Origin of the sequence: Neorhizobium sp. T6_25 (assembly GCF_002968555.1) — a bacterium.
Classification (GTDB): domain Bacteria; phylum Pseudomonadota; class Alphaproteobacteria; order Rhizobiales; family Rhizobiaceae; genus Neorhizobium.
Genome location: NZ_PVBL01000015.1, coordinates 56623 through 112183, shown reverse-complemented (window position 1 = coordinate 112183; position 55561 = coordinate 56623). Strand labels below are relative to the sequence as shown.

Here is a 55561-nt window from a genome sequence, read left to right as displayed (position 1 = left end):
AGCGGCGGCAGCCGCAACGTCAGCGCCGGTCTTCAGCGATGCGCGCAGACCAGCGTCGAGCGTGGAGGCGGCAGCAAGCGTGCGGCCGGCCACGTCGTCGATGACCTGGACATAGATGTTCTTGGACGAGCGATGAACCGACAGACGCGGACGGCCGTTTGCGACCTTCTTGATCTGGCGGCGAACACGGCTCGCACGCTTGGTGAGTGCTTCTTTTCTGGTTGCCATGATCCGTCGTCCTTACTTCTTCTTGCCTTCCTTGCGGACGATCCGTTCCTCAGCGTACTTGACGCCTTTGCCCTTGTAAGGCTCTGGACCGCGGTATTCACGGATCTCCGCGGCAACCTGACCGACCTGCTGCTTATTAATGCCGGTGACGATGATTTCCGTCGGCTTCGGCACGGCAATGGTGATGCCTTCCGGGGTCTGATAGACCACGTCGTGGGAAAAACCGAGAGCCAGCTGCAGGTTCTTGCCCTGCAGAGATGCGCGGTAACCAACGCCGTTGATTTCAAGCTTGCGCTCAAAACCGTCCTTCACACCCTTGAAGATGTTTTCGATCATCGTGCGGGACATGCCCCACTTCGAACGAGCATCCTTGCTGTCGTTGACCGGGGTCACCGAGACAGCGTTGTTTTCGAGTTCCAGCTTGATCTCGTCGTTTGCGACGAAGAAAAGCTCACCCTTCGGGCCCTTGGCAGTCACTTTCTGGCCATCAACAGTGGCCGTGATCCCTGCAGGAACCTGAACGGGCTTTTTACCGATACGAGACATGTTTCAATCCTGTCTGTTCGCTATGGAGTTCCCCTACCCTGTCTTAGAAGACAGAGCAGAGAACCTCACCACCAACGTTCTGTTCGCGAGCCTGGTGATCGGCCATCACGCCCTTCGGAGTCGAAAGGATGGTGATGCCGAGGCCGTTCGCGACCTGCGGAATGGACTTTACCGAGACATAGACCCGGCGGCCCGGCTTGGACACGCGGCCGATCTCACGGATCACCGACGCGCCTTCGTAGTACTTGAGTTCGATTTCGATCTCGGCCTTGCCGTTACCGAAGTCGATTTCCGAATAACCGCGGATATAGCCTTCAGCCTGCAGAACGTCGAGGACGCGGGCACGCAGCTTGGAAGCAGGCGTGGAAACGGTCGACTTGCGGCGGGCTGCGCCGTTGCGGATGCGGGTGAGCATATCGCCCAAGGGATCAGTCATGGTCATCTAACGATCTCCTTACCAGCTCGACTTGACGATGCCCGGCACCTTGCCGAGATTGCCGAGCTCACGAAGCGCAATACGCGACATCCTGAGCTTACGATAGAAAGCGCGTGGGCGACCGGTGACTTCGCAACGGTTGCGGATACGCGTCTTCGAGCCATCGCGCGGCAGAGAAGCGAGCTTCAGGGTTGCCTTGAACCGTTCTTCGATCGAAAGTTCCTGGTTCATGATGGTTGCCTTCAGGGTCGCACGCTTGGCGGCTTGGTTGGCAACTGTCTTGCGGCGGCGCTTGTTCTTTTCAACTGCGCTGGTTTTCGCCATATGGGAGTTCCTTCTAAACGCTCGTCGTTACGGTTACTGGCGGAACGGGAAGTTGAACTCTTTCAAGAGAGCCCGTGCTTCGTCGTCCTTGGTAGCCGTCGTGCAAACGATGATGTCCATGCCCCACATCTGATCAACCTTGTCGTAGTTGATCTCAGGGAACACAATGTGTTCCTTGATGCCCATGGCGAAGTTGCCACGGCCGTCAAAGCTTTTCGGGTTCAGGCCACGAAAGTCGCGAACGCGCGGGAGCGCGATGTTGATCAGACGGTCCAGGAATTCGTACATGCGGGCGCCGCGAAGCGTGACCTTGGCACCGATCGGCATGAATTCGCGAACCTTGAAGCCCGCGATGGAATTCCGTGCCTTGGTGATGATCGGCTTCTGGCCTGCGATGGCGGCCAGGTCGGCAGCAGCCACGGAAGGCTTCTTCGAGTCAGCCGTCGCTTCGCCAACACCCATGTTGATGACGATCTTGTCCAGCTTGGGGATCATCATGTCGTTTGCGAAGGAGAACTGCTCCTTCAGCGCGGCGCGGATACGGGAATTGTATTCCACCTTGAGCCGCGGCTCATATTTTGCCTCAGCCATCGATCACATCTCCCGTACGCTTGGCTACACGCACCTTCTTGCCGTCGATGACGGAGAAGCCAACGCGGGTCGGCTTGCCGTCTTTCGCGACGATCGCGATGTTCGACAGGTGAATGGACGCTTCCTTGTTGATGATGCCGGCTTCCTGCGTCTGAGACTGACGCTGGTGGCGCTTCACCATGTTGATGCCACGCACGACGGCGCGGTCTTCCTTCGGCATAACCTGGAGGACTTCGCCGGAGCGGCCCTTGTCCTTGCCGGCGAGTACGACGACGCTGTCGCCCTTCTTGATCTTGTTCATCGCATGAGCTCCTTACAGTACTTCCGGAGCCAGCGAGATGATCTTCATATGGTTCTTGGCGCGAAGTTCGCGCGGAACCGGTCCGAAGATACGGGTGCCGATCGGCTCTTTCTTGTTGTCGATGAGGACCGCTGCGTTGTTGTCGAAGCGGATGACGCTGCCGTCCGGACGACGGATGTCCTTGGCGGTACGCACAACAACCGCCTTCATCACGTCACCCTTCTTGACGCGGCCGCGCGGGATGGCTTCCTTGATCGAAACGACAATGATGTCGCCGATGGAAGCGTACTTGCGCTTGGAGCCGCCCAGCACCTTGATGCACATGACACGACGTGCGCCGGAATTATCCGCCACGTCGAGGTTTGTTTGCATCTGAATCATGTCAGGTCGCCTTTTTCTAATGACCGAAACGACCGGGCGTTAAAAACGCCCCGTTTCGGCTTATGGACAGAATCTCGTTGTGCGCGGGTGGGGTCTTGCCAAGGTGGTTTCCTTAAAAGGACCTTCCCTGCGCTCAAAGCAAAAGAACGCTCGTTTCCGAGCGTCCTGCGCCAGTGGGGTGCTTCTTACAGGATTCTGCGCCGGGCGCAAGGCCCAGACGCGGATCCGAAGCAAATTAAGCCTGGGCGGAAACAACCGTCCAGGTCTTGTCCTTGGAGATCGGCGCGCATTCCTCGATGGAAACGACGTCACCTACCTTGTACTGGTTATTCTCGTCATGCGCCTTGTACTTCTTGGAACGGCGGACCGTCTTCTGAAGCAGCGGATGCGCGAAGCGGCGCTCGACCCGGACAACAACGGTCTTCTCGTTCTTGTCGGAAACTACGACGCCCTGCAGAATGCGTTTCGGCATATTATTTTTCCTTAGGCCTTGGCTTCTGCCGCCTTCTGGCGGGCAATGGTTTTCACGCGGGCGATGTCCTTGCGAACTTCGGTGATGCGCGAGGACTTCTCGAGCTGGCCGGTTGCCTTCTGGAAGCGCAGGTTGAACTGCTCTTTCTTCAGGTCGGCGAGCTTGTCCTTGAGCTGATCGGCCGTGAGGCCGCGAACGTTTTCGGCTTTCATGTGCCTTGCTCCTTACTCTGCGATGCGCTGTACGAAGCGCGTCTTGACCGAGAGCTTGGCAGCACCGAGACGAAGCGCCTCGCGGGCGAGCTCCTCGGAAACACCGTCGATCTCGAACATCATGCGACCGGGCTTGACCTTGCAGGCCCAGTATTCGACGCCGCCCTTACCCTTACCCATGCGGACTTCGGTCGGCTTTGCGGTGACCGGAACGTCCGGGAACACGCGGATCCAGACACGGCCGGCGCGCTTCATCGCGCGGGTGATCGCGCGGCGGGCCGCTTCGATCTCGCGGGCGTTGACGCGGTTGGGTTCCTGGGACTTCAGACCAAATTCACCGAAGGCCAGGTCGAAGCCGCCCTTGGCCACACCCTTGATGCGACCCTTGAACTGCTTGCGATACTTGGTACGCTTTGGCTGCAACATTTTCTTACTTCTCCGAGCTTATCTTTCGCCAGCGTTGATCAAGCGTTTTCGCGGCGGCGATCGCCACGGTCACCACGATCGCCGCGTTCGCGGCTTGCGGGACCCTGGGCATCGCCTTCCATGGCGCGACGTTCAGAAGCCATCGGATCGTGCTCAAGGATTTCGCCCTTGAAGATCCAGACCTTGATACCGCAGATGCCGAACGCGGTTTCGGCTTCCGCCGTACCGTAGTCGATGTCTGCACGCAGCGTATGAAGCGGAACGCGACCTTCGCGGTACCATTCGGTACGGGCGATTTCAGCACCGCCGAGACGGCCGGCGCAGGTGATCTTGATGCCTTCGGCGCCGAGACGCATGGCCGACTGAACGGCACGCTTCATCGCACGGCGGAAGGCCACGCGACGCTCGAGCTGCTGGGCGATCGACTGGGCGACGAGCGTCGAGTCGATTTCCGGCTTGCGCACTTCAACGATGTTGAGATGCGTTTCCGAATTGGTCATCGTCGCGATCTTCTTGCGAAGCTTCTCGATGTCAGCGCCCTTCTTGCCGATGATCAGGCCCGGGCGAGCCGAGTGGATCGTGACGCGGCACTTCTTGTGCGGGCGCTCGATGACCACCTTGGCGATACCGGCCTGCTTCAGCTCCGACATCAGGTAGGCGCGGATCTTCAGGTCCTCATGGAGGAGCTGACCGTATTCCGCGTTGTCGGCGAACCAACGGCTGTCCCAGGTGCGGTTAATGCCGAGGCGGAAACCGATCGGATTAATTTTCTGGCCCATTATGCAGCCTCCCCTTTTTCCTCGACTTCGCGGACGACGATCGTCAGATGCGAGAAAGGCTTCTCGATCCGCGATGCACGGCCGCGGCCGCGAGCGTGGAAGCGCTTCATCACGATCGACTTGCCTACATAGGCTTCCGAAACGATCAACGCGTCGACGTCGAGGTCATGGTTGTTTTCGGCATTGGCGATTGCAGACTCGAGGGTCTTCTTCACGGTGCCGGCGATGCGCTTGCGCGAGAATTCGAGTTCCGCAAGCGCGCGTTCGACCTTCTTGCCGCGGATCATGGCGGCAACGAGGTTCAGCTTCTGGGGGCTGACGCGGAGCGTACGCGCAACTGCCTGCGCCTCGTTATCCTTCAGCCGGCGTTCGGTCTTAGCCTTCGCCATGATTACTTCCTCTTCGCCTTCTTGTCCGCGCCGTGACCGTAATAGGTACGGGTGGGAGCGAATTCACCGAACTTGTGTCCGACCATGTCTTCGTTGACGCTGACCGGAATGTGCTTGCTGCCGTTGTAGACGCCAAACGTCAAACCAACGAACTGCGGCAGGATGGTGGACCGACGGGTCCACATCTTGATTACTTCACTCCGTCCGCCTTCGCGCACCTTCTCAGCCTTCTTGAGAAGATAGCCGTCAACAAACGGACCTTTCCATACTGAACGAGCCATTAGTGACTTCCTCTCTTACTTCTTGCGCTGGTGGCGCGAACGCATGATGAACTTGTCCGTGGACTTGTTCGAACGTGTGCGCTTGCCCTTGGTCGGCTTGCCCCAGGGGCTGACCGGATGACGGCCACCCGAGGTGCGGCCTTCACCACCGCCGTGCGGATGGTCGACCGGGTTCATGACGACGCCGCGGTTATGCGGACGCTTGCCGCGCCAGACGGTACGACCGGCCTTGCCGTCGTTGATGTTGCCGTGATCCGGGTTGGATACAGCACCGATCGAAGCCAGGCAGGAGCCCGGTACGAGGCGCTGTTCGCCGGAGTTCAGGCGCAGGATCGCCATGCCGGCATCGCGGCCGACGAGCTGAACGTAGGTGCCTGCGGAGCGAGCCATCTGGCCACCCTTGCCCGGCTTCATTTCGACGTTGTGAACGATCGAGCCGACCGGGATGTACTGCAGCGGCATCGTGTTGCCGGGCTTTACGTCGACGGCCTTTTCGGACGCGATCACCTTGTCGCCGGCAGCAAGACGCTGCGGAGCCAGGATGTAGGCCTGCTCACCGTCGGTATAGGTGACGAGAGCGATAAAGGCCGTGCGGTTCGGGTCGTATTCCAGACGCTCGACCGTGCCTTCGACGTCGAACTTGCGACGCTTGAAGTCGATCAGGCGATAGGTACGCTTGTGACCGCCGCCGATAAAGCGAGCGGTGATGCGGCCGTAGTTGTTGCGACCGCCGCTCTTGGAGAGACCCTCGGTGAGCTTCTTGACGGGCTTACCCTTCCAGAGGCCGGACCGGTCGACGATGACCAGCTGACGCTGGCTCGGGGTCGTCGGGTTGTAGCTTTTCAATGCCATTATCTTATACCTCAGAGACCGGTGGAGACGTCGATCGTCTGACCTTCGGCCAGGGTAACGACAGCCTTCTTGACGTCCTTCTGCTTGCCGATGAAGCCGCGGAACCGCTTCACCTTGCCCTTACGGACAAGCGTGTTGACGGCCGTGACCTTCACACCGAAAAGCGCCTCTACGGCAGCCTTGATTTCCGGCTTGGAAGCAGTCTTGGCAACGTTGAAGACGACCTGGTTCTGTTCAGATGCCATGGTCGACTTTTCGGTGATCGAGGGAGATACGATCACATCATAGTGGCGGATGTCGGTCACTTGAAACGCTCCTCTAGAGCTTCCACCGCGGCCTTGGAAAGCACCAGCTTGCCGCGACGCAGGATGTCGTAAACATTGATGCCCTGAACCGGCAAAACATCGACGTTCGGGATGTTCTGGGCTGCGAGCTTGAAGTTGCTGTCGAGCTCAACGCCGCCGATGAACAACACGTTGGTGAGGCCGAGCGAAGCAAACGAACCGGCAAGTGCCTTGGTCTTTGCTTCGGCGGCAACCAGGTTGTCGACGATGATGATGTCTTCAGCCTTCATCTTTGCAGAGAGGGCGTGACGGAGAGCCAGCGCGCGAACCTTCTTCGGAAGGTCATGCTCGTGGCTGCGAACGACCGGGCCGTGGGCCTTGCCGCCGCCGCGGAACTGCGGAGCGCGAGCCGAATGGTGACGAGCGCGGCCCGTACCCTTCTGCTTGTACATCTTGGCGCCGGTGCGGGAGACTTCAGCACGACCCTTGGTCTTGTGCGTGCCCTGCTGCTTCTTGGCGAGCTGCCAACGAACCATACGGGCCAGAATGTCTTCGCGGGGATCGAGGCCGAAAATCTCGTCCGACAGGGCTACCTTGCCGGCGTCTTTTCCCTCGAGGGTCTTGACGTTAAATTCCATGTGCTTGGCTCCCTTACTTCGCGGCCGACTTGACGGCATCGCGAACGACGATCCAAGCGCCCTTGGAGCCGGGAACGGCACCCTTGACGAGGATCAGGCCACGGTTCTCGTCGGTGGAAACGACTTCGAGGTTCTGGGTGGTGATACGCGTCTGGCCCATGTGACCAGCCATGCGCTTGCCCTTCCAGACCTTGCCCGGATCCTGGTTGTTACCAGTCGAACCATGCGAGCGGTGCGAAACGGACACACCGTGCGTGGCGCGGAGACCACCGAAGTTATGGCGCTTCATGGCGCCGGCGAAACCCTTACCGATCGAGGTACCGGTGACGTCCACCAGCTGACCCGCCGTGAAGTGACCCGCCGTCAGCTCGGTGCCGACGTCGATCAGATTGTCTTCGGAAACGCGAAACTCGACGAGCTTCGCCTTCGGCTCGACTTCGGCAACGGCGAAATGGCCGCGCAGCGCCTTGGTCGTGTTCTTTACCTTGGCAGTGCCGGCACCCAGCTGAACGGCAGTGTAGCCGTTCTTGTCTACGGTGCGCTGAGCCACGACCTGGCAGTTTTCCAACCGCAATACGGTTACAGGGACATGCTCGCCTGCGTCGTTGTAGACGCGCGTCATTCCCACCTTCTGTGCAATTACACCTGAACGCATCGGTTCAATCCTTCTCACTCAGCCCGAGACAGAAGTCTCAGAGCTTGATCTCAACATCGACACCAGCGGCGAGGTCGAGCTTCATCAGCGCGTCCACCGTCTGCGGTGTCGGGTCAACGATATCGAGAAGGCGCTTATGCGTGCGCATCTCGAACTGCTCGCGGCTCTTCTTGTCGATGTGGGGGGACCTGTTAACCGTAAACTTCTCGATGCGGGTCGGAAGCGGAACGGGGCCCCGGACGCTTGCGCCGGTGCGCTTCGCCGTCGACACGATCTCGCGCGTCGACGCGTCGAGAATGCGGTGATCGAACGCCTTCAGGCGAATGCGGATATTTTGGCCGTTCATTCGACGTTATCCTTGTTGTCTGTTTATCCACGTGCCAACCCAATAGGGCACGGGTTGTTCTCTTACCTTAAGGCGGACCACCGGTTTCAAAGATCGAAGGGGACACCGAAATACGGCGTCCCTTTCCAGTCTTCGGGCCTTTGGCCCACCTTGTCTGTTCATTGCCCGCCTCGAACCCGAAGCAGACGGCAAATCACGCTCGCGCGCCATTTGCTACATTTTTGTGTCATACGCAAGCGGCCAGGGCCGCTTGCGTTAAAACTTACTCGACGATCGAAGCGACGATGCCGGCGCCGACGGTGCGGCCGCCTTCGCGGATTGCGAAGCGCAGCTTTTCTTCCATCGCGATCGGGTTGATCAGCGTCACCTTAACGGTCACGTTGTCGCCCGGCATGACCATTTCCGTGCCTTCCGGAAGCTCGACGATGCCGGTCACGTCCGTCGTGCGGAAGTAGAACTGCGGACGGTAGTTGGTGAAGAACGGCGTATGACGGCCGCCTTCTTCCTTCGTCAGGATGTAGGCTTCTGCCATGAAGACAGTATGCGGCTTGACCGAACCCGGCTTGCAGAGAATCTGGCCACGCTCGACGCCGTCACGCTGGACGCCACGGATCAGCGCGCCGATGTTGTCGCCGGCCTGACCCTGGTCGAGCAGCTTGCGGAACATTTCAACGCCGGTCACCGTCGTCTTGGTGGTGGCGCGGATGCCGACGATCTCGACTTCTTCGCCGACCTTGACGATGCCACGCTCGACGCGGCCGGTCACGACCGTGCCACGGCCCGAGATCGAGAACACGTCTTCGATCGGCAGCAGGAACGGCAGGTTGATCGGACGCTCAGGCGTCGGGATGTAGGCGTCGACAGCGGCCATCAGCTCGCGGATCGAATCTTCGCCGATCTTCTTGTCCGAATCTTCGAGAGCGGCCAGCGCCGAACCCTTGATGATCGGGATGTCGTCGCCCGGGAAATCGTAAGAGGTCAGAAGTTCGCGCACTTCCAGCTCGACGAGCTCGAGAAGCTCGGCGTCGTCGACCTGGTCGACCTTGTTGAGGAACACCACGATCGCCGGAACGCCGACCTGACGGGCGAGCAGGATGTGCTCGCGGGTCTGCGGCATCGGGCCGTCGGCTGCCGAGCAAACCAGGATCGCGCCGTCCATCTGCGCCGCACCGGTGATCATGTTCTTGACGTAGTCGGCGTGGCCGGGGCAGTCGACGTGGGCATAATGGCGGGCCGGCGTCTCATATTCGACGTGCGCCGTCGAAATGGTGATGCCGCGAGCCTTTTCTTCAGGAGCCGCGTCGATCTGGTCATAGGCCTTGTACTCGCCGAAGTACTTCGTGATCGCGGCCGTCAGCGACGTCTTGCCATGGTCAACGTGACCGATCGTGCCAATGTTGACGTGCGGCTTGTTGCGCTCAAACTTGCTCTTTGCCATTTCCGGCTTCTCCGTTCTTATCCCCGTCAGGGGTTATTCTCTAATTGATTGGGCGGGGTTACCCCGGTCACTTCTGACCGGAGTACTTAGCCTGGATTTCGTTTGCGACGTTGGTCGGAACCGGTGCGTAGTGATCGAAGGTCATCGAGTACTGCGCGCGGCCCTGGGACATGGAGCGCAGGTTGTCGACGTACTTGAACATGTTCGCCAGCGGCACGTGGGCATTGATCACGACGGCGATGCCGCGCGATTCCTGGCCCTGGATCTGGCCGCGACGGGAGTTCAGGTCGCCGATCACGTCACCGACGTAATCTTCCGGAGTGACGACTTCGACCTTCATCATCGGCTCGAGGAGCTGGGCACCGGCCTTCTTGGCTGCTTCACGGAAGCAGGCGCGGGAGGCGATTTCGAATGCCAGAACCGACGAGTCGACGTCGTGGAAGGCGCCGTCGATGAGGGTCGCCTTGACGCCCAGCATCGGGAAGCCAGCCAGCGGGCCGGAAGACAGAACACTTTCAATGCCCTTCTGGACACCCGGGATGTATTCCTTCGGAACAGAACCACCGACGATCTTGGACTCGAACTTGAAGTCGTCGCCGTCCGGGTTCGGTTCGAAGACGATCTTGACGCGCGCGAACTGACCGGTACCACCGGACTGCTTCTTGTGCGTGTAGTCTTCTTCGTGCTTGCGCGTGATGGTTTCGCGGTAAGCAACCTGCGGAGCACCAACGGTAGCTTCGACCTTGAACTCGCGACGCATGCGGTCGACGAGAATGTCGAGGTGAAGTTCACCCATGCCGGCGATGATCGTCTGGCCGGATTCCTCGTCGGTCTTGACGCGGAAGGACGGGTCTTCAGCAGCCAGGCGGTTGAGCGCGAGGCCCATCTTTTCCTGGTCGCCCTTGGACTTCGGCTCGATGGCGATCTGGATGACCGGCTCGGGGAATTCCATACGCTCGAGGATGACCGGCTTCAGCGGATCGCAGAGCGTGTCGCCCGTGGTGGTTTCCTTGAGGCCTGCGAGAGCGACGATGTCGCCAGCGAAGGCTTCTTCGATGTCTTCACGGGAGTTCGAGTGCATCTGCAGCATACGGCCGACGCGCTCGCGCTTTTCCTTGACCGTGTTCAGCAGCGCAGAACCCTTTTCGAGCTTGCCCGAATAGATACGGCAGAAGGTCAGCGAACCGACGAAGGGGTCGTTCATGATCTTGAACGCCAGCATGGAAAGCGGCTCGGTGTCATCGGGATGACGGTCGATTTCGGCTTCGGTCTTGACGTCGATGCCCTTGATCGCCGGAATGTCTGCCGGGGACGGCAGGAATTCGACAACCGCGTCGAGGAGCGGCTGAACGCCCTTGTTCTTGAAGGCAGAGCCGCAAAACATCGGGAAGAACTTGACGTCGATGGTGCCGCGACGGATGAGCGCACGGATCTTATCGTTGTCCGGCATGATGCCGTTCAGATAGTTTTCCATGGCTTCTTCGTCGATGTCGACAACCGTTTCGATCATCTTTTCGCGGAATTCTTCGGCACGAGCCTTCAGGTCTTCCGGGATTTCGACGACGTCCCACATAGCGCCGAGCGATTCGTCGCGCCAGACGAGAGCGTTCATCTCGATCAGGTCGACGATGCCCTTGAACTCGGTCTCAGCGCCGATCGGCAACTGGCAGACAACCGCAATCGCGCCGAGACGCGTCTTGATCATCTCGACCGAGCGATAGAAATCGGCGCCGGTCTTGTCCATCTTGTTGCAGAAGATCAGGCGCGGAACGTTGTACTTGTCGGCCTGGCGCCAGACGGTTTCCGTCTGCGGCTCAACGCCGGCATTGGCGTCGAGAAGAGCGACCGCACCGTCGAGCACGCGCAGCGAACGTTCGACTTCGATGGTGAAGTCGACGTGGCCGGGGGTGTCGATGATGTTGAAGCGGCGCATCTTGCCGTCGCGGCCCTTCCAGAAGGTCGTGGTCGCAGCGGAAGTGATCGTGATGCCACGCTCCTGCTCCTGCTCCATCCAGTCCATCGTGGCTGCGCCGTCGTGAACTTCGCCGATCTTATGCGACTTGCCGGTGTAATAAAGAATACGCTCGGTGGTCGTGGTCTTGCCGGCGTCGATATGCGCCATGATACCGAAATTGCGGTAGTCTTCGATTTTATATTCGCGAGCCATAGGACTGCCTTTCGAAATTCGATCGAGTGAAGATTACCAACGGTAATGCGAGAATGCGCGGTTGGCGTCGGCCATCTTGTGCGTGTCTTCACGCTTCTTGACGGCGCTGCCACGGTTGTTTGCAGCATCCATAAGTTCACCGGAAAGGCGATCGACCATCGTCGTTTCGTTGCGCTTGCGGGCAGCAGCGATCACCCAACGGATCGCGAGAGCCTGACGGCGCTCGGGACGAACGTCGACCGGAACCTGGTAGGTCGCACCACCGACGCGGCGCGAACGAACCTCGACATGCGGCGCGACATTGTCGAGCGCCGAATGGAAGATACCCAGCGGGTCGGCCTTGGCCTTGCCCTGCACGACGTCGAACGCGCCGTAAACGATGTTTTCAGCCACGGACTTCTTGCCGTGGAGCATGATCGCATTCATGAACTTCGTGACGACCAGATCGCCGAACTTCGGGTCCGGGTTGATCTCACGCTTCTCTGCACTATGGCGTCGGGACATACTTCTCGTCTCTCAATTGTTGCGGGCGCTTTACCACGCGGAGAACCTCGCGCAGCGCCGGATAATCAGAATGCCGAATTACTTCGGACGCTTCGCACCGTACTTGGAACGGCGCTGCTTGCGGTTCTTGACGCCCTGGGTGTCGAGAACGCCGCGGATGATGTGGTAGCGAACGCCCGGCAAGTCCTTGACGCGGCCGCCGCGGATCATCACGACGGAGTGTTCCTGCAGGTTGTGGCCTTCACCCGGGATATAGCCGATGACTTCAAAGCCGTTGGTCAGGCGGATCTTGGCAACCTTACGCAGAGCCGAGTTCGGCTTCTTCGGGGTCGTCGTGTAAACGCGGGTGCAAACGCCGCGCTTCTGGGGGTTTTCCTGCAGAGCAGGAACCTTGTTACGCTTTACGTTCGCCTGGCGAGGCTTACGGATCAGCTGGTTTACGGTAGGCATTCAACCATCCCTTACGTTTTTCTCAGTACCCTTTCGGGCCGATCTGATGCCGTTTCCGGCGGCGGCACACACATTTCCTCATGCGCAAAACGTGGCCCGATCCGCTTTTCGGATGGACCACAAAAAGCAGAGGACGCATTCCTCATGCGTCGTGCGTGCAGCATTCGTGTCTTCAACGTGCGTATGGAACCGTGTCTGAGGCGTACTCCGGAACGAGTCGTTCCGAACGGGCAAGCCTCACATCGCTTCCGATGCGGGGCGTGTACTGTTTTCCCCCCTGCCCGTCAAGACCAAATCCTAAATTATTGCCCCAAACCCTTGGTTTCGGGGCCAAACGGAGGGTTTCGAGACAGGGTTTCGAGAAATATGAGATGCCCTCGCGGATAATGTTTGGGAATCACCGCTGATCGCACTAAAGAGTGCGGGAACCTTCCGTTCCGCCTCGTCTTCGGACGATACTAGGGATTCGCTCGCGGAGATGACCATGATCGCCACACCCGACAATGACAACAACCTCGACGGGCCGATGGTCTTCATCATCATCGGCAAGGGCTACGAGACGAAGGGCACCGAAGGCATCGAGCTGCATATCATGCTGCGCGCTCCGGACGACGATTCCGCCGTGCGCGAGGCGCTCAACGCCCTCTCGGAAGAAGGCTTCATCGAGGCCGACCTCGACCAGATCGGCGTCCTGACCGACGAACCCACCGAGGAGCCGCACGCCTCGGCCTACCAGGGCGCGCTCGAAGGCGAAGTCGCGATCATCCGGTTCGAGTAGTCTCGATCTTCGAAGAGGCCTGACCGCCCTCGCCTCCTCCCGCTGAGGCTGCAGGAATGCCCCCTTCCGCTTACCGGTTTGTCCCTTCCCACCTCACCAGTAGAGCTGCGCGCCCTATCCAAGCCCGCCGTATTCGCGGCGCCCCCGGTCTCAGAGCACTTTACCAAATCATGCACGAGCCGCCGAACACTTTCGGCGGCTTTTTTTTAATGTTCGGTCCCCTCGCCGCCTGAAACGAGAAAACCGCCCGGATCGCTCCGGGCGGTTTTTTTTCGTTCTGACCGACGTGCCGGCGGATCACTCCGCAGGCGTGTTTTCGGTGTTCAGGTTCTGAAGCATCGGGGTGGCGGACGAGGCGCCCGAACCCTTCTTGCGTTCTTCGAGGATCAGCTCGTCGCGCGAGGTGGCGATGCGGCGGATCTGGGTCATGGTGCCGCCCGTACCGGCCGGGATGAGACGACCGACGATGACGTTTTCCTTGAGGCCCTGCAGCGTATCCGTCTTGCCGGCGATCGCGGCTTCCGTCAGCACCTTGGTCGTTTCCTGGAAGGAAGCGGCCGAGATGAAGGACGGGGTCTGCAGCGACGCCTTGGTGATGCCGAGCAGAACCGGTTCGCCGTAAGCGGGCTTCTTGCCTTCCTCGGCAAGACGCTCGTTGGCTTCGTCCAGTTCGATCCGGTCGACATTGTCACCGACGATATACTGGCTGTCGCCGGCATCGGTGATCTCGACCTTCTGCAGCATCTGACGGACAATCACCTCAATGTGCTTGTCGTTGATGACAACGCCCTGCAGGCGGTAGACTTCCTGGATTTCGTTGACGAGGTAGGAAGCGAGTGCTTCCACGCCCTTGATCGCCAGGATGTCATGCGGCGCAGGGTTGCCGTCGAGGATGTAGTCGCCCTTTTCGATGTAGTCGCCTTCCTGAAGATGGAAGGGCTTGCCCTTCGGGATCAGGTATTCGACCGGTTCGACACCGTCTTCCGCCGGCTCGATCATGACGCGACGCTTGTTCTTGTAGTCGCGGCCGAGGCGGATCGTACCATCGATCTCAGCGATGATGGCGTGATCCTTCGGACGACGGGCTTCAAAGAGCTCGGCGACGCGCGGCAGACCACCGGTGATGTCCTTGGTCTTGGCGCTTTCCAGCGGCACGCGGGCGAGAACGTCGCCCTGCGATACCTTGCTGCCCGGCTCGACCGACAGGATGGCGTCGACCGACAGGTTGAAGCGGGCTTCGCCACCGCGGGCAAGCTTCAGGATGGTGCCCGAAGCGTCCTTGATGACGATCGCCGGCTTGAGGTCGATGCCACGCGGCGTCGAACGCCAGTCGATAACCTGACGCTTGGTGATGCCGGTGGATTCGTCGGTGGATTCCGAAACCGAGATCGAGTCGACCACGTCTTCGAAGTAAACCGTACCTTCCACTTCCGTCATCATCGGGCGTGTGTAGGGGTCCCACTCTGCCAGACGCTGACCGCGACGAACCTTGTCGCCATCATCCACGAACAGCTTCGAACCGTAGGCGACGCGTTGCGAGGAACGCTCGACGCCGCGCTCGTCAAGGATGGTGACCGCCATGTTGCGGCCCATCGCGACGAGAACGCCTTCGGAGTTCCGCAGCATGTTGCGGTTCTTGATCTGGATCGTGCCTTCGTACGATGCTTCCAGGAACGACTGGTCGACCACGTTTGCCGTACCGCCCAAATGGAAGGTACGCATGGTGAGCTGGGTTCCCGGCTCGCCGATCGACTGAGCCGCGATGACGCCGACGGCTTCGCCCATGTTGACCGGAGTACCACGGGCCAGATCTCGGCCGTAGCAGACCGAGCAGACGCCCGTCTGAACTTCGCAGGTCAGTGCCGAACGGATGCGGATCGACTGGATACCAGCCTTTTCGATCTCGATGACATCCGGCTCGAGGATCATCTTGCCGGCATCGACGATGCGGGCACCCGTGACCGGGTGATCGATATCGTCGAGTGCGGTACGGCCAAGGACACGAGCGCCGATGGAAGCCACGACCTGGCCGGCGTCAACGATCGCCGTCATGGTGAGGCCGCTTTCGGTGCCGCAATCGACCAGGTTGACGATGCAATCCTGCGCCACGTCGACGAGACGACGGGTCAGGTAACCGGAGTTCGCGGTCTTCAAGGCGGTGTCTGCGAGACCCTTACGGGCACCGTGGGTCGAGTTGAAGTACTCGTTAACGGTCAGGCCTTCCTTGAAGTTCGAGATGATCGGCGTTTCGATGATCTCACCCGACGGCTTGGCCATCAGGCCACGCATGCCGCCCAGCTGGCGCATCTGGTTCGGAGAACCGCGGGCACCCGAGTGGGACATCATGTAGATGGCGTTCATCTGCTTCTGGCGGCCGGTTTCAGGATCGAACTCGACGGCCTTAATGCGGGCCATCATGTCTTCTGCAACCTTTTCGGTGGCCTTGCCCCAGGCGTCGACGACCTTGTTGTACTTCTCGCCCTGAGTGATCAGGCCGTCGTTGTACTGCTGCTCGTATTCCTTCACCAGGGTTTCGGTGTCGCCAACGATCTTGGCCTTGGTTTCAGGAATGATCATGTCGTCCTTGCCGAACGAAATGCCGGCCTTGCACGCGTGCGTGAAGCCGAGCTGCATGATGCGGTCGCAGAAAATGACCGTGTCCTTCTGACCGCAGTGACGGTAGACCGTGTCGATCATCTTGGAGATGTTCTTCTTGGTCATTTCCTGGTTGCAGGTCTCGAACGGCACGTTGACGTTCTTCGGCAGAAGTTCGCCGATGATCATGCGGCCGGGAGTCGTCTCATAAATCTTGGAAACCGGCTTGCCTTCGGCGTCCACGGTCTTGAAGCGGCCGCGGATCTTGGCATGCAGGGTGACGATCTTGTTTTCCAGAGCGTGGTGCAGTTCGCCCATGTCGGAGAAGGCCATACCTTCGCCCGGCTCGTTCTGGTTCATGATCGCCAGATAGTAGAGACCGAGAACCATGTCCTGCGACGGGACGATGATCGGTGCGCCGTTTGCCGGATGCAGGATGTTGTTCGTCGACATCATCAGCACGCGGGCTTCGAGCTGGGCTTCGAGCGACAGCGGCACGTGAACGGCCATCTGGTCGCCGTCGAAGTCGGCGTTGAAGGCCGTGCAGACGAGCGGATGCAGCTGGATAGCCTTGCCTTCGACCAGGATCGGTTCGAAGGCCTGGATGCCCAGGCGGTGCAGCGTCGGCGCACGGTTCAGGAGAACCGGATGCTCGCGGATAACCTCGTCGAGGATATCCCAGACTTCCGGCTTTTCCTTTTCAACCAGCTTCTTGGCCTGCTTGACGGTCGAGGAGTAACCCTTGGCGTCGAGGCGGGCGTAGATGAACGGCTTGAACAGTTCGAGCGCCATCTTCTTCGGCAGGCCGCACTGGTGCAGCTTCAGTTCCGGACCCGTCACGATGACCGAACGGCCGGAATAGTCGACGCGCTTGCCGAGAAGGTTCTGGCGGAAGCGGCCCTGCTTGCCCTTCAGCATGTCGGACAGCGATTTCAGCGGACGCTTGTTGGCGCCGGTGATGACGCGGCCACGACGGCCGTTGTCGAACAGCGCGTCCACAGATTCCTGCAGCATGCGCTTTTCGTTGCGGATGATGATGCCCGGAGCGCGCAGTTCGATCAGGCGCTTCAGACGGTTGTTACGGTTGATGACGCGACGATAGAGATCGTTCAGGTCGGAGGTCGCAAAGCGGCCGCCATCGAGCGGAACCAGCGGGCGCAGGTCCGGCGGGATGACCGGGACGACCTTCATGATCATCCATTCCGGACGGTTGCCCGATTCCATGAAGTTCTCGACGATCTTCAGGCGCTTCATCAGCTTCTTCTGCTTCAGATCCGACGTGGTGTCGGCAAGTTCCGAACGCAGGTCGCCGGCGATCTTCTCGAGATTCATCGAAGCCAGCATCTCGTAGATGGCCTCGGCGCCGATCATCGCCGTGAACTGATCTTCGCCGAACTCGTCGACGGCGATCATGTATTCTTCTTCGGAAAGAAGCTGGTTTTCCTTGAGCGAGGTGAGACCCGGCTCAGTGACGATGTAGTTCTCGAAATAGAGAACGCGCTCGACATCCTTCAGCGTCATGTCGAGAAGGGTCGAGATGCGCGACGGAAGCGACTTCAGGAACCAGATATGGGCGACGGGAGCAGCGAGCTCGATATGGCCCATGCGCTCACGGCGAACGCGCGACAGCGTGACTTCGACGCCGCACTTTTCGCAGATGATGCCCTTGTACTTCATGCGCTTGTACTTGCCGCACAGGCACTCATAGTCCTTGATCGGCCCGAAGATGCGGGCGCAGAAAAGGCCGTCGCGTTCAGGCTTGAAGGTACGGTAGTTGATGGTCTCCGGCTTTTTGATCTCGCCGTAGGACCAGGAGAGAATCTTCTCCGGAGACGCGATCGAGATACGGATCGAGTCGAAGTGCTGTGCAGGCACCTGCGGATTGAAAAGATTCATGACCTCTTGGTTCATGCCTATCTCCTTTAGGGGCGGAAGCCCTCGGCTTGCGATCGGAACAGTCCAAATTCCCGGGACGGACCGTCCGATGCTTTAAAACGGTATTAGCCGCGAAATGCGGCGAAAGTTTCCCTATCCTGCCGGCGGATACCGGCGGAGGGAGCGGCGCGCGCCTTCAAACGGCGCGCGCCTTGTTATGATCATTCGGCTGCGTCGGGCAGCTGGCCGGCGTTCGCGTCCTCGATCTTCGAGTTCTCGAGCTCGACGGACAGGCCGAGAGAGCGCATTTCCTTGACGAGAACGTTGAAGCTCTCCGGAATGCCCGCCTCGAACGTGTCGTCGCCGCGCACGATCGCTTCGTAGACCTTGGTACGGCCGGCCACGTCGTCCGACTTCACGGTCAGCATTTCCTGCAGCGTGTAGGCGGCGCCGTAGGCTTCGAGCGCCCAGACTTCCATTTCGCCGAAGCGCTGGCCGCCGAACTGCGCCTTGCCACCGAGCGGCTGCTGGGTAACCAGCGAGTACGGACCAATCGAACGCGCGTGGATCTTGTCGTCCACGAGGTGGTTCAGCTTGATCATGTACATGTAGCCGACAGTCACCTTGCGGTCGAACTGTTCGCCGGTACGGCCGTCATAGAGGACCGACTGACCGGACGGATCGAGGCCTGCCCTGGTCAGCATCGCTGCGACGTCCGGCTCATGCGCACCGTCGAAGACCGGCGTTGCGATCGAGAGGCCACGCTTGGACTGCTCGGCCAGACGAACGAGAGAGTCGTCGTCGAAGCTTGCAACTTCGGCGTTTGCCTCACTCTGATAGGCTTCCGTCAGCTCTTTCTTCAAGTCGGTGATATCGTTCGACTTGCGGTACTCTTCGAGCAGCGCACCGATACGCTTGCCCATGCCTGCGCAAGCCCAGGCCAGGTGCGTCTCGAGGATCTGGCCGACGTTCATGCGCGAAGGCACGCCGAGCGGGTTCAGAACGATATCGACATGCGTGCCGTCTTCGAGGAACGGCATGTCCTCGACCGGAACGATGCGCGACACGACGCCCTTGTTGCCGTGACGGCCGGCCATCTTGTCGCCCGGCTGGATCTTGCGCTTCACAGCGACGAAGACCTTGACCATCTTCATGACGCCCGGAGGCATTTCGTCGCCGCGCTGGACCTTTTCGACCTTGTCCATGAAGCGCTGTTCAAGGCGCGACTTGGATTCGTCGTACTGACCGCGGAGCGCTTCGATTTCGCCCTGCACCTTTTCGTCCTCGACTGCGAACATCCACCACTGCGAGCGGGGATATTCGGAGATGACGGCATTGGTGAGCTCGATGCCCTTCTTGAAGCCCTTCGGACCGGCAACCGACATCTGGCCGCGCAGCATGTCCGTCAGACGGCCATAGACGTTGCGGTCAAGAATTGCCTGTTCGTCGTCGCGGTCCTTGGCGAGGCGTTCGATTTCCTCACGCTCGATCGCCATGGCGCGTTCGTCCTTCTCCACACCGTGACGGTTGAAGACGCGGACTTCGACGACCGTGCCGAACGTGCCCGGAGGCATGCGCATGGAGGTGTCGCGAACGTCGGAGGCCTTTTCACCGAAGATGGCGCGCAGAAGCTTTTCTTCCGGCGTCATCGGGCTTTCGCCCTTCGGGGTGATCTTGCCGACGAGGATATCTCCCGGCTGGACTTCGGCGCCGATGTAGACGATGCCGGCTTCGTCGAGGTTCTTCAGCGCTTCTTCCGAAACGTTCGGAATGTCGCGCGTGATTTCTTCCGGACCAAGCTTGGTGTCGCGCGCCATCACTTCGAATTCCTCGATGTGGATGGAGGTGAACACGTCGTCCGACACGATGCGCTCGGAGAGCAGGATCGAGTCTTCGTAGTTGTAGCCGTTCCAGGGCATGAACGCGACGAGCGCGTTGCGGCCGAGCGCCAAGTCACCGAGGTCCGTCGACGGACCGTCGGCAATGATGTCGCCCTTGTTCAGGATGTCACCGACGGCGACCAGCGGGCGCTGGTTTACGCAGGTGTTCTGGTTCGAACGCTGGAACTTCTGCAGACGATAGATATCGACGCCAGACTTCGACGGATCGAGGTCTTCGGTGGCGCGGATAACGATACGGGTCGCATCGACCTGGTCGACCACACCGCCACGGCGGGCAGCAATCGCTGCACCGGAGTCGCGGGCGACGACCGGTTCCATGCCGGTGCCGACGAACGGAGCTTCAGCACGTACCAGCGGCACGGCCTGACGCTGCATGTTCGAGCCCATGAGAGCGCGGTTGGCGTCGTCGTTTTCCAGGAACGGGATGAGAGCGGCCGCGACCGAGACAAGCTGCTTCGGCGAGACGTCCATCAGGTTGATGGTGTCGCGCGGAGACAGCATGACTTCGCCGGCATGACGGCAGACAACGAACTCTTCCACGAAAGAGCCGTTCTTATCCAGTTCGGCGTTCGCCTGTGCCACGTAATACTTCGCCTCTTCCATAGCGGAAAGGTAAAGCACTTCCTTCGTCACGACGCCGTCGATGATCTTGCGGTACGGGCTTTCGATGAAGCCGTACTTGTTGACGCGGGCGAAGGTGGCAAGCGAGTTGATCAGACCGATGTTCGGGCCTTCCGGCGTCTCGATCGGGCAAATACGGCCGTAATGGGTCGGGTGAACGTCGCGGACTTCGAAGCCTGCGCGCTCGCGGGTCAGACCACCCGGGCCAAGTGCCGAAAGACGGCGCTTGTGGGTGATTTCCGAAAGCGGGTTCACCTGGTCCATGAACTGCGACAGCTGCGAGGAGCCGAAGAATTCGCGAACCGCGGCAGCTGCCGGCTTCGCGTTGATCAGGTCCTGCGGCATGACGGTGTCGATTTCGATCGACGACATGCGTTCCTTGATGGCGCGCTCCATGCGGAGCAGGCCGAGGCGATACTGATTTTCCATCAGTTCGCCGACGGAACGGACGCGGCGGTTGCCGAGGTTGTCGATATCGTCGATCTCGCCCTTGCCGTCGCGCAGTTCGACCAGCATCCGGACCACGGCCAGGATGTCGTCCTTGCGGAGCGTGCGGACGGTATCGGCGACTTCGAGGTCGAGACGCATGTTCATCTTGACGCGGCCGACGGCGGAGAGGTCGTAACGCTCCGAATCGAAGAACAGCGAGTTGAACATGGCTTCGGCCGATTCCATCGTCGGCGGTTCACCCGGGCGCATGACGCGGTAGATGTCGAACAGAGCGTCCTGGCGGTTCTCATTCTTGTCGGCCGACAGCGTGTTGCGGATATAGGCGCCGACATTGATATGGTCGATGCCGAGAACCGGGATCTCGTCGAAACCGGCGCTCAGGATGATCGGCAGGGTCTTTTCGTCGATTTCGTCGCCGGCTTCGAGGTAGATCTCGCCGGTTGCCGCGTTGACGATGTCTTCGGCAAGATAGTTGCCGTAGATGTCGTCATTGGTCGCCTTCAGGGCCTTCAAGCCCTTCTCCGTCAGCTGACGGAGAAGACGCGGGTTGAGCTTCTTGCCGGATTCGACAACCACTTCGCCGGTATCGGCGTCGATCATGTCGGAAAGGGTCTTCGCACCCTTCAGGGTTTCCGGCTGGAACGGAATCCGCCAGCCTTCGCCGTCGCGCTGGTAGGACGACTTCGTATAGAAGGTCGACAGGATTTCTTCGCCGTCCATGCCGAGCGCCATCAGCAGCGAGGTCACGGGGATCTTACGGCGGCGGTCGATACGGGCGTAAACGATGTCCTTGGCGTCGAATTCGATGTCGAGCCAGGAACCGCGATACGGAATGACGCGGGCTGCGAAGAGCAGCTTGCCGGAAGAGTGGCTCTTGCCCTTGTCGTGGTCGAAGAAGACGCCCGGCGAACGGTGCATCTGGGACACGATCACGCGTTCGGTGCCGTTCACGATGAACGTACCGTTGTCGGTCATGAGCGGCATGTCGCCCATGTAGACGGACTGTTCCTTGATGTCCTTGATGGACTTGGCGCCCGTATCCTCGTCGATATCGAACACGATGAGACGCAGCGTCACCTTCAGCGGCGCTGCATAGGTCAGATCGCGCTGACGGCATTCTTCCACGTCAAACTTCGGCAGTTCGAATTCGTAGGACACGAATTCGAGCATGGAGGCGCCGGAAAAATCGGTGATCGGGAAGACCGACCGGAAGACAGCGTTCAGACCTTCGTCCGGACGACCGCCCTTCGGTTCATCAACCATCAGGAACTGGTCATAGGATGCCTTCTGAACCTCGATGAGGTTCGGCATCTCTGTGACTTCGGGGATTTTTCCAAAAAACTTGCGTACGCGCCTGCGACCATTAAAGGAAAGGGTCTGAGCCATCGTCGCTCCTTCAAAATTGCATCCGGGCCTGCAACGGACGGGGTTCGCTGGCCAGTCGATCCCGTCGATCAATGGGTATTCTCAATCTCGTCCCACCTCTCGAACACGCCAGGCCGGATTGCCTTTTCTGTTCGATTCGGGACCATCCTCTTGAGAACCCATTACCCAGGAACCGTTTTGACGGTTCCTGGGTAATACGTTCGGAGGAAATGGGCGGGAGAGGAAACCCCTCCCGCCGCATTCCGATATTACTTAACGTCGACCTTGGCGCCGGCGTCCTCAAGCTTCTTCTTGAGGTCAGCGGCTTCAGCCTTGTTGACGCCTTCCTTGACAGCCTTCGGAGCGCCTTCGACGAGGTCCTTGGCTTCCTTGAGGCCCAGGCCGGTGATGGCGCGGACTTCCTTGATGACGTTGATCTTGTTGGCGCCGGCTTCGACGAGGATGACGTCGAACTCGGTCTTTTCTTCTTCAACGACAGCAGCAGCAGCGCCACCGCCAGCAGCAGCAACGGCTACGGGAGCAGCTGCAGATACGCCCCACTTCTCTTCGAGCAGCTTGGAAAGCTCAGCAGCTTCCAGAACGGTCAGAGCAGAGAGGTCTTCAACGATCTTTGCGAGATCAGCCATTTTGATAGTTCCTTATATTCGGTTCGAACTTGATTTGGGTATGAACAGCGAAAAACCGCCTTAAGCGGCTTCCTCGTCCTTCTTGGCGTAGGCCGCGAACACGCGGGCAAGCTGGCTTGCCGGTGCTGCAACAACCGTAGCGACGCGGGTAGCCGGGGCATTCAAGAGGCCCAGCAGCTTGGCGCGAAGCTCGTCCAGCGAAGGCAGGGTCGCAAGCGACTTGACCGCATCCGCAGTGAGCGTGGTTGCACCCATGGAACCGCCCAGAACAATGATCTTGTCATTGGTCTTGGCAAAATCCATGACGACCTTCGGAGCCGTTACCGGGTCTTCGCTGAATGCGATCAGCGTCTGACCCTTGAAGAGATTCGACATCCCTTCCGACTCCGTACCCTGAAGAGCGATCTTGGCCAGACGGTTCTTCGCGACTTTGACGGTGCCGCCAGCAGCGCGCATCTTCGAACGAAAATCGTTCATCTGCGCAACTGTGACACCAGCATAGTGGGCCACGACAACCGAACCAGAAGCCTTGAAGACTTCGTTCAGCTCCGTGACAAATTCGCGCTTTTCCGCTCTTTCCACTGTCTGTCTCCAGTTGACGGGACCGCAATCCTGCAGGCCCCATCGGGTTGCCTTTGCCTCAAGGGATCCCTTGATTAGGACCCCAAGCGACGCTTGAGGATCCTGTCCCCTCGCACTGTCGCCACAGGGGCTCCAGGCACAAGGCACACTAGGCTCGAACCGAATTTACGAGGCGCATGGCACCTCAAAAATCTCGGGTCTTACCCGTCTCATGCAGGCATCAAGTGATTAAGGTCGAAACCACCCGCAATCTCGGACAGGAATTCCCAGGTTTCCCTGGGAAATTCCCGGCCCCGAAGGACCGGGAATTCATGCAGTCCGGAACCCGAAGGCTCCGGACGAAACTTTTAGATCGTCACCGTCGACGGATCGATCTTGACGCCCGGACCCATGGTCGAGGAGATCGCTACCCGCTTGAGGTAGTTACCCTTGGCGCCGGCCGGCTTGGCCTTGATGACTGCGTCAGCGAAGGCCTTGATGTTCTCTTCGAGAGCCTTGGCTTCGAAGGAGGCCTTGCCGATACCGGCGTGGATGATGCCGGCCTTTTCGACGCGGAACTCGACAGCGCCGCCCTTGGAAGCCTTGACGGCACCCGCGACGTCCATGGTGACGGTTCCGACCTTCGGGTTCGGCATCATGCCACGCGGGCCGAGAACCTTACCGAGACGACCGACGAGCGGCATCATGTCCGGAGTGGCGATGCAGCGATCGAAATCGATCTTGCCGCCCTGGACGATTTCGACGAGTTCTTCAGCGCCGACGATATCCGCACCGGCTGCCTTGGCTTCGTCAGCCTTGACGCCACGTGCGAAAACAGCAACGCGAACGTCACGGCCGGTGCCGTTCGGCAGGTTGACCACGCCGCGGACCATCTGGTCCGCATGACGCGGATCGACGCCGAGGTTCATCGCGATTTCAACGGTTTCGTCGAACTTGGCGATCGCACGTTCCTTGACCATCGAGATGGCGTCCGTGAGCGCTACGAGCTTGGTCGGATCCACGCCTTCGCGGATCTTCTGAATACGCTTTGCAAGCTTTGCCATGTTAAGCCACCACTTCCAGGCCCATGGCGCGGGCAGAGCCCTCGATCATGGCCATTGCGCCTTCGAGATCAGCCGCGTTCAGATCCTTCATCTTCGCCTGGGCGATGGTCTGGATCTGAGCCTTGGTCAGGGTGCCAGCCTTGGCGCCCTTGCCCGGGGTCTTGGAACCCGAGGTGATCTTCGCTTCCTTCTTCAGCCAGTAGCTGACCGGAGGCTGCTTCATCGCGAAGGTGAAGGACTTGTCCTGGAAATAGGTGATGACGACCGGGATCGGCATGCCCTTTTCCATTTCCTGCGTGGCGGCGTTGAATGCCTTGCAGAATTCCATGATGTTGATGCCGCGCTGACCAAGTGCAGGACCGATCGGCGGGGACGGATTGGCCGACCCTGCCTTTACCTGCAGCTTGAGGTGGCCCATAACTTTCTTAGCCATAACTCTCTGCCTTTCGAGAGACCGGTTACCCGGCTCATTAGAGACCGGTTTCCCGGTCCGACATGCCGGCTTTCGCCGGCGGCTGCGGTTGCGTGGTTCGGTCAGAATGCCCGGCTAAGGCACCATTCCTCCCACGCGCTTGCGGCAAACGCCGCGCGAGACCCACCGAATAAACGGCAGGCCTCAATTCGAAACTGATCAGACCTTTTCGACCTGAGCGTATTCCAGCTCGACCGGGGTCGCACGGCCGAAGATCGAAACCTCGACCTTGAGGCGCGAACGCTCCTCGTCGACATCCTGAACAGTGCCGTTGAAGGACGCGAACGGACCGTCCGATACGCGAACCTGCTCGCCGATCTCGAAAGTGATCGACGACTTCGGCCGCTCGACACCTTCCTGGACCTGGCCAAGGATGCGCTCGGCCTCGAAGTCCGGAATCGGAACCGGCTTGTTGTCGGAACCGAGAAAGCCGGTAACCTTCGGCGTGTTCTTGATCAGGTGGTAGGCTTCGTCGGTCAGGTTGGCCCGGACCATGACGTAACCCGGAAAGAACTTGCGCTCGGAATCGACCTTGCGGCCGCGACGCACTTCGACCACCTTCTCGGTCGGCACGAGGATCTTCTCGAACAGATGCTCAAGCCCCTTCTGGCGAGCCTTGTTCTCGATGTCCTCAGCCACCTTCTTCTCAAAATTAGAATATGCGTGGACGATGTACCAACGCGCCGCCATCTTTATTCTCCAGAAATCAAACGCTGACGTTCAGTACGAGACGGAGTAACCATCCCATGAGCTGGTCTGCAGCGAAGAAAAACAGCGCAGCGAACACAACCATAACCAGAACCATGGCCGTGGAGATCATGGTCTCGCGACGCGACGGCCAATGGATTTTCAGCGCTTCGGATCGAACCTGGCGCAGAAACGTAACTGGATTGGTCTTGGATGCCATTGATTGCCCACGCAATTACGGCGCGTAAAGCTGAACTTGCTCAGCCCCACGCACCGCGTGTCTGTTTTGACCTACATAAACACCCCTTCCCCTTTACACAAGAGGGAAAACAGTGTTCGATGAAATTTCGCCGTTTTGCACGGCGGCCATTTCCCGACAATTCCGCTGCGGATAATCTCGCGCCAATCATCTGAAAGTGGCAGGGGCGGCCGGGCTTGAACCGACGACCTGCGGTTTTGGAGACCGCCGCTCTACCAACTGAGCTACACCCCTTCAACCTTGACGGAACATAAAACCGGAAACTCGGCCTCGCCGCCAACTGGCTAGGCGCTCCCTTTAAGGGGATGCGCTGCGCTTTGCAAGAGCATTTTTGATATCCGGACCGTTCTACCCGAGCTTTCCGCCGGACCGGTCAGGCGCCTCGACAAAGCGAACCCCCGAAAGCGCCGTCCCGGCACCACCTGCGCTGATTTCCTTGCCCGGCAGCCCGATCCGCAATGGCTTCCGATTGATCGACACAGGCTCCCCCAGGAGGTCTGGTCGGGAGGCGACTCGCAACGGGAAGCAACCCGGTGGCCCCGCGCTTACACCAGTAGAATCAATCGCGGACGCGCATTTACGCTTCTTCCGCAATGAGTCACCGCGCGGAGACTTTTAGGCTGAGGTGGATATTTGCCCGCCTCCCCTGCCGGCATCCGCCAATGCCACAGTCGGCCCTGACAAGCGTCTGGCTGCAGCGCACCTGGCATCGCGTGAGGCTCGGCGATCTGCGATGTGCATGCCCCGCGGCAAAAGTCGTTTTCGTTACGAGAGCGAGCTTTTTCAAAAACTGACTTAGGGTGAGCCACCAGATTGACTCAAGGTCAGGGCTTGAAAGCAAAAGGCCCCGCCGTTGCCGGCAGGGCCTTATCTATTCCAATGTCGCTATCGATTACTCGACGATGGAGGCGACGATACCGGCGCCGACGGTGCGGCCGCCTTCGCGGATCGCGAAGCGCAGCTTTTCTTCCATCGCGATCGGGTTGATCAGCGTCACCTTAACAGTCACGTTGTCGCCCGGCATGACCATTTCCGTGCCTTCCGGAAGCTCGACGATGCCGGTCACGTCCGTCGTGCGGAAGTAGAACTGCGGACGGTAGTTGGTGAAGAACGGCGTATGACGACCGCCTTCTTCCTTCGTCAGGATGTAGGCTTCTGCCATGAACACCGTGTGCGGCTTGACCGAACCCGGCTTGCACAGGATCTGGCCACGCTCGACGCCGTCACGCTGGACGCCACGGATCAGCGCGCCGATGTTGTCGCCGGCCTGACCCTGGTCGAGCAGCTTGCGGAACATTTCAACGCCGGTCACCGTCGTCTTGGTGGTGGCGCGGATGCCGACGATCTCGACTTCTTCGCCGACCTTGACGATGCCACGCTCGACGCGGCCGGTCACGACCGTACCACGACCCGAGATCGAGAACACGTCTTCGATCGGCAGCAGGAACGGCAGGTTGATCGGGCGCTCAGGCGTCGGGATGTAGGCGTCGACAGCGGCCATCAGCTCGCGGATCGAATCTTCGCCGATCTTCTTGTCGCTATCTTCGAGAGCAGCAAGCGCCGAACCCTTGATGATCGGGATGTCGTCGCCCGGGAAATCGTAAGAGGTCAGAAGTTCGCGCACTTCCAGCTCGACGAGCTCGAGAAGTTCGGCGTCGTCAACCTGGTCGACCTTGTTCAGGAACACGACGATCGCCGGAACGCCGACCTGACGGGCGAGCAGGATGTGCTCGCGGGTCTGCGGCATCGGGCCGTCGGCTGCCGAGCAAACCAGGATCGCGCCGTCCATCTGCGCCGCACCGGTGATCATGTTCTTGACGTAGTCGGCGTGGCCGGGGCAGTCGACGTGGGCATAATGGCGGGCCGGCGTCTCATATTCGACGTGTGCCGTCGAAATGGTGATGCCGCGAGCCTTTTCTTCAGGAGCCGCGTCGATCTGGTCATAGGCCTTGTACTCGCCGAAGTACTTCGTGATCGCGGCCGTCAGCGACGTCTTGCCGTGGTCAACGTGACCGATCGTGCCAATGTTGACGTGCGGCTTGTTGCGCTCAAACTTGCTCTTTGCCATTGAATGCTTCCTGTGAACATAAGGGTGGACCCGGCGACCGGGTTTGGTGTCGCCGTTTAAGGCTTTCCACTAGAATGCGCAAGACATAATTACGACGCGCGCCCGGACAAGGGGAGCAGGCGAAATCGGCTTGAAAATGCCCGGGGACGGCCGGGTTCAGCACGCGCTCAGTTCAAGATCCGGACCGGCTCCGACTGCGGGCTTCAGCGAATTGACGAGCGCCGTAAGCGCAAAAAGCCCCGCGGCCGGGGTAAGGCCGCGGGGCTCCAGGTCCGCCTTGATGACGCCAGTATAACACAGAAGTTTGTTCCGGGATCGTTTGTCAGCTGCCGTACCTACCGGCGGGGACGTCGCACTGGATGCGCGGCCCAAATCAATGCGAGACCCGCACCTCATTCCCGTGGATGGAAGCTTCTGGATCCCACAGCATTGCGCAAGCCGCGCGATCGCCGGGCCCGCTTCGACAGGGACACAGGAAAGCGTTGCACCAACTGGCACACCGTTATTGTAAATCGTTGAGATTATGGAGCGGGTAGCGGGAATCGAACCCGCGTATTCAGCTTGGAAGGCTGCTGCTCTACCATTGAGCTATACCCGCGGTGTGGTGTCCGATCAGAGACGAATGGTGGAGAGAGTTGGATTTGAACCAACGTAGGCTGAGCCAACGGATTTACAGTCCGTCCCCTTTAACCACTCGGGCATCTCTCCAGTTTTTCGTCCGGATCGTGAGACCAAGTTCGTCAGACCTTGAAGCTTGCCGCCCCTTGATCTGCGCCGCGTATATGACCGCCTCGTTCTCGTCTGTCAACACGAGGAAGAAGCAAAAATGACGAAAATAAATCAGTCGCTCTTTCGATCCGCCTCCCCGTCGAGGGCTTTGCCCGGAGAGCGAGGATGGCTATAAGGCCTGATGAGCAAGGACGACAAACAAGACAAATCCACCCGCGACACCCATTATGCGACGCTTCGGCGCGCGGTGCGCGACTCCAAGCGCGAGCGCGGAGAAATTCCGACGCCGCCCTTGAAGCGGCCGAAGTCCAACAAGGACTGGAAGCCGCCGCAGCTTCAGGCGGAACAGGTCTTCCTTTATGGCCTGCACACGGTGCGGGCCGCTCTCGACAACCCCGAGCGCAAGCTTATCAAGCTGTCGGTGACCCAGAACGCCTTCGCGCGGCTCGAGATCGGTGAACCGGAGCCCTTGTCCTTTCCGGTCGAATTCGTCTCGCCCCAGGATATTGACAAGGTGCTCGGCCCCGAGGCCATCCACCAGGGCGTGATGCTGGAAACTCGGCCCCTCCCCATGCGCCGGCTGGAAGCGCTGAAGGCAAGTCCGCTTCTGCTGGTTCTCGACCAGGTGACCGACCCGCACAATGTCGGCGCGATCATGCGCTCGGCCGTTGCGTTCGGTGCCGGCGCGGTGATCACCACCCAGAGACATAGCCCGACCGAATCCGGCGTGCTGGCCAAATCCGCCTCCGGCGCGCTTGAACTCATACCTTATATACAGATCACCAATCTCGCCGATGCGATCGAGGAACTGCACCGGCTCGGCTTCCAGACGATCGGGCTCGATTCGGAAGGCCCCGCCCCGCTCGAAGGCACGTTTGCCGGCGGTCGGATCGCTCTGGTGCTCGGTTCGGAAGGCAAGGGCCTGCGGCAGAAGACCCGCGAGACGGTCAACGCCCTTGCCCGCCTCGACATGCCGGGCGCCATCAAGTCGCTCAACGTCTCGAACGCCGCCGCGATCGCGCTCTACGCGACACAGCAGCATCTCGCCAAGGTGGGTTGACCTGCGCCGTTTAAGACTCCCAAGCGCGGGGCAAACGTGTCATGGGAAGTCTTACGCAACCGACGTGACCAGCCTCCATGGAATTCATGCTCGCCACATTCGAAAAAGCCGCGCTGGTCGCGGGCAAGGCCATCCTGGACATCTACAGGGCTGGGCCGAGCACCAGCTACAAGGCCGATCGGTCCCCGGTCACGGAGGCGGACGAGCGGGCTGAAGAGATCATCCTCGCCGAACTCGCCCAGGCCTTTCCGGAGATTCCGGTCATCGCGGAAGAATCGGTGGCGATGGGACGCATCCCGTCGATCGAAGGGGGCTCCTTCATCCTTGTCGATCCCCTGGACGGCACCAAGGAATTCATAAACAACCGCGAGGATTTCACGGTCAACATCGCGCTGATCGAGGGTGGCGTGCCGATCCTCGGGGCCGTGTATGCCCCCGCCCTCAAGGTCGCCTATCTTGGCGGCGGCGGACGAGCGGAAAAACTCGTCGTCGATGACGATTTCGCGGTGACGAGCCGGGAGCCGATCGTCTCAAGGCCGGTTGGGAGCCGGCCGATCTGCGTCGCGAGCCGCTCTCACAATTCCGCCGAGACCGAGGCCTTCCTCGAAAAATCAGGCGCCGCCGATATCCGCAGCATTGGTTCCTCGTTGAAATTCTGCCTGCTGGCGGAGGGTGCCGCCGACCTCTATCCCCGCTTTGGCCGGACCATGGAATGGGACACGGCCGCTGGTGACGCCGTGCTCCGTGCCGCCGGCGGCAGCACGGTCACGCTCGACGGGGCGCGGCTTACTTATGGCAAGACCGGCCGCACGGACATGCTGGATTTCGCCAATCCCGATTTCATCGCCTGGGGGTCGCGGCCTGGAAACTCCTAGCCGTCGTCCTATTGTCATCACCCGGTAACATTGGCCAGTCAGGGCGGCCTGCCGGGGTAACGCCCGACCCAGGCCCGTGACAGGCAGCCAAGCCGACGCGTTGCATTCCCTTTCGGATGCGCTTAGGAAACCGCTGCGCGTGAGATTGCCGGATAAGGATGAGGATTATTGATGCGTATTGTGATGGTTGGATCGGGTTATGTCGGCCTCGTGTCGGGAGCCTGCTTTGCGGATTTCGGACATGACGTGATCTGCGTCGACAAGGCCGCCGAAAAGATCGAGGCGCTGAAGCAAGGCGTCATCCCGATCTTCGAGCCGGGCCTCGAGGCGCTGGTCGAATCCAATGTTAAGTCCCGTCGCCTTTCCTTCACCACCGAGCTTGGCCCCGCAGTGGCCGATGCCGATGTCGTCTTCATCGCGGTCGGCACGCCGTCGCGCCGCGGCGACGGCCATGCCGATCTCGGTTATGTCCATGCTGCAGCACGCGAAATCGCCGAAGCGCTGACCGGCTTCACCGTCATCGTCACCAAGTCGACCGTTCCGGTCGGCACCGGCGACGAGGTGGAGCGGATCATCCGCGAAACCAACCCGGATGCGGATTTCGCCGTCGTCTCCAACCCGGAATTTTTGCGCGAAGGTGCTGCGATCGAGGACTTCAAGCGTCCGGACCGGATCGTCGTCGGCCTTTCCGACGAGCGCGCCCGCGGCGTGATGACGGAAGTCTACCGTCCGCTCTATCTCAACCAGTCGCCGCTCCTCTTCACCAGCCGCCGCACCTCCGAACTGATCAAATACGCCGCGAACGCCTTCCTGGCGATGAAGATCACCTTCATCAACGAGATGGCCGACCTCTGCGAGCGCGTCGGCGCCGACGTTCAGGACGTTTCGCGCGGCATCGGCCTCGACGGGCGCATCGGCTCGAAATTCCTGCATGCCGGCCCCGGCTATGGCGGCTCCTGCTTCCCGAAGGACACGCTGGCGCTCGCAAAGACCGCCCAGGACTATGAGAGCCCTGTCCGCCTCATCGAGACCACCATCGCCGTCAACGATACCCGCAAGCGCGCCATGGGCCGCAAGGTGATCGCGGCTGCCGGCGGCGACGTGCGCGGCAAGAAGGTCGCCGTCTTCGGGTTGACCTTCAAGCCGAACACCGACGACATGCGCGACAGCCCCGCGATCGCCGTCGTCCAGACGCTGCAGGATGCGGGCGCGATCGTGTCCGGCTACGATCCGGAAGGCATGGCAAACGCCAGGCAGATGATGGATATCGAATTCGCCAGTGGCCCCTACCAGGCAGCGGAGGGTGCGGATGTGGCGGTTCTGGTGACCGAGTGGAACGAATTTCGCGCACTCGATCTCGAGCGCCTGAAGTCCGTCATGAAGAGCCCCATCCTCGTCGACCTGCGCAATGTCTATCGAGCGCGGGAAGTCGAAGCGCACGGCTTTGCCTATTCCGGTGTCGGAAAACTGCGCTAGAATAGCCGCCAAGACGGCGGGCCTGGAGTTTTGGGCTCCTCGTCGAGGGGCCGCCAGCAGATGAGGCAAGCGCAGATTTCCCGGCCTTGTGACCGTTGCCGGACCCGTCGTGCCAAGGCACTCGGCCGCCTGTTCCGACCGCCGAGGGCTTTCAAGCCGGGACCTGATTGGGCATATTGCATGTCGATGATGTTTCGCCGTCTCATGCAAACAGGTTTGGGCTTATGTTTGGCCGTCGCTCCCTTTGGCGGGAGCATCCGTGCTGCGGAAGAGACGGCCGCCCCCGAATGCCGCTACGAGCGTGCGGCATCGGGTGAGATCGGCCGATTGTGCATCCGTCCCGACGCCTACAACGAGGATCTCTGCCATGTCATGGAGCAGCTGGCGGTAACGAACGGGCTGCCGCCGGAATTCTTCGCGCGCCTGATCTGGCGGGAAAGTCTGTTTCGGCCGAACGCGGTGAGCCCGAAAGGAGCGGAAGGTATCGCCCAGTTCATGCCGGGGACCGCGAAGATCCGCGGCCTGCAAAACAGCTTCGATGTCATAGAAGCCCTTGCCGCCTCCTCGCTCTATCTGAGGGACCTGAGCAACCGTTTCGGAAATCTCGGCCTTGCCGCCGCGGCCTATAATGCCGGCGAAGCAGGGCTCGAAACATTCCTGAAGATCGGCCGACTGCCGATCGAGACGCGCGACTACGTGTTTGCGATAACCGGTCACTCGGCGGAGACATGGAGGGACAATCCGCCAAAGACGGCGGCTCAGGCCCTCGCTCCGCAAAAAAACTTCATCGACGGATGCATACAGCTCGCCAATACGAGGCGGCTCAACGAGACCGTCCTGATCGCCTCGGCGGATTGGGCGCCATGGGGCGTGCAGCTTTCCGCACATTACAATCCGAATATCGCCAGCCAGCTGTTTGCCAACACGATTGGCCGGCTGCCGGCGCCGCTCAACGCGGAACGGGCGCTCGTCGTGCGGCAGAAACGGGGCAATTTCGGCTATCGCCCGCGCTATGCGGCACGGATCGGCCGCGCCACCAGAGCCGAGGCGACCGACTTGTGCACGAAGATCAGGGCACACGCGGTGCCCTGCACGGTTTTCAGAAACTGAAGCGGCATGCGGCAAGCGAAGGCAGGCCTTCCGCTCGCCGCACATGATTCCCGATCAGCAGTTTTGTGCCTGCCCTGGCGCCAGAGTTCCGTCCGCATTGGGCGTTGCGGAGCCGGAACCCTGCGGCAGATTGTTGGTCGTGGCGGAGCCGGTACCCTGCGACAGATTGCCGGTCGGGCATTTGGAACCGCCGGAATCGGTGCTGCCGGTCGTATTGGAATCCAGCGCGCCTGACCCGGCGCCATTCAGCGGAGCGGTGGTATTGCCGTTAAGGGCGCCGGAGCCGGAGCCGCTTGCACCCGAACCCGTCACGGATCCGCCGGTTCCAGCGGAACCTGAGCCAGAAGCGCCGCCGGATCCTGATCCGGTTCCCGAGCCCGACTGGGCGACCGCGGCAGTGGCGAGGCCTAGCGACAGTGCGCCAACGGTGAGTATCTTTACAAACATTGGGTTTCCTCTCGTGGGACGTTCCAAATATGCCCTACGGCCGTCTAACCCCGCCGACCGCATAAGGTTTCGAAGGTTCTGCGCAGACATCTCAGGCTTGCGGACGATGGCGGGGCAAAAGCCGGCGCTGCCGCAGGCATCGGCCAGGTCCGCCGCAGACGCTACGGAGACCTCGATGAGGAGAAATTGATGCCAAATGCCAGGAAAAAAGTGGTGCCCCCGCCAGGGTTCGAACCCGGGACCCCCTGATTACAAATCAGGTGCTCTACCAACTGAGCTACAAGGGCACTTTCGAGTGGGGAGTTACCAGATTTTCCTCTCCTGTAAAGAGAAAATCGCCGCAACATGAGATAGCGTGCATTCGAGCTGCGTTGTTTCGCTTACCGGCAATGGCGCAAGGCGCTTGTCCAAAAGCCTGTTTTTCCTGTACTTAATGCCGTCCGGCCGGCATGGTCCTGTCACAGGCTCGTGTTAGCTCAAATGGTTTCAGCGTCCCTTGCGCGGCCCCTCGGGCGGCGGCACCCTTAAAGGCCCGTTCATGTCGTCCCAGACGAACAAGCTCTCCATCATCGCCTCGACGGCCCCGGAAGCACAATCCGCGCTGGAGGAACTCGTGAGGCTCTACGGCAACGTGCCCACCGCGGAAGCCGACGTTATCGTCGCGCTTGGCGGCGACGGCTTCATGCTGCAGACGCTGCACGACACGATCAATACGGGCAAAAGCGTTTATGGCATGAACTGCGGTTCGGTCGGCTTCCTGATGAACGATTATCGCGCCCAGAAACTCCATGAGCGGGTGGCCGAATCAATCGAGAACGAATTTCATCCGCTCAAGATGACGACGGTGAACGAGGATGGCTCGACGTCGGTGGCCCTTGCCATCAACGAGGTCTATCTTTTCCGCCAATCCTATCAGGCGGCCAAGCTCAGGGTGGAGATCGACGGCCATGTGCGGCTGGAGGAATTGATCTGCGACGGACTGATGATCGCCACGCCCGCCGGTTCGACCGCCTACAATCTCTCGGCGCATGGGCCGATCCTGCCGCTGGAGGCGCCGTTGCTTGCCATGACACCGGTCTCGGCATTTCGCCCGCGGCGCTGGCGCGGCGCGCTGCTGCCGAACCACGTCTGCGTCGATATCCACATCCTCGAACCGGAGAAGCGGCCGGTCAACGCGGTTGCCGACAATACCGAGGTGAAGTCGGTGCTGAAGGTGCGGGTGGCGCAATCGACCGAGATCACTGCCCGCATCCTCTCCGATCCCAACCATTCCTGGTCCGACCGGATTCTCGCCGAGCAGTTCAACAACTGACTCAGCGTCAACTCACGCAGATGAAACCTGTTGTCCTCGCGTGAGGCTCAGCGCTTCGGGCTAAAGGCGCGCAGAAAAGTGCGGGTGGCGTTCGCCGCCATCTGGTCGATCTCCGATTCGGGCGTCTGGCGGCCCATCTGCTGGTCGTAGCGAAGGTCGGCCGCCAGAAGCGCCATATACTGGCGGGCGGCAAGCGCCGGATCGTCGATCTCGAGATGACCGCCATGGGCGAGTTGCGCCAGGCGGGCCGCAATCGCCGGATATTTCTTGCCGGGCCCGTATTCCTTCCAGGTTTCGAAAAGCTCGGGGAAGCGGGCGCCTTCGGTTTCGACCACCTTGCGCAGCCAGCGGCCGTTCGGGTCGCAGATCGCCTTGCGCAGGAGCTGGGCCGAAAACTGCGTCAGTTCCGACTCGATATCCTGCGGCGCCACGGGGAACGTATCGAGCACGCGAAAGAAACCGGCGCTGGAGCGGTCGGTGATTTCGGCGACCACGACCTTGAAAAGATTATCCTTGTCGCCCAGCTGATTGTAGATCGTCTGGCGCGACACCCCTGCCCTTGCCGCGATCGCATCGATGCTGGCTCCGCCAAAGCCTTCCTGGGCAAAAACATCGGCTGCAGCGTTGAGGATCGCCTGGCGCTTGTTCTGCGCCGGCGGCCAGGTGTCGTAATCGCGCGGAAGTTCGGCAGACGAATTTTTCATGACATCACTATAGCGGGGCTTGACGAATTGGACAATTGTGTCCAGAATATTTTACATGACTGCTTAGGTCCATCCTCCCAAACGCGGCCGGCTCTCATATTCATCTCCCATAATCGTCTTCGCCCTGCCGTTACCACGGCAGATGTGGTGACGGGAAAGGTTTTTTCCAAATGCAAAGCAGAGCTCCTTCGCATGCCCTTTCGCTCGGGCTGCTCTCCGCTATCGGGCTTTTCGCCCTCGACATGTATCTCCCGGCATTGCCGACCATCAGCGTAAACCTCAATGCCGACAGCCATGAGGTGCAGGCGAGCCTGATCTCCTTCTTCGTCGCCATGGCAGTTTCGCAGATCGTCTACGGCCCGGTCTCCGACATGTTCGGCCGCAAGAAGCCGCTCTATGTCGGTCTCGCACTTTATGCCATCGGGGCGGTTGGCTGCGCCCTGTCGCCGTCGATAGAGTGGCTGATCGCCTTCCGGTTCCTGCAGGGCATGGGCGCCTGCGCCGGCGTCGTCATCTCCCGCGCCATCGTCCGCGACCTGCATACCGGTCCCGCCGCCGCCCAGCTGATGTCGCGGTTGATGCTGGTGTTCAGCGTCTCGCCTATCCTCGCTCCGCTTGCCGGCAGCATCGTCACCGTGTTCGGCGACTGGCGGCTGATCTTCTGGGTCATGGTCGGCGCGGGCGCCGTCGGGGCCGTCGTTGCGGTGTTCTTCCTCGAGGAAACCCGCCTGCCGGCTGCACGCAGCGAAAGCAGTCTCGCCGGCGCGCTCAGGTCCTACGGCACGCTGCTCCGGGATCCCTATTATCTCGGGCTGGTGCTGATCGCCTCCTTCGGCATGTCGAGCTACATGATCTACGTGGCGAATTCGTCCTTCGTGCTGATCGAGCATTACGGTCTGTCGCCGACCTTCTACAGCATCGTCTTCTCGTGTAATGCGGTTGCCTTTATCGGCATGTCGCAGCTGAACGGCTGGCTCTCCCGCAAGATCGGGCTGCGGAAAGTGATCCGCGGCGCGGTGTTCGGGTATTCCACGATGATGGTCCTTCTGGCGCTCGTCACCTCGCTCGGCATCGACCGTCTCGACGTCATGGCCGCCTTCCTGTTCGGCGGCTACGGCTTCCTCGGCATGATCATTCCGACGGCGGCGGTGCTGGCGCTCGAACATCACGGCCGGATCGCCGGCACGGCGTCGGCGATGATGGGCACGTTCCAGTTCGTGACCTCGGCGGTCGTGATCGGCCTCGGCGGCATGTTCGTCGATGGAACTTCGCTGCCGATGGTTACGGTCATCGCGCTGTGCTCGGTGGTCGTCTTCCTGCTGTCGCTTGTCGTGCTGCGCAGCCGCCAAGGCGCCATGGCGGCCGCCGCGGAATAACCAGCCCATCCACACAACAGAAAAAGCGGCCGGACTTTGCCAAGTCCGGCCGCTTTCGTTTGTGATTCTTCCACGGATCGTCAATCGACGTCAGCGACATCCACATCCGGCTTGCCGCTGATGCGATGCGCCAGGGCAGCTTCCATGAATGGATTGATATCTCCGTCCAGCACGTCGTCCGGCGCCGTGCTGGTCACGCCTGTGCGCAGGTCCTTGACCATCTGGTAGGGCTGCAGAACGTAGGAGCGGATCTGATGACCCCAGCCGATATCGGACTTCGAAGCCGCCTCGGCGTTCGCCGCGTCCTCGCGCTTCTTCAACTCCGCTTCGTAAAGCCGCGCACGCAGCATGTCCCAGGCCTTGGCCTTGTTCTTGTGCTGCGAGCGTTCCTGCTGGCACTGCACCACGATGCCCGACGGCATGTGCGTGATGCGCACCGCCGAGTCGGTCGTGTTGACGTGCTGGCCGCCGGCGCCCGACGAACGGTAGGTGTCGATGCGGCAGTCGCTTTCGTTGATCTCGATGTTGATCGAGTCGTCGATGACCGGATAGACCCAGATGGAGGAGAACGACGTGTGGCGGCGGGCGTTGCTGTCATAGGGCGAAATGCGGACCAGGCGGTGGACGCCCGATTCGGTCTTCAGCCAGCCATAGGCATTGTGGCCCTTGACGAGGATGGTCGCCGACTTGATACCGGCTTCTTCGCCGTCATGCACTTCCAGAAGCTCGACCTTGAAACGCTGACGCTCGGCCCAGCGGGTGTACATGCGCAGAAGCATGTTCGCCCAGTCCTGGCTTTCCGTGCCGCCGGCGCCGGAATGGACTTCGACATAGGTGTCGTTGCCATCCGCTTCGCCCGACAGCATGGCCTCGACCTGGCGCCGGCCGGATTCCGCCATCAGCGCCTTCAGCGCCTCTTCGGCTTCCTTGACGATCGCTTCGTCGCCCTCTTCCTCACCGAGTTCGATGAGTTCGATATTGTCGTTGAGCTGTTGCTCCATGGCCTTGACGCCATTGATGCCGTCGTCGAGCTGCTGGCGCTCGCGCATCAGCTTCTGCGCTTCCGCAGCATCGTTCCAGAGGTTCGGATCCTCTGACTTGTTGTTCAACCAGTCCAGTCGTCTTACCGCCTGATCCCAGTCAAAGATGCCTCCTCAGCAGGCTTATGGCCTGCTTGATTTCGTCGACTACATTGATGATTTCCGCACGCATGGCGCTTGTTCTTCGCTCTTTGTGTTGGGGTTTTAGGTGCCGTGGACATAGTTGCAGCGAGCCCGGATGTAAAGCCCGGGCCTGCCGACGAGGCTGCCGCTTCGGATAGCGATCAGAACAGACCCGGCATGCCGGAGGTGACAGCCTGCTGCGCCTGGGGCGAGTTGGTGAAGATCTGGTCCTGGGTCATGTATTCGCCATCGCCGATGACCTGGAAGACGTCGGCCGGGCCGGTGCCGGGCTTGAAGGCCTCGACGATCGTGTCGGGCTGGCCTTCCATGGCCGCCATGCCGGTCTTGCGGTTGACGGCGACGAGCTGCATGCCGTCCGGCACGTGGAACTTTTCGGCAGGCGTCAGCTTGGCGGCCTGGGCCAGGAACTCGCCGAAAATAGGTGCGGCAAGGCCGCTGCCGGTGCCGGCACGGCCGAGCGGTGCCGGCGTGTCGAAGCCGACATACAGACCGGCGACAAGGTTCGGGGTGAAGCCGACGAACCAGGCGTCCTTTTCGTCATTGGTGGTGCCGGTCTTGCCGGCGACGTCACGATCCTTGACCGGGATCTTGCCGGCTGCCGTACCGCGCTGGACCACGCCCTGCATCATCGAGGTGATCTGGTAGGCGGTCATCGGGTCGAGAACCTGCTCGCGGTTGTCGACGATGCTCGGTTCTTCCTGGTTGGCCCAGTCATTGAAGTTGCAGCCGTCGCAGGCACGCTCCTCGTGACGGAAGATGGTCTTGCCGTAACGGTCCTGGATGCGGTCGATGACGGTCGGCTTGATCTGCTTGCCGCCGTTGGCGATGACCGCATAGGCCGAAACCATGCGCATAACCGTCGTTTCGCCAGAGCCGAGCGACATGGCCAGCACCGGCAGCATCTTGTCGTAGATGCCGAAACGTTCGGCATATTCGGCAACCAGTTCCATGCCCATGTCCTGCGCCAGGCGCACGGTCATCTGGTTGCGGGACTTTTCGATGCCGATGCGCAGCGTCGATGGGCCGCCTGAATCGCCGCCGTAGTTTTCAGGCCGCCAGACCTGACCACCGGAGACGATCTCGATCGGCGCGTCCAGGATGACCGAGGCCGGCGTATAGCCGTTGTCGAGCGCTGCCGAATAGACGAAGGGCTTGAACGACGAACCCGGCTGGCGCATTGCCTGGGTGGCGCGGTTGAATTCCGATTGCGAATAGGAGAAGCCGCCGGCCATCGCGAGAACGCGGCCCGTGTTCGGGTCCATGGCGACCAAACCGCCCTGGACCTTCGGCGGCTGGCGCAGCCTGTAGGTCTTGGCCTGCGGATTGATCGGCTCGACGTAAACGACGTCGCCCGGCTTCAGCACGCCGTCCGGAGATTTTGCCGGCTTGCGGGTATTGGTCGAGTCCCGATAGGCCCATTTCATGTCGTCGCCGTTGATCGTGCCCATCTCGCGAGCCGCGTCGACCTTGCCGGCCGCATCCGCCGAGGGTTGCAGGCCGATCGTGGCGGACTTTGCCGAGACCTCGGTGACGACGGCGAGCTTCCATTCCGGCACGTCCGAAAGCGACTTCTGCTTGGCAAGTTCCGGCCCCCAGTCACCGCTCGTGGCGATTTGAGCGACCGGCCCGTGGAAACCGCGGCGCTCGTCGTATTCCACCAGACCGTTCTGCAGGGCGGCGCGGGCGATGACCTGAAGGTCGGGATCGAGCGAGGTGCGGACCGAAAGCCCCCCTTCATAGAGCGACTTGTCGCCGTAACGCTCGATGATCTGGCGTCGCACTTCTTCCGAGAAATAATCCGATGCGAAAACATGGGCGCCGGTCCGGCGCTGCTTGACGCCGAGTGGCTGCTTTTTGGCCTCCTCGGCATCGGCCTGGGTAATGTAGCCGTTCTCGGCCATGCGGTCGACGACCCAGTTGCGGCGCTCGAGCGCTGCCTTTTCGCGGCGGAAGGGATGGTAGTTGGCCGGACCTTTCGGAAGGGCAGCGAGATAGGCTGCCTCGGCCGTCGTCAGCTCGGTCACCGACTTGTCGAAATAGGTGAGTGCCGCGCCGGCGATGCCGTAGGAGTTCTGGCCGAAGAAAATCTCGTTCAGATAAAGTTCGAGGATCTTGTCCTTCGAATAGGTCTGCTCGATGCGGAAGGAGAGGATCGCTTCCTTGACCTTGCGATCGATCGTCTGGTCGGCAGAGAGGAGGAAGTTCTTCGCCACCTGCTGGGTGATCGTCGAGGCACCTTCGGGGCGACGGCCGGAACCCAGGTTCTGGAGGTTCGAGAGGACGGCGCGCCCAAGACCCGTGATGTCGATGCCGGGATGGCTGTAGAAATTCTTGTCTTCAGCGGACAGGAAGGCCGCCTTGACCCGGTCCGGCACCGCCTGAATGGGCAGGAAGAGGCGCCGCTCGCGGGCATATTCCGCCATCAGAGCACCGTTGCCTGCATGCACGCGGGTAGCGACCGGCGGCTCGTAGGAGGCAAGCACCTCGTAGTTCGGCAGGTCCTTGGTCATCCCGGTGAGGTAGATACCCACGCCGGCAGCCACGACCAGAAACAGGACGCAGGCCAAACCAAAGAGATAACCAATCAATCTTACCATATCGGAGCTACCGTTCAGCTTTCATTCGGCGCGTGAAACACACCATCGCATGGTTAGAGGCGTTTTGCACGGTGATTGCACCAGCGCAAGGTGAAAGCGGATCGATCGTCCGCCATCCGTTGCATCTGAGAGATTATCGAATAACCGCCTGAATGTGAGTAAAATAGGGCTCTTAGATGCGATTTCCGGCGTCCGCCCTCCCCCGCGCGATATTGCCCGATGCCTGTGGCACCGGCGCCACGCAGAGTGCGGGAAATCAGCCGCCGTTCGCCATCGCACGGGCACGATAGCGCTTGATGGCGTCAACCATGCGATCGATCACCTTCGACCGCCACGACTCATCCAGCAGCAGCTTTTCATCTTCGACATTGGACAGGAAGCCGAGTTCGAGGAGCACGGATGGAATGTCCGGCGCGCGCAGAACCTGAAAGCCCGCATAACGGTGGGGATTGTTGATGAGCCCGATCTGCCCTTCGAAGGACTGGACGACATTGGTGGCGAGCGCGATCGAAAACGCCTGGGTCTCGCGCCGGGTCAGGTCGAGCAGGATATCGGCGACCTCCGGCGGGCCGCTCTGGAGCGTATAGCCCGCAAGCTCGTCGGACAGGTTTTCGCGGGCGGCAAGGTTTTCGGCCATGCGGTCGGAGGCCTTGTCAGACAGGGTATAGACGGTCGCGCCGCGAATGTCCTTCTGGCCGAGTGTATCGGCATGCAGGGATACGAAGAGATCGGCGTGGCCCTGGCGGGCGAGCGTCACGCGCTCGGAGAGCGAAAGAAACGTGTCGTCGTCGCGGGTCAGGACGGCCTTGATACCCTCGACCTTGTTCAATCGTTCGGCAAGCGTCTTGGCGAAAGCAAGCGTGATGGTCTTTTCGGGCGTCTTGGTGCCCGCTCCCGTCGCGCCGGCATCGATCCCGCCGTGCCCGGCATCGACCGCAACCGTAAAGACATTGTCCTTCTCGGCCATCGCCAGCGCGTCCGGAGCTGCCGCCGTCGGGGTCGCCCAGTTCTGGGTCTTCACCAGATCGGCAAAAACCTCCTTGGAGGCCATTTCCGCATCCAGAACCAGCCTGTAGCTGCCGTTGTCGTTCGACTGAACCTCGGCGATCGACAGTTTCACCGGCCTCTTGGCGGTCAGCACGATGCGGGCGCTCGACTCACCCATCGCGCCGTAGCGGATGTCCTTGAAGAGACCACGCGCGGCCAGATCCTCGGCGGGGAACCCGAAGGCGGTCGCCGGCAGGTCGACGATCACCCGTTCTGGCGCGGCGACGTAATGGACGGAGAATTCCGGCTTTTTCTCGAATTCGATGACGATCCGGGTGCGCGCCTCGTCGCCGGCGACCCGCGCGCTGAAGGCGAGAAGCGGCGGCTGCGGCGTAGCGCGGGCGGAACTCAGGGGAAGGGTCGCGGCGAAGGTTGCCAAAAGAAGAACCGCGCAAGCGATTCGCGCAAAAAAACGCTGCAGGCTTCCGCCGCAGGCCGTCGCTGCGCTTGCCTTTAGATCCGCCCTCAAAACGCCACTCGCATTCAAAGCCCCGCCGCCTGTCGGGCAACCCGCATCAAAGTGCCCGTTCTAGAAGGCATTTGCATGTCAAAAGATGCGAATCAACCGCCCGTTCCCTGCCATCCATAAGGGGTCTAATTCCATCGAGAATATGGCAAACTTGGCTTTTCCCTTGCTATTGTGACAGATAAACCATACAACGCCCGTGAGGGTTAAAGTGTTGACGGGATAGTCTGCCGATAGGCTGGCCAGCCTCTTCAGGACCTGGCGCCGAAGACCGACAGTCATCCGCCGTCGCTACACTTTTTCCTGATACACGATCCAACCGGCGGTGGCCGGAATAATACCGGGTGGCGTGCCACCCACCGCTCATGCGGAGCACATTCATCGGGCCCATGCGGGCCTATGGTATCGTCATTCTCGTTTGGTTTTTGATGTCGCGGCACAATTTTCAGAACCTGGAGAGACCGAGGGAGCAACGCTCCCCGTCATCTTTCCGGTTGCCGTCACAACCGCGCCTGACGGGAACATCTTTATCCGGCGCAACGATCGCATTGCATGACGGGCCTGTCCTCGTGGCAGGCTTTTCTGCATTCTCCCGGCGGCGCCGAGGAGCAGAATTTCAATGGCAGACAAAATGCTTATCGACGCGTCTCACGAAGAGGAGACGCGCGTAGTCGTCGTTCGCGGTAACCGGATCGAGGAGTTCGATTTCGAATCGCAGCATAAGAAACAGATACGCGGCAATATCTATCTGGCGAAGGTGACGAGGGTCGAACCCTCACTGCAGGCCGCTTTCGTCGACTACGGCGGGAACCGTCACGGCTTCCTCGCCTTCGCCGAAATCCATCCCGACTATTATCAGATCCCGCTTGCCGACCGTCAGGCGCTGATGCAGCAGGAAGCCGAGGATCAGCGCAAGATCGCCGAGGCGGAAGCCGCTGATCCGGTGGTCGATCTTGCCCACCAGGAACAGCCGGATGTCGGTATTTCCACCCCGGCACCCGCCGCCGAGCTCGCAAGCGAAGCCGGCGCGGAAGCAGCCGAGGCAAGCCCGGTCGAGGCTGTCGCCGCCGAAGAGGCGGAAAAGCCGAAGGCCAAGCCGCGCCGCAGCCGCGCCCGCAAGAAGCCGGCAGAAGAAGCAGCCGCTCTCGAAGCCGGCGCATCCGAGGGCGAAGGCGCTCCGTCCTCCGAGAACAATGACGACGACGGTTCGACGCCCGGCGAAATGGCCGCGATGGTCGAGACCGATTCGATTTCGGAAGACGTCGACGCCCGCCGCGGCGGCCACAACGACGATTTCGATGACGACGACGATGACGACCACGGCGAGAAGGAAATCATCGAATCGGTCGGCGCCGAAGACGCCATGGAAGAAGTTCCGGACCGGGTCGTGCGCAAGCCGCGCAAGCAGTACCGTATCCAGGAAGTCATCAAGCGCCGCCAGATCCTGCTCGTGCAGGTCGCCAAGGAAGAGCGCGGCAACAAGGGCGCTGCTCTTACCACCTACCTTTCGCTCGCCGGCCGCTATTCGGTGCTGATGCCCAACACGGCGCGCGGCGGCGGCATTTCCCGCAAGATCACCCAGCCGCAGGACCGCAAGCGCCTGAAGGAAATCGCCCGCGAACTCGACGTGCCGCAGGGCATGGGCGTGATCCTGCGCACCGCCGGTGCGAACCGCACCCGCGTCGAAGTCAAGCGCGACTTCGAATACCTGATGCGCCTTTGGGAAAACGTCCGCACGCTGACACTGAGCTCGACCGCCCCTACCCTCGTCTACGAGGAAGGCTCGCTGATCAAGCGTTCGATCCGCGACCTTTATAACAAGGACATTTCCGAGATCATCGTCTCCGGCGAAGAAGGCTATCGTGAAGCGAAAGACTTCATGAAGATGCTGATGCCGAGCCATGCCAAGGTGGTCCAGCCCTATCGCGACCTGCATCCGATCTTCGCCCGCTCGGGCATCGAAGCGCAGCTCGACCGCATGCTGCAGCCGCAGGTGACGCTGAAGTCCGGCGGCTACCTGATCATGAACCAGACGGAAGCGCTGGTCGCCATCGACGTCAACTCCGGCCGTTCGACCCGCGAACACTCGATCGAGGAAACGGCGCTCCAGACCAACCTGGAAGCGGCGGAAGAAGTCGCCCGCCAGCTTCGTCTGCGCGACCTTGCCGGCCTGATCGTCATCGACTTCATCGACATGGAAGAGAAGCGCAACAACCGCGCCGTCGAGAAGAAGCTGAAGGATTGCCTGAAGAACGACCGCGCCCGCATCCAGGTCGGCCGCATCTCGCATTTCGGCCTACTCGAAATGTCGCGCCAGCGCATCCGCGCCTCGGTTCTCGAATCAACGACGCAAATCTGCACCCATTGCGGCGGCACCGGCCATGTGCGCTCGCAGTCGTCGGTCGCCCTGCACGTTCTGCGCGGCGTCGAGGAACACCTCCTCAAGAATACCACGCACGACATTACCGTGCGCACCACGCCTGACATCGCGCTCTACCTGCTCAACCACAAGCGCGCGTCGATCATCGACTACGAGAACCGCTTCGGCGTCTCGATCCTCATCGAATCGGATGTCAGCATCGGCTCCAGCCACTTCGCGATCGATCGCGGCGAGCCGGTCGAAAACCCGGTCAAGATCGAAAGCCTGATGCAGTTCGCGGTCCCCGTCGAAGAGGACGATGACGACATCGTCATCGAGGCCGACGAGGATGAAGAAGAAGAGACCGTCGCAGCGGCGGCGCAGCCGGCAGCTGCCAATGCCGAGCGGACCCAGCCGCAGGGCGACGACCCGAACGGCCGCAAGCGCAAGCGCCGCCGCCGGCGTCGCAACCGTGGCGGAGAAAAGGGCGGTGACGCCCAGACCGCCCAGGGCGGCAACGACGACATGGCCGATGGCGACGAGGACGGCGACGAAGGCGAGGACGACGTTTCCGAAGCCGGCGAAGCATCCGACGCAACGGTTGCCGCCGATTCGGACTCGGAAGAAAACCGCCGCAAGCGCCGCCGCCGCGGCAAGCGCGGTGGTCGTCGCAATCGCAACGGTGAGGACGGACAGGAGCTGAGCGCTTCGGAGGACGGCGAAGCGGCCGACGAAGACGCATCCAGCGAAGACGTAGCGGCAGTGCCGGCAGCAGCCGTAGCGGAAGCCTCCGAAGAGGCTGCCGTCGAGGCTGTCCCGGCTCCCGCCGAGGCGGAAGCAGCACCTGGCGGCAAGCCGGAAGCCAAGCCCCGCCGTTCCCGTCGTGGCAAGGCGGCGACTGCGGCCGACGCACCGGCTGCGGAAGAAGCGGCTGCGGTTGTTCCGGCTCCGGTGGAAACCGTCGTCGAGCAGGTCGAAGCCGCGCTCGGCCAGGAGCCGCAGGCTCCCGAAGCCGCTCCGATTGAAGCCACGCCTGCCGAAGAAGCTCCCGTCGCAGAGGCCGAGCAGGCCGATAGCGGTGAAGCAAAGCCGGCACGGGCCAACCGCGCATCGAACATCTCCTCCTCCGTCGAGGCGGTGGTGAAGAGCTCCGATCCCGTCGCAGCGCCCGAGACCGAAGGCGATACATCGAAGCCGAAGAAAGCCGGCTGGTGGCAGCGCCGCGGCTTCTTCTGAGCCGAACGAGAACCGACGAAACGGCCGCGCAAGACGCGGCCGTTTTTATTTCGGCCCTGCCCTGGACCTCAGAAACTGGATCAACCGCCTGCCGAAGCGATTCCGAAAACGTGGCTAGCCTGTTGAAATCAGACTCCATTCCGGCATCGGGTCCTCGGTCCGGCCGGCGTCATACGCAGTTGTGAACTGGCGGAAACCGCCTGGACATGATTTTGAGGTTTTTTGGAAAGCCCGACTGGCTTACTTTGGGCACAAACCGCAACAATGGTGCGCGGATTCGTGTGCCGACCCAAGAGGATATGGATGACCCGCCTGTTCAAGACGCCCGTTTTCAAAAGACTGGCCGCCGGCTCGATGCTGGCCCTGGCACTTTCCGCGACCGCCCCGGCTTTCGCCCTGGACGACCAGCAGAAGAAGGAAATGGGCCAGTTCATCCGCGAATACCTGCTGCAGAACCCGGAAGTGCTGGTCGAAGTCCAGAACGCGCTGGAGGCCAAGCAGCAGACCCAGCGCGTCGAGCAGTCGACCAAGGCGATCGCGGACAACAAGCAGGCGATCTTCTCCTCGCCGACCGACATTACCCTCGGCAATCCGAAGGGCGACGTCACGGTCGTCGAATTCTTCGATTACAATTGCGGCTACTGCAAGCGGGCGCTTTCGGACATGGACGACATCCTTTCCAAGGATAAGAACGTCCGTTTCATCCTCAAGGAATTCCCGATCCTCGGACCGGACTCGGTCGCCGCTCATCGGGTGGCCAACGCCGTGCGCCTGGTCGCGCCGGAAAAATATGCGGAATTCCATCGCGAACTGCTTAGCGGTAAGCCACACGCTTCGGAAGCCACCGCCATTGCGGTCGCAAGCGCCCTCGGCGTCAAGGAGGCGGCGATCCGCAAGTCCATGGCCGACCAGCCGAACGACGACCTAGTGCGCGACGCCTACCGGCTCGCCAACGCGATCGGCATCACCGGCACGCCGACCTATGTGGTCGGCGACGAAGCCGTCTTCGGCGCCGTCGGCCTCGAAACCATCGAACAGAAGGTCGCCAACGTGCGTGCCTGCGGCAAGGCGACCTGCTGACAGGCACCTCCCGAGCGACAGATGTTCCATCGCAGTGGACTCGCGGGCTTTCAGCGCGGCGGGGGCTTTCCCTTGCCGCGTCGGCGGTCTATAGGTGGCCCCTGAATTTCTGCATGGAACAATAGATCAGTGATGAGCAAGACGATCTTCGTCCTCAATGGCCCCAATCTCAATATGCTGGGCAAGCGCGAGCCGGGCATCTACGGTGCGGCCACGCTGAAGGACGTCGAGAAAGACTGTATCGCCGCCGGCAGGGAACTCGGCTTCGATGTCGATTTTCGCCAGAGCAATCATGAAGGCGTGCTGATCGACTGGATGCACGAGGCCAATGAAAAGGCCGTCGGCGTCGCCATCAACGCGGGCGCCTATACGCATACCTCGATCGCATTGCACGACGCCATCAAGGCGATCTCCGTGCCGGTGATCGAGCTTCATATCTCGAATGTCCACGCGCGGGAGGAATTCCGCCATCATTCGATGATCGCACCGGCGGTAAAGGGCGTGATCTGCGGTTTTGGCACCGCGAGCTACATTCTGGCGCTGCACGCCTTGAAATCCATTACCGCCTGACAAGATAAACAGAACAATAGGGTTTGCCATGTCTGACAAGAAGAACGGTATCGACAAGGGACTGATCCGCGACCTCGCGAACATCCTCAACGATACCGACCTCACCGAGATCGAAGTCGAACAGGACGATGTGCGTATTCGTGTATCGCGCGTCGGTACGACTCAATATGTCCAGGCTCCGGTCGCAGCGCCCGCCTATGCCCCGGCTGCAGCTCCCGTAGCCGCAGCAGCGCCCGCAATCCAGGACAACAAGAACGCGGTCACTGCGCCGATGGTCGGCACCATCTACCTCTCCCCGGCCCCGGGTTCGCGCGCCTTCGTTGAAGTCGGCGCCACCGTCAAGGAAGGCCAGACGCTGCTGATCATCGAGGCCATGAAGACGATGAACCAGATCCCGTCGCCGCGCTCCGGCAAGGTCACGGAAATCCTGGTCAACGACTCTCAGCCCGTCGAGTACGGCCAGCCGCTCGTCGTCATCGAGTAAGGCGCATCCATGATTTCCAAGATCCTCATAGCCAACCGCGGTGAAATCGCGCTTCGTGTGCTTCGCGCCTGCAAGGAACTCGGCATCGCGACCGTCGCGGTCCATTCCACTGCGGACGCCGACGCCATGCATGTCCGGCTTGCCGACGAAAGCGTCTGCATCGGCCCGCCGCCGTCGCGCGACAGCTATCTGAACATCCACCAGATCGTCGCCGCCTGCGAAATCACCGGCGCCGACGCGGTGCATCCGGGCTACGGCTTTCTGTCGGAAAACGCCAAGTTCGCGGATATTCTCGACGCGCACGGCATCACCTTCATCGGCCCGACCGCCGATCATATCCGCATCATGGGTGACAAGATCACCGCCAAGCAGACCGCGCAGGAACTCGGCATCCCCGTCGTTCCCGGTTCGGATGGCGAAGTGAAGCCCGAGAACGCCATGGAAATCGCCCGCCAGATCGGTTTTCCGGTGCTGATCAAGGCGACGGCCGGCGGCGGCGGACGCGGTATGAAGGTCGCCAAGACCGAAGCCGACCTCGACGAAGCCGTGTCGACTGCCCGTTCCGAAGCGCTCGCTGCTTTCGGCAACGATGCCGTCTACATGGAAAAATATCTCGGGAAACCGCGCCATATTGAAATCCAGGTCGTCGGCGACGGGGAAGGCAATGCCATCCATCTCGGTGAACGCGACTGCTCGCTGCAGCGCCGCCACCAGAAGGTCTGGGAAGAAGCCAATTCCCCTGCCCTCAATGTCGAGCAGCGCATGAAGATCGGCGAAGTTTGCGCCGATGCGATGCGCAAGCTGAAATACCGCGGCGCCGGGACGATCGAGTTCCTCTACGAAAACGGCGAGTTCTATTTCATCGAAATGAACACCCGTCTTCAGGTCGAACACCCGATCACCGAAGCGATCACCGGCATCGACCTCGTGCACGAACAGATTCGCGTCGCCTCCGGCGGCGGCCTGTCCGTGCGTCAGGAAGACATCGTGTTCTCCGGCCATGCCATCGAATGCCGCATCAATGCCGAGGACCCGCGCACCTTCGTGCCGTCGCCCGGCACGATCACGCATTTCCATGCACCGGGCGGCCTCGGCGTGCGCGTCGATTCGGGCGCCTATGCCGGCTACAAGATCCCGCCCTATTACGACAGCCTGATCGGCAAGCTGATCGTGCACGGACGCACCCGCGTCGAATGCATGATGCGCCTGCGGCGCGTGCTGGACGAGTTCGTCGTGGACGGCATCAAGACGACGCTGCCGCTTTTCCAGGATTTGGTCGACAATCCGGATATCGCCAACGGCGATTATGACATACACTGGCTGGAGCAATATCTCGCCGGCGACAAGACGCATTAGGGAGATCGATGGCAGGGCGACGCGGCAGATATTACCCGGCGATAACCCCGGAAATCCTGTTGCGAGCCTATTCCATCGGACTTTTTCCGATGGCCGAATCCGCCGACGACCCGGAAATCTTCTGGGTCGAACCGGAAATGCGCGGCATCCTGCCGCTCGACGCCTTCCATCTCTCCAAAAGCCTGGCCAAGGCGGTTCGCAGGACACCGCTCGACATCCGCTTCGACACGGCTTTCGAACGGGTGATCGCATTCTGCGCCGAGCCGGCCGGCGATCGACCGAGCACCTGGATCAACTCCACAATCCGCAAGCTCTACAACGAACTGCACCGCATGGGCCACGCGCACAGCGTCGAGGCCTTCGAGGGCGATGAACTGGTTGGCGGTCTCTATGGCGTTTCGCTCGGATCGGCCTTCTTCGGCGAGAGCATGTTTTCGAGGCGCACGAACGCCTCCAAGATCTGCCTCGTGCACCTTGTCGAGCGGCTCCGGAAAAACGGCTTTACCCTGCTCGACACACAGTTCACGACCGAACATCTGAAGACGTTCGGCGCAATCGACATCCCCAAGGACGACTATCTCAAGCTCTTGAGAATCGCCGTCGATTCCCCGCATCTGAAATTATAACGGAAATCAGTTGGTCGCCTTCGGCGGCGGCACGTCGGACTTCTGTTTGCAGCCGGTCAGCCAGACGTCGTAGATCGGATGCTCGACGGCATTGAGGCCGGGGCTGTCGGCGAACATCCAGCCGGTGAATATCCGGCGGATCTTGCGATCGAGGGTGATCTCGTCGACTTCCACGAAACCATCGATCTTCTGTGCTTCCGTCTCGTCGCGGGAATAACAGACCTTTGGCGTCACCTGTAGCGCGCCGTACTGAACCGTCTCGTTGACATAGACGTCGAACGTGGTGATGCGGCCGGTGATCTTGTCGATGCCGGCAAAGACCGCGACCGGGTTGTTCAGCCGCGCCGCAGATACACAATCCGCCGCAAGCACGGATGCCAGCGCGGTCAATGCGCCGATCATTTGCTTGCGTGGAAAAACCGTCATCAATCCCATTATGCTTCCCGTCCCGGCGATCCCGTCGGCGTCGAGACCTAGAGTGCGATTGTGGCCAAAACAGGTGTCAGTTGCCGGGCGTCCAGGCATCGTAGTCGCCGGTGACGCGGGGGCGTTCGCCGGTGGCGGCAAGCGAGCCCTGTGGGCGATAGGCAAGCGGCGTGCCGGTGCCGTTCGGCTTGTGCGCCTTTTCCCATTCGCGGGCCTTGTACTCTTCCTGCGACGGAGCAACGTCGGTGCGATAATGCATCCAGCCGTGCCAGCCAGGCCCGATTGCGGAGGCTTCGGCGTAATCCTTGTAGATCACCCAACGCTTCGGCTTGCCCCAGGAAGTCATCGGGCCTTCGTAATAGATATTACCGAGTTCGTCTTCGCCGACCTTCTTGCCGAAACGCCAGGTGAAGAACCGGGTGCCCATGGTCTGTCCGTTCCACCAGGTGAAGATCTGCAGCAGGAGGTTTTTCATGGATGTTCCGTCGGCTTGGCAAACAGGATGACGATCGAATTGGCTGATCCGCTTATGCCGCCTGACGCCTTGGATGTCCAGTGGTTCCAAATGTCGCGCACGGTCATTTGAGCTTCATCTTGAAGCCTAAATGGCTTTTGGCGAAGCCGAGCCGTTCATAGAAGCGATGCGCATCCGTGCGAGCCATGTTGGAGGTGAGTGCGACCTGGCGGCAATCGCGGCGCCTGGCTTCCTCGATCGCGTGTCCGATCATCTGGGCGCCGATGCCCTTGCCGCGCATGTCGCCGCGCGTCTGAACCGCTTCCAGGATCATCGACAGCGATCCCCTTCCCGTCAGCGTGCGGTTGAAGAGGATCTGGAAGGTGCCGACCACCTCGCCTTCCAGTTCAGCGACGAAGAGCTGCTCGTTCTGCGAGGCGTCGATGACATTGAAGGCGCGCAGGTAGTCGTCGAAGGCGGTCTCGTCCGTGGTATCGCCATGGCCGCCGACGTCGTCCGCCGCAAACAGGGCGATGAGTTCGGGAAGATCGGCTTGCCGCGCTCTGCGGATGACGATGTCGGCCATGCAAAAGTCCTCTCCGGGTGGGTCAGCGCAACTCCAGCCGCTTCTCCATGATGATCGCCGGCAGGCCGGAATTGGGAGCACCCCACTCCTCCATCCTGTCGACCTCGGAAAACCCGAGCCTTTCGTAAAAGGACATCGCGCGCACGTTCGGCAGCGCCACTTCGACCCGCATGATCTCGGCATCCGGAAAACAGGTTTCGAGCTCGGCGAAGATATCGCGCCCGATGCCCTCGTTCTGGCAGGACGGCTTGACGTAGAGCTGGTGCAGCATCGCCGTCTTCACCATTTTCGGATACATCGCGGCATAACCGATGCCGCCGATATCCTTGCCATTGTCGGCGACCAGGAATTCGCCGCCGCGTTTCTGGATACGCGCCTTTACGGCGCCCGGAGAATGCCAGCCGTCGACCATTCTCCTGACCTTGTCGGCCCCGTAGAACGGATCGTAGGTATCGTGAAAGGTCGCCGCCAGCAGGGCGCGGATCTGCTCGACGTCAGCTTCTCCGGCGGTGCGGACGAAGTAGACCATCGGGCCTACTCCTCTTCGATCCCGAGCTTCGCCTTGACCAGCGCCTGGACGGCCTGCGGATTAGCCTTGCCGCCGGTCGACTTCATCACTTGGCCGACGAACCAGCCGGCGAGCGTGGGCTTCGCCTTGACCTTGGCGACCTGGTCCGGATTGGCGGCGATGATCTCGTCGACAGCGGCCTCGATTGCGCCGGTATCGGTCACCTGCTTCATGCCGCGGCTCTCGACGATTTCGGCCGGGTCACCGCCCTCGGCGAGCACGATCTCGAAGAGGTCCTTGGCGATCTTGCCGGAAATCGTCTCAGCCTTGATGAGATCGATGATGGCGCCGAGCTGGGCGGGAGAAACCGGAGTCTCTTCAATGTCTTTGCCGGTTCTGTTCAAGGCGCCCAGCAGGTCGTTGATGACCCAGTTGGCTGCGATCTTGCCGTCGCGGCCTTCGGCAACCGCCTCGAAATAATCGGCGATCGCCTTTTCGGACACCAGAACCGAGGCGTCGTAGATCGACAGGCCGAGTTCCCGCACGAGACGAGCCTTCTTGTCGTCCGGCAATTCCGGCAAGTGGCGTTCCAGTTCAGCGATGAAGGCATCGTCGAATTCGAGCGGCAGCAGGTCCGGGTCCGGGAAATAGCGATAGTCGTGCGCGTCTTCCTTGGAGCGCATCGAGCGCGTCTCGCCCTTGTTCGGGTCGAAGAGGCGGGTCTCCTGGTCGATCGAGCCGCCGTCCTCGAGGATGCCTATCTGGCGGCGCGCTTCGTATTCGATCGCCTGGCCGATGAAGCGGATCGAGTTGACGTTCTTGATCTCGCAGCGGGTGCCGAATTCCGTGCCCGGGCGGCGCACCGAGACGTTGACGTCGGCGCGCATCGAGCCTTCGTCCATGTTGCCGTCGCAGGTGCCGAGGTAGCGCACGATCGAGCGCAGCTTCGTCATATAGGCCTTGGCTTCGTCGGACGAGCGCATGTCGGGCTTCGAGACGATCTCCATCAGCGCCACGCCGGAGCGGTTCAAATCCACATAGGACATGGTGGGATGCTGGTCGTGCATCGACTTGCCGGCATCCTGTTCGAGATGCAGGCGCTCGATGCCGATCTCGATATCCTCGAACTGGCCCTGGCGGTCTGGACCGAGCGAGATGACGATCTTGCCTTCGCCGACGATCGGATCCTTGTACTGGGAAATCTGGTAACCCTGCGGCAGGTCCGGATAGAAATAGTTCTTGCGGTCGAACAGCGAACGCTTGTTGATCTGCGCCTTCAGGCCGAGGCCGGTGCGCACCGCCTGTTTGATGCATTCCTCGTTGATGACTGGCAGCATGCCCGGCATGGCCGCATCGACGAGCGATACGTTCGAATTCGCCGGCTTGCCGAACTCGGTCGAGGCGCCTGAAAACAGCTTGGAATTGGAGAGGACCTGGGCGTGCACCTCCAAACCGATGATGACTTCCCAGTCGCCGGTGGCGCCGGGAATGAAGCGTTTCGGATCGGGCGTGCGGACGTCGACAAGGGTCATCTGATGCTCGTGAAATGGTCTCTATTGCGTTTTCTGGAGGTAGAGCAAATGGCGTTGCGGTGCAAGCTTATCTGACGAGCGGCGGGCGCCCTGGGCGCAGTCAGAAACTTGGCCCGTAAGTATCCGGCGCTTCGGCGACGAGGCGCTTCGACAGGCCGACCGACTGCACGTCCCGGTCGATCTTCGGCGAATAGATGGTCGAGAGCCAGTTGATGGAATAGCCCAGCTTCTCGAAGAAGCCGACCGCCTCGGCATTGCGGGCGTGGCTCTCGACGCGGGCGACTTCGAACCCCTGGTGGACGATCTCTGCCTCGACCTCGACCAGAAGCGCCCGGCCGAAGCCGTGGCCCTGGAAGGCCGGATCGATCCAGAAGTCGGAGATCAGCTCGTCGAGCTTTTCGCGCGCCGCCCAGCCGGCAAGGTTGCCGGCATGTTCGACGACGGTAATGGTGAGCCAGGAGGAGCGCGTGAAATTCTGGAAGGCAGTGCGGGCGCTGGAGCGCATATCGGTCATCTCGCCGATCGAAATCATGGCCTTCTCCCAGGAGCGGAAGCCGATTTCCGCCAGGATATCCACCTCGTCCTCACGCGCATTGCGAATATGGGCCATAGCTTCCCCTGCTGCAGCCTCAGTAGACCACTGAGTCCGCGCTTTGACCAGTGCAACATCTATGGCGTTGCGGTCAGGCGCTTGACGGCTGGGGAAAACACGCCTAGTGCGGATTTCGTATCGATGGAGTTTTGATGTTCTCTTCCGTAGAGACCTGCTGAGGGGCCGGCCCCGCTCTTAAAGCCGCGCCGGCCCAGACAAAAACGAGAACCCCGACGTCACGCGACGCCGGCAACGTTTTTGTGCGCTCGCTTGCGAGCGCTTCTCCGGACATCAAGACAATGGATATTTCCCGCGCCGAACAGCGCATCCTCCACCTGCTCGCCCAGGGCGGCAGGATCGACATTACCCGCGATCAGAACCGCAAGATCGAAAAACTCCAGCTGGTCACCCGCGAGGGCTGGGTCTTCTCGGGTTTAGACCTCACCACCTTCCGCAAGCTCAAGCAGAAACGTGCCATCAAGTCCCAGGGCGGCAAGCCTTATCGAATCACCGAACGGGGATTGGTGCTGGTGAGGGCCGAGCAGGATAATCGCTAGTGAAAAAACGAGGGCCGGTCTTCTCGATGGAGACCGGCTTTCCATCGCTGGGCAAATGCGATTGGACTTTGGCACCAATCGCGTTATTTTATCGGCATGAGCGATCTAAAGGACAAAATCAGCTTCAAGGAATTGACCGAGTCCCAGGTGGCCGCGGCAGGCGACGAGCACTATGCTTCCTGGAAGGACGACAAGATCCACAATGCGCTCAAGCAGTCAGAAGACCGCTCCAAGATGACCCCGGCGAAGAAGGTCTGGGAGAAGTTCGGCTTTGAACGTTAATTTCACCCCGCAGGCCATCGCGGATCTCGGTGAAATTCACCTCCGTATCTCCCAATTCGATCGCAATGCCGCCGATCGCGTTCTGTCCCGCATCCGGCAGGTCATAGAGATATTCGAGAGCTTTCCACTTCTGGGCCGGGAAGGCAGCGTGGAAGATACGCGCGAGTTCGCTATTTCCGGTCTGCCTTATACGATTGTGTACCGGATACTATCGCCAAGCGATCTTGATATTTTGACGATCGTCCACCAGCGCAAGCTCTATCCGCCTCAAGAAGACTGAACCCGCCTCAGGCCTAAGCCGAAAGCTCAGCCCTCATCGCCGTCCAGTCCTCGGCGATCGAGTTCGCACGTCGCTTGCCGGCGCGGCGGTACCAGTAGTCGGCGTTCCAGTCGTCGCCTTCGATGCGGTGGCAGAGAGCGTGGCCCCAGTCGAAAGGCTGTTCGCCCTCATGGGCCTGGCAAATCTCGTGCACCGCCTGCCAGTCCG

General features: G+C 60.8%; 59 protein-coding genes and 4 tRNA genes (2 of these 63 running past the window's edge). 16 read left to right on the top strand and 47 right to left on the bottom strand.

Features of this window, described 5'->3' with window-relative positions:
* The 22 genes from rplR to rpsL form a co-directional block, all read right to left on the bottom strand.
* A protein-coding gene (gene rplR, locus C5L10_RS20070; RefSeq protein WP_037084721.1) for a 50S ribosomal protein L18 crosses the window boundary here: on the bottom strand, positions 1-228 show its 5' portion. The gene continues 135 nt to the left of window position 1, outside the view; only the first 228 of its 363 coding nucleotides appear in the window; the start codon lies at positions 226-228; its stop codon lies beyond the left edge, outside the window.
* Between the two features lie 12 nt (positions 229-240).
* Complete coding sequence (gene rplF, locus C5L10_RS20065; RefSeq protein WP_038585850.1) at positions 241-774, bottom strand: 50S ribosomal protein L6; 534 nt, start codon at positions 772-774, stop codon at positions 241-243.
* A 43-nt stretch (positions 775-817) separates the two neighbouring features.
* On the bottom strand, positions 818-1216 hold the full coding sequence (rpsH, locus tag C5L10_RS20060) for a 30S ribosomal protein S8 (protein WP_038542158.1): 399 nt from the start codon (positions 1214-1216) through the stop codon (positions 818-820).
* Between the two features lie 12 nt (positions 1217-1228).
* On the bottom strand, positions 1229-1534 hold the full coding sequence (gene rpsN, locus C5L10_RS20055; protein ID WP_007770129.1) for a 30S ribosomal protein S14: 306 nt from the start codon (positions 1532-1534) through the stop codon (positions 1229-1231).
* Positions 1535-1567: 33 nt separating this feature from the next.
* On the bottom strand, positions 1568-2125 hold the full coding sequence (rplE, locus tag C5L10_RS20050; protein WP_038585847.1) for a 50S ribosomal protein L5: 558 nt from the start codon (positions 2123-2125) through the stop codon (positions 1568-1570).
* Complete coding sequence (gene rplX / locus C5L10_RS20045; protein WP_105419443.1) at positions 2118-2426, bottom strand: 50S ribosomal protein L24; 309 nt, start codon at positions 2424-2426, stop codon at positions 2118-2120. The genes rplE and rplX overlap by 8 nt, the downstream gene beginning before the upstream one ends.
* A 12-nt stretch (positions 2427-2438) precedes the next feature.
* Positions 2439-2807, bottom strand: a complete 369-nt coding sequence (rplN, locus tag C5L10_RS20040; RefSeq protein ID WP_007770138.1) for a 50S ribosomal protein L14 — start codon at positions 2805-2807, stop codon at positions 2439-2441.
* A gap of 235 nt (positions 2808-3042) precedes the next feature.
* Positions 3043-3279: a 30S ribosomal protein S17 gene (gene rpsQ / locus C5L10_RS20035; RefSeq protein WP_037084728.1), complete on the bottom strand. Its 237-nt coding sequence runs from the start codon at positions 3277-3279 to the stop codon at positions 3043-3045.
* A gap of 11 nt (positions 3280-3290) precedes the next feature.
* Positions 3291-3491: a 50S ribosomal protein L29 gene (rpmC, locus tag C5L10_RS20030; protein ID WP_046605441.1), complete on the bottom strand. Its 201-nt coding sequence runs from the start codon at positions 3489-3491 to the stop codon at positions 3291-3293.
* A gap of 12 nt (positions 3492-3503) precedes the next feature.
* Entirely contained in the window at positions 3504-3917 is a 414-nt protein-coding gene (rplP, locus tag C5L10_RS20025) for a 50S ribosomal protein L16 (RefSeq protein WP_007770145.1), read from the bottom strand.
* A gap of 38 nt (positions 3918-3955) precedes the next feature.
* Positions 3956-4696: a 30S ribosomal protein S3 gene (gene rpsC, locus C5L10_RS20020; RefSeq protein ID WP_007770147.1), complete on the bottom strand. Its 741-nt coding sequence runs from the start codon at positions 4694-4696 to the stop codon at positions 3956-3958.
* The gene (gene rplV / locus C5L10_RS20015) at positions 4696-5085 is read right to left on the bottom strand and encodes a 50S ribosomal protein L22 (protein WP_007770149.1); all 390 of its coding nucleotides are present in this window, start codon (positions 5083-5085) and stop codon (positions 4696-4698) included. Before rplV ends, rpsC begins: the two co-directional genes overlap by 1 nt.
* Positions 5086-5087: 2 nt before the next feature.
* On the bottom strand, positions 5088-5366 hold the full coding sequence (gene rpsS, locus C5L10_RS20010) for a 30S ribosomal protein S19 (protein ID WP_007770151.1): 279 nt from the start codon (positions 5364-5366) through the stop codon (positions 5088-5090).
* Positions 5367-5381: 15 nt separating this feature from the next.
* The gene (gene rplB / locus C5L10_RS20005) at positions 5382-6218 is read right to left on the bottom strand and encodes a 50S ribosomal protein L2 (RefSeq protein WP_037084730.1); all 837 of its coding nucleotides are present in this window, start codon (positions 6216-6218) and stop codon (positions 5382-5384) included.
* A gap of 11 nt (positions 6219-6229) precedes the next feature.
* Entirely contained in the window at positions 6230-6523 is a 294-nt protein-coding gene (locus C5L10_RS20000; protein ID WP_037084732.1) for a 50S ribosomal protein L23, read from the bottom strand.
* Positions 6520-7140: a 50S ribosomal protein L4 gene (gene rplD / locus C5L10_RS19995; protein WP_037084733.1), complete on the bottom strand. Its 621-nt coding sequence runs from the start codon at positions 7138-7140 to the stop codon at positions 6520-6522. The genes C5L10_RS20000 and rplD overlap by 4 nt, the downstream gene beginning before the upstream one ends.
* A gap of 13 nt (positions 7141-7153) precedes the next feature.
* On the bottom strand, positions 7154-7795 hold the full coding sequence (gene rplC / locus C5L10_RS19990) for a 50S ribosomal protein L3 (protein ID WP_037084734.1): 642 nt from the start codon (positions 7793-7795) through the stop codon (positions 7154-7156).
* Positions 7796-7832: 37 nt separating this feature from the next.
* A complete protein-coding gene (gene rpsJ / locus C5L10_RS19985) occupies positions 7833-8141 on the bottom strand; it encodes a 30S ribosomal protein S10 (protein WP_003547547.1) in 309 nt (102 codons plus the stop codon).
* A gap of 262 nt (positions 8142-8403) precedes the next feature.
* Positions 8404-9579 (bottom strand): elongation factor Tu, encoded by a 1176-nt coding sequence (gene tuf, locus C5L10_RS19980; RefSeq protein ID WP_105401079.1) that lies wholly within the window; start codon positions 9577-9579, stop codon positions 8404-8406.
* A gap of 67 nt (positions 9580-9646) precedes the next feature.
* Positions 9647-11746: an elongation factor G gene (fusA, locus tag C5L10_RS19975; RefSeq protein WP_105431105.1), complete on the bottom strand. Its 2100-nt coding sequence runs from the start codon at positions 11744-11746 to the stop codon at positions 9647-9649.
* A gap of 33 nt (positions 11747-11779) precedes the next feature.
* Positions 11780-12250, bottom strand: a complete 471-nt coding sequence (rpsG, locus tag C5L10_RS19970) for a 30S ribosomal protein S7 (RefSeq protein WP_007755828.1) — start codon at positions 12248-12250, stop codon at positions 11780-11782.
* Positions 12251-12328: 78 nt separating this feature from the next.
* Positions 12329-12700, bottom strand: a complete 372-nt coding sequence (gene rpsL / locus C5L10_RS19965) for a 30S ribosomal protein S12 (protein WP_003547537.1) — start codon at positions 12698-12700, stop codon at positions 12329-12331.
* Between the two features lie 484 nt (positions 12701-13184).
* On the opposite strand from rpsL, the gene C5L10_RS19960 reads away from it, so the two are divergent.
* Entirely contained in the window at positions 13185-13478 is a 294-nt protein-coding gene (locus C5L10_RS19960) for a hypothetical protein (RefSeq protein WP_046605717.1), read from the top strand.
* Between the two features lie 297 nt (positions 13479-13775).
* Here C5L10_RS19960 and rpoC read toward each other — a convergent pair whose 3' ends face one another.
* From rpoC to C5L10_RS19900, 12 genes are all read right to left on the bottom strand, one after another.
* Positions 13776-17984, bottom strand: coding sequence for a DNA-directed RNA polymerase subunit beta' (gene rpoC / locus C5L10_RS19955; protein WP_046669641.1), 4209 nt, complete (start codon positions 17982-17984; stop codon positions 13776-13778).
* 185 nt (positions 17985-18169) lie between these two features.
* Entirely contained in the window at positions 18170-22306 is a 4137-nt protein-coding gene (gene rpoB, locus C5L10_RS19950) for a DNA-directed RNA polymerase subunit beta (RefSeq protein WP_046669640.1), read from the bottom strand.
* A 248-nt stretch (positions 22307-22554) separates the two neighbouring features.
* A complete protein-coding gene (gene rplL, locus C5L10_RS19945; protein ID WP_038585827.1) occupies positions 22555-22932 on the bottom strand; it encodes a 50S ribosomal protein L7/L12 in 378 nt (125 codons plus the stop codon).
* Between the two features lie 60 nt (positions 22933-22992).
* Positions 22993-23550, bottom strand: coding sequence for a 50S ribosomal protein L10 (gene rplJ / locus C5L10_RS19940; protein WP_284706807.1), 558 nt, complete (start codon positions 23548-23550; stop codon positions 22993-22995).
* 311 nt (positions 23551-23861) lie between these two features.
* Entirely contained in the window at positions 23862-24557 is a 696-nt protein-coding gene (rplA, locus tag C5L10_RS19935) for a 50S ribosomal protein L1 (RefSeq protein ID WP_046669639.1), read from the bottom strand.
* 1 nt (position 24558) lies between these two features.
* Positions 24559-24990 carry a 50S ribosomal protein L11 gene (rplK, locus tag C5L10_RS19930; RefSeq protein WP_037088457.1) on the bottom strand — a complete coding sequence of 144 codons (432 nt, stop codon included), beginning with the start codon at positions 24988-24990 and terminating at the stop codon, positions 24559-24561.
* Positions 24991-25188: 198 nt separating this feature from the next.
* The gene (gene nusG / locus C5L10_RS19925) at positions 25189-25719 is read right to left on the bottom strand and encodes a transcription termination/antitermination protein NusG (protein WP_007770615.1); all 531 of its coding nucleotides are present in this window, start codon (positions 25717-25719) and stop codon (positions 25189-25191) included.
* Between the two features lie 16 nt (positions 25720-25735).
* Positions 25736-25936, bottom strand: a complete 201-nt coding sequence (gene secE, locus C5L10_RS19920) for a preprotein translocase subunit SecE (RefSeq protein WP_046669638.1) — start codon at positions 25934-25936, stop codon at positions 25736-25738.
* A gap of 197 nt (positions 25937-26133) precedes the next feature.
* Positions 26134-26209 (bottom strand) — tRNA-Trp (locus tag C5L10_RS19915).
* A 658-nt stretch (positions 26210-26867) separates the two neighbouring features.
* Positions 26868-28043 (bottom strand): elongation factor Tu, encoded by a 1176-nt coding sequence (tuf, locus tag C5L10_RS19910; protein ID WP_105401079.1) that lies wholly within the window; start codon positions 28041-28043, stop codon positions 26868-26870.
* Positions 28044-28567: 524 nt separating this feature from the next.
* Positions 28568-28641: transfer RNA gene (locus C5L10_RS19905), tRNA-Gly, on the bottom strand.
* A 25-nt stretch (positions 28642-28666) separates the two neighbouring features.
* A tRNA-Tyr gene (locus C5L10_RS19900) sits at positions 28667-28751 on the bottom strand.
* Positions 28752-28953: 202 nt separating this feature from the next.
* On the opposite strand from C5L10_RS19900, the gene rlmB reads away from it, so the two are divergent.
* From rlmB to C5L10_RS19880, 4 genes are all read left to right on the top strand, one after another.
* A complete protein-coding gene (gene rlmB / locus C5L10_RS19895; protein ID WP_105431104.1) occupies positions 28954-29832 on the top strand; it encodes a 23S rRNA (guanosine(2251)-2'-O)-methyltransferase RlmB in 879 nt (292 codons plus the stop codon).
* 86 nt (positions 29833-29918) lie between these two features.
* Entirely contained in the window at positions 29919-30707 is a 789-nt protein-coding gene (cysQ, locus tag C5L10_RS19890; protein ID WP_105431133.1) for a 3'(2'),5'-bisphosphate nucleotidase CysQ, read from the top strand.
* A gap of 171 nt (positions 30708-30878) precedes the next feature.
* Positions 30879-32183, top strand: coding sequence for a UDP-glucose/GDP-mannose dehydrogenase family protein (locus C5L10_RS19885; RefSeq protein WP_105431103.1), 1305 nt, complete (start codon positions 30879-30881; stop codon positions 32181-32183).
* 204 nt (positions 32184-32387) lie between these two features.
* A complete protein-coding gene (locus C5L10_RS19880) occupies positions 32388-33293 on the top strand; it encodes a transglycosylase SLT domain-containing protein (RefSeq protein ID WP_245448060.1) in 906 nt (301 codons plus the stop codon).
* A gap of 54 nt (positions 33294-33347) precedes the next feature.
* Here the strand turns inward: C5L10_RS19880 and C5L10_RS33735 are convergent, their stop codons facing one another.
* Together C5L10_RS33735 and C5L10_RS19870 are read right to left on the bottom strand one after the other, a co-directional pair.
* Complete coding sequence (locus C5L10_RS33735) at positions 33348-33740, bottom strand: oxidoreductase (protein ID WP_172717085.1); 393 nt, start codon at positions 33738-33740, stop codon at positions 33348-33350.
* Positions 33741-33951: 211 nt separating this feature from the next.
* Positions 33952-34027 (bottom strand) — tRNA-Thr (locus C5L10_RS19870).
* Positions 34028-34278: 251 nt separating this feature from the next.
* Between C5L10_RS19870 and C5L10_RS19865 the strand changes: the two genes are divergently transcribed.
* The gene (locus C5L10_RS19865; RefSeq protein WP_046636633.1) at positions 34279-35052 is read left to right on the top strand and encodes an NAD kinase; all 774 of its coding nucleotides are present in this window, start codon (positions 34279-34281) and stop codon (positions 35050-35052) included.
* A 47-nt stretch (positions 35053-35099) separates the two neighbouring features.
* Here C5L10_RS19865 and C5L10_RS19860 read toward each other — a convergent pair whose 3' ends face one another.
* The gene (locus C5L10_RS19860) at positions 35100-35756 is read right to left on the bottom strand and encodes a TetR/AcrR family transcriptional regulator (RefSeq protein WP_105431101.1); all 657 of its coding nucleotides are present in this window, start codon (positions 35754-35756) and stop codon (positions 35100-35102) included.
* Positions 35757-35926: 170 nt separating this feature from the next.
* On the opposite strand from C5L10_RS19860, the gene C5L10_RS19855 reads away from it, so the two are divergent.
* On the top strand, positions 35927-37132 hold the full coding sequence (locus C5L10_RS19855) for a multidrug effflux MFS transporter (protein WP_105431100.1): 1206 nt from the start codon (positions 35927-35929) through the stop codon (positions 37130-37132).
* An 80-nt stretch (positions 37133-37212) separates the two neighbouring features.
* Here the strand turns inward: C5L10_RS19855 and prfB are convergent.
* The 3 genes from prfB to C5L10_RS19840 all read right to left on the bottom strand — a co-directional run bounded on the left by prfB (position 37213) and on the right by C5L10_RS19840 (position 42381).
* Positions 37213-38344, bottom strand: a protein-coding gene (gene prfB / locus C5L10_RS19850; protein ID WP_105431099.1) for a peptide chain release factor 2 whose coding sequence is annotated in 2 segments (ribosomal slippage) — positions 37213-38274 and positions 38276-38344 — 1131 coding nt in all. Because the reading frame shifts where the segments join, the coding sequence is not laid out codon by codon here.
* Between the two features lie 112 nt (positions 38345-38456).
* A complete protein-coding gene (locus C5L10_RS19845) occupies positions 38457-40913 on the bottom strand; it encodes a penicillin-binding protein 1A (RefSeq protein WP_105431098.1) in 2457 nt (818 codons plus the stop codon).
* A gap of 256 nt (positions 40914-41169) precedes the next feature.
* The gene (locus C5L10_RS19840) at positions 41170-42381 is read right to left on the bottom strand and encodes an N-acetylmuramoyl-L-alanine amidase (protein ID WP_205837073.1); all 1212 of its coding nucleotides are present in this window, start codon (positions 42379-42381) and stop codon (positions 41170-41172) included.
* 664 nt (positions 42382-43045) lie between these two features.
* Between C5L10_RS19840 and C5L10_RS19830 the strand changes: the two genes are divergently transcribed.
* The 6 genes from C5L10_RS19830 (at position 43046) to aat (ending at position 50137) form a co-directional block, all read left to right on the top strand.
* Positions 43046-46021, top strand: a complete 2976-nt coding sequence (locus tag C5L10_RS19830) for a ribonuclease E/G (RefSeq protein WP_105431096.1) — start codon at positions 43046-43048, stop codon at positions 46019-46021.
* A gap of 303 nt (positions 46022-46324) precedes the next feature.
* On the top strand, positions 46325-47101 hold the full coding sequence (locus C5L10_RS19825) for a DsbA family protein (protein ID WP_105431095.1): 777 nt from the start codon (positions 46325-46327) through the stop codon (positions 47099-47101).
* Between the two features lie 132 nt (positions 47102-47233).
* A complete protein-coding gene (aroQ, locus tag C5L10_RS19820; protein ID WP_046605457.1) occupies positions 47234-47671 on the top strand; it encodes a type II 3-dehydroquinate dehydratase in 438 nt (145 codons plus the stop codon).
* Between the two features lie 28 nt (positions 47672-47699).
* On the top strand, positions 47700-48155 hold the full coding sequence (accB, locus tag C5L10_RS19815) for an acetyl-CoA carboxylase biotin carboxyl carrier protein (protein ID WP_046667723.1): 456 nt from the start codon (positions 47700-47702) through the stop codon (positions 48153-48155).
* Between the two features lie 9 nt (positions 48156-48164).
* On the top strand, positions 48165-49511 hold the full coding sequence (accC, locus tag C5L10_RS19810) for an acetyl-CoA carboxylase biotin carboxylase subunit (RefSeq protein WP_046636624.1): 1347 nt from the start codon (positions 48165-48167) through the stop codon (positions 49509-49511).
* A gap of 8 nt (positions 49512-49519) precedes the next feature.
* On the top strand, positions 49520-50137 hold the full coding sequence (gene aat / locus C5L10_RS19805; RefSeq protein WP_105431094.1) for a leucyl/phenylalanyl-tRNA--protein transferase: 618 nt from the start codon (positions 49520-49522) through the stop codon (positions 50135-50137).
* A 6-nt stretch (positions 50138-50143) separates the two neighbouring features.
* Here aat and C5L10_RS19800 read toward each other — a convergent pair whose 3' ends face one another.
* The 6 genes from C5L10_RS19800 to C5L10_RS19775 form a co-directional block, all read right to left on the bottom strand.
* Positions 50144-50563 carry a DUF2155 domain-containing protein gene (locus C5L10_RS19800; RefSeq protein ID WP_105401415.1) on the bottom strand — a complete coding sequence of 140 codons (420 nt, stop codon included), beginning with the start codon at positions 50561-50563 and terminating at the stop codon, positions 50144-50146.
* Between the two features lie 76 nt (positions 50564-50639).
* The gene (locus tag C5L10_RS19795) at positions 50640-51038 is read right to left on the bottom strand and encodes an NADH:ubiquinone oxidoreductase subunit NDUFA12 (protein WP_105431093.1); all 399 of its coding nucleotides are present in this window, start codon (positions 51036-51038) and stop codon (positions 50640-50642) included.
* 103 nt (positions 51039-51141) lie between these two features.
* Entirely contained in the window at positions 51142-51603 is a 462-nt protein-coding gene (locus tag C5L10_RS19790) for a GNAT family N-acetyltransferase (RefSeq protein ID WP_105431092.1), read from the bottom strand.
* Between the two features lie 22 nt (positions 51604-51625).
* Positions 51626-52132, bottom strand: coding sequence for a GNAT family N-acetyltransferase (locus tag C5L10_RS19785; protein WP_038542070.1), 507 nt, complete (start codon positions 52130-52132; stop codon positions 51626-51628).
* Positions 52133-52137: 5 nt separating this feature from the next.
* Positions 52138-53643 carry an Asp-tRNA(Asn)/Glu-tRNA(Gln) amidotransferase subunit GatB gene (gatB, locus tag C5L10_RS19780; RefSeq protein ID WP_105419475.1) on the bottom strand — a complete coding sequence of 502 codons (1506 nt, stop codon included), beginning with the start codon at positions 53641-53643 and terminating at the stop codon, positions 52138-52140.
* Positions 53644-53743: 100 nt separating this feature from the next.
* Positions 53744-54253, bottom strand: a complete 510-nt coding sequence (locus tag C5L10_RS19775) for a GNAT family N-acetyltransferase (protein WP_105431091.1) — start codon at positions 54251-54253, stop codon at positions 53744-53746.
* Positions 54254-54534: 281 nt separating this feature from the next.
* On the opposite strand from C5L10_RS19775, the gene C5L10_RS19770 reads away from it, so the two are divergent.
* The 3 genes from C5L10_RS19770 to C5L10_RS19760 all read left to right on the top strand — a co-directional run bounded on the left by C5L10_RS19770 (position 54535) and on the right by C5L10_RS19760 (position 55354).
* The gene (locus C5L10_RS19770) at positions 54535-54792 is read left to right on the top strand and encodes a YjhX family toxin (protein ID WP_105425089.1); all 258 of its coding nucleotides are present in this window, start codon (positions 54535-54537) and stop codon (positions 54790-54792) included.
* A 96-nt stretch (positions 54793-54888) separates the two neighbouring features.
* Entirely contained in the window at positions 54889-55074 is a 186-nt protein-coding gene (locus C5L10_RS19765) for a hypothetical protein (protein ID WP_105431090.1), read from the top strand.
* Positions 55064-55354: a type II toxin-antitoxin system RelE/ParE family toxin gene (locus C5L10_RS19760; RefSeq protein ID WP_105431089.1), complete on the top strand. Its 291-nt coding sequence runs from the start codon at positions 55064-55066 to the stop codon at positions 55352-55354. Before C5L10_RS19765 ends, C5L10_RS19760 begins: the two co-directional genes overlap by 11 nt.
* A 13-nt stretch (positions 55355-55367) precedes the next feature.
* Here the strand turns inward: C5L10_RS19760 and C5L10_RS19755 are convergent, their stop codons facing one another.
* Positions 55368-55561 carry the 3' portion of a hypothetical protein gene (locus C5L10_RS19755; protein ID WP_105431088.1) on the bottom strand. Its footprint extends 73 nt past the window's final position, so 194 of the gene's 267 nt are visible here — the last part of the coding sequence; its start codon lies off the right edge, out of view; its stop codon occupies positions 55368-55370.

Coding starts and splice junctions, on each gene's coding strand:
- tuf (WP_105401079.1), bottom strand. CDS start 9,579: ATGGCAAAGAGCAAGTTTGAGCGCAACAAGCCGCACGTCAACATTGGC.
- C5L10_RS19770 (WP_105425089.1), top strand. CDS start 54,535: ATGGATATTTCCCGCGCCGAACAGCGCATCCTCCACCTGCTCGCCCAG.
- rpsS (WP_007770151.1), bottom strand. CDS start 5,366: ATGGCTCGTTCAGTATGGAAAGGTCCGTTTGTTGACGGCTATCTTCTC.
- C5L10_RS19855 (WP_105431100.1), top strand. CDS start 35,927: ATGCAAAGCAGAGCTCCTTCGCATGCCCTTTCGCTCGGGCTGCTCTCC.
- rplV (WP_007770149.1), bottom strand. CDS start 5,085: ATGGCGAAGGCTAAGACCGAACGCCGGCTGAAGGATAACGAGGCGCAG.
- rplL (WP_038585827.1), bottom strand. CDS start 22,932: ATGGCTGATCTCGCAAAGATCGTTGAAGACCTCTCTGCTCTGACCGTT.
- C5L10_RS19880 (WP_245448060.1), top strand. CDS start 32,388: ATGCAAACAGGTTTGGGCTTATGTTTGGCCGTCGCTCCCTTTGGCGGG.
- C5L10_RS19960 (WP_046605717.1), top strand. CDS start 13,185: ATGATCGCCACACCCGACAATGACAACAACCTCGACGGGCCGATGGTC.
- C5L10_RS19865 (WP_046636633.1), top strand. CDS start 34,279: ATGTCGTCCCAGACGAACAAGCTCTCCATCATCGCCTCGACGGCCCCG.
- C5L10_RS19885 (WP_105431103.1), top strand. CDS start 30,879: ATGCGTATTGTGATGGTTGGATCGGGTTATGTCGGCCTCGTGTCGGGA.
- accB (WP_046667723.1), top strand. CDS start 47,700: ATGTCTGACAAGAAGAACGGTATCGACAAGGGACTGATCCGCGACCTC.
- cysQ (WP_105431133.1), top strand. CDS start 29,919: ATGCTCGCCACATTCGAAAAAGCCGCGCTGGTCGCGGGCAAGGCCATC.
- C5L10_RS19860 (WP_105431101.1), bottom strand. CDS start 35,756: ATGAAAAATTCGTCTGCCGAACTTCCGCGCGATTACGACACCTGGCCG.
- rpsH (WP_038542158.1), bottom strand. CDS start 1,216: ATGACCATGACTGATCCCTTGGGCGATATGCTCACCCGCATCCGCAAC.
- aat (WP_105431094.1), top strand. CDS start 49,520: ATGGCAGGGCGACGCGGCAGATATTACCCGGCGATAACCCCGGAAATC.
- rlmB (WP_105431104.1), top strand. CDS start 28,954: ATGAGCAAGGACGACAAACAAGACAAATCCACCCGCGACACCCATTAT.
- rplK (WP_037088457.1), bottom strand. CDS start 24,990: ATGGCTAAGAAAGTTATGGGCCACCTCAAGCTGCAGGTAAAGGCAGGG.
- nusG (WP_007770615.1), bottom strand. CDS start 25,719: ATGGCGGCGCGTTGGTACATCGTCCACGCATATTCTAATTTTGAGAAG.
- tuf (WP_105401079.1), bottom strand. CDS start 28,043: ATGGCAAAGAGCAAGTTTGAGCGCAACAAGCCGCACGTCAACATTGGC.
- rpsL (WP_003547537.1), bottom strand. CDS start 12,700: ATGCCTACCGTAAACCAGCTGATCCGTAAGCCTCGCCAGGCGAACGTA.
- rplN (WP_007770138.1), bottom strand. CDS start 2,807: ATGATTCAGATGCAAACAAACCTCGACGTGGCGGATAATTCCGGCGCA.
- accC (WP_046636624.1), top strand. CDS start 48,165: ATGATTTCCAAGATCCTCATAGCCAACCGCGGTGAAATCGCGCTTCGT.
- rpmC (WP_046605441.1), bottom strand. CDS start 3,491: ATGAAAGCCGAAAACGTTCGCGGCCTCACGGCCGATCAGCTCAAGGAC.
- C5L10_RS19795 (WP_105431093.1), bottom strand. CDS start 51,038: ATGAAAAACCTCCTGCTGCAGATCTTCACCTGGTGGAACGGACAGACC.
- rpsJ (WP_003547547.1), bottom strand. CDS start 8,141: ATGAACGGCCAAAATATCCGCATTCGCCTGAAGGCGTTCGATCACCGC.
- rplF (WP_038585850.1), bottom strand. CDS start 774: ATGTCTCGTATCGGTAAAAAGCCCGTTCAGGTTCCTGCAGGGATCACG.
- rpsG (WP_007755828.1), bottom strand. CDS start 12,250: ATGTCCCGACGCCATAGTGCAGAGAAGCGTGAGATCAACCCGGACCCG.
- rplE (WP_038585847.1), bottom strand. CDS start 2,125: ATGGCTGAGGCAAAATATGAGCCGCGGCTCAAGGTGGAATACAATTCC.
- C5L10_RS19785 (WP_038542070.1), bottom strand. CDS start 52,132: ATGGTCTACTTCGTCCGCACCGCCGGAGAAGCTGACGTCGAGCAGATC.
- C5L10_RS19775 (WP_105431091.1), bottom strand. CDS start 54,253: ATGGCCCATATTCGCAATGCGCGTGAGGACGAGGTGGATATCCTGGCG.
- rpsN (WP_007770129.1), bottom strand. CDS start 1,534: ATGGCGAAAACCAGCGCAGTTGAAAAGAACAAGCGCCGCCGCAAGACA.
- rpoC (WP_046669641.1), bottom strand. CDS start 17,984: ATGAACCAAGAGGTCATGAATCTTTTCAATCCGCAGGTGCCTGCACAG.
- C5L10_RS19800 (WP_105401415.1), bottom strand. CDS start 50,563: ATGACGGTTTTTCCACGCAAGCAAATGATCGGCGCATTGACCGCGCTG.
- C5L10_RS33735 (WP_172717085.1), bottom strand. CDS start 33,740: ATGTTTGTAAAGATACTCACCGTTGGCGCACTGTCGCTAGGCCTCGCC.
- C5L10_RS19765 (WP_105431090.1), top strand. CDS start 54,889: ATGAGCGATCTAAAGGACAAAATCAGCTTCAAGGAATTGACCGAGTCC.
- C5L10_RS19830 (WP_105431096.1), top strand. CDS start 43,046: ATGGCAGACAAAATGCTTATCGACGCGTCTCACGAAGAGGAGACGCGC.
- fusA (WP_105431105.1), bottom strand. CDS start 11,746: ATGGCTCGCGAATATAAAATCGAAGACTACCGCAATTTCGGTATCATG.
- rplX (WP_105419443.1), bottom strand. CDS start 2,426: ATGAACAAGATCAAGAAGGGCGACAGCGTCGTCGTACTCGCCGGCAAG.
- C5L10_RS19790 (WP_105431092.1), bottom strand. CDS start 51,603: ATGGCCGACATCGTCATCCGCAGAGCGCGGCAAGCCGATCTTCCCGAA.
- aroQ (WP_046605457.1), top strand. CDS start 47,234: ATGAGCAAGACGATCTTCGTCCTCAATGGCCCCAATCTCAATATGCTG.
- C5L10_RS19845 (WP_105431098.1), bottom strand. CDS start 40,913: ATGGTAAGATTGATTGGTTATCTCTTTGGTTTGGCCTGCGTCCTGTTT.
- rplA (WP_046669639.1), bottom strand. CDS start 24,557: ATGGCAAAGCTTGCAAAGCGTATTCAGAAGATCCGCGAAGGCGTGGAT.
- rplC (WP_037084734.1), bottom strand. CDS start 7,795: ATGCGTTCAGGTGTAATTGCACAGAAGGTGGGAATGACGCGCGTCTAC.
- rpoB (WP_046669640.1), bottom strand. CDS start 22,306: ATGGCTCAGACCCTTTCCTTTAATGGTCGCAGGCGCGTACGCAAGTTT.
- gatB (WP_105419475.1), bottom strand. CDS start 53,643: ATGACCCTTGTCGACGTCCGCACGCCCGATCCGAAACGCTTCATTCCC.
- rplD (WP_037084733.1), bottom strand. CDS start 7,140: ATGGAATTTAACGTCAAGACCCTCGAGGGAAAAGACGCCGGCAAGGTA.
- C5L10_RS19825 (WP_105431095.1), top strand. CDS start 46,325: ATGACCCGCCTGTTCAAGACGCCCGTTTTCAAAAGACTGGCCGCCGGC.
- rplP (WP_007770145.1), bottom strand. CDS start 3,917: ATGTTGCAGCCAAAGCGTACCAAGTATCGCAAGCAGTTCAAGGGTCGC.
- secE (WP_046669638.1), bottom strand. CDS start 25,936: ATGGCATCCAAGACCAATCCAGTTACGTTTCTGCGCCAGGTTCGATCC.
- rpsC (WP_007770147.1), bottom strand. CDS start 4,696: ATGGGCCAGAAAATTAATCCGATCGGTTTCCGCCTCGGCATTAACCGC.
- rpsQ (WP_037084728.1), bottom strand. CDS start 3,279: ATGCCGAAACGCATTCTGCAGGGCGTCGTAGTTTCCGACAAGAACGAG.
- rplB (WP_037084730.1), bottom strand. CDS start 6,218: ATGGCATTGAAAAGCTACAACCCGACGACCCCGAGCCAGCGTCAGCTG.